Annotated in this window: 52 protein-coding genes and 1 riboswitch (1 of these 53 only partly in view); of the genes, 17 read left to right on the top strand and 35 right to left on the bottom strand. The window is 73.1% G+C overall.

Annotation, left to right across the window (positions count from 1 at the left end):
- Positions 1-6: 6 nt before the first annotated feature.
- The 9 genes from murD to HUN58_RS15490 all read right to left on the bottom strand — a co-directional run bounded on the left by murD (position 7) and on the right by HUN58_RS15490 (position 10668).
- Positions 7-1533 (bottom strand): UDP-N-acetylmuramoyl-L-alanine--D-glutamate ligase, encoded by a 1527-nt coding sequence (murD, locus tag HUN58_RS15530; RefSeq protein ID WP_180225146.1) that lies wholly within the window; start codon positions 1531-1533, stop codon positions 7-9.
- Positions 1523-2626 (bottom strand): phospho-N-acetylmuramoyl-pentapeptide-transferase, encoded by a 1104-nt coding sequence (gene mraY / locus HUN58_RS15525; RefSeq protein WP_058742388.1) that lies wholly within the window; start codon positions 2624-2626, stop codon positions 1523-1525. Before mraY ends, murD begins: the two co-directional genes overlap by 11 nt.
- Entirely contained in the window at positions 2623-4101 is a 1479-nt protein-coding gene (murF, locus tag HUN58_RS15520; RefSeq protein WP_141861140.1) for a UDP-N-acetylmuramoyl-tripeptide--D-alanyl-D-alanine ligase, read from the bottom strand. Before murF ends, mraY begins: the two co-directional genes overlap by 4 nt.
- Entirely contained in the window at positions 4098-5726 is a 1629-nt protein-coding gene (locus HUN58_RS15515) for a Mur ligase family protein (RefSeq protein WP_180225145.1), read from the bottom strand. The genes murF and HUN58_RS15515 overlap by 4 nt, the downstream gene beginning before the upstream one ends.
- 14 nt (positions 5727-5740) lie before the next feature.
- Complete coding sequence (locus tag HUN58_RS15510) at positions 5741-7510, bottom strand: penicillin-binding protein 2 (RefSeq protein WP_180225144.1); 1770 nt, start codon at positions 7508-7510, stop codon at positions 5741-5743.
- 49 nt (positions 7511-7559) lie between these two features.
- Positions 7560-8255 carry a hypothetical protein gene (locus HUN58_RS15505; protein WP_141861134.1) on the bottom strand — a complete coding sequence of 232 codons (696 nt, stop codon included), beginning with the start codon at positions 8253-8255 and terminating at the stop codon, positions 7560-7562.
- A gap of 1 nt (position 8256) precedes the next feature.
- A complete protein-coding gene (rsmH, locus tag HUN58_RS15500; RefSeq protein ID WP_141863295.1) occupies positions 8257-9213 on the bottom strand; it encodes a 16S rRNA (cytosine(1402)-N(4))-methyltransferase RsmH in 957 nt (318 codons plus the stop codon).
- A gap of 106 nt (positions 9214-9319) precedes the next feature.
- Positions 9320-9751 (bottom strand): division/cell wall cluster transcriptional repressor MraZ, encoded by a 432-nt coding sequence (gene mraZ / locus HUN58_RS15495; protein ID WP_058729729.1) that lies wholly within the window; start codon positions 9749-9751, stop codon positions 9320-9322.
- Positions 9752-10272: 521 nt separating this feature from the next.
- Positions 10273-10668, bottom strand: coding sequence for a DUF3040 domain-containing protein (locus HUN58_RS15490; RefSeq protein ID WP_180225143.1), 396 nt, complete (start codon positions 10666-10668; stop codon positions 10273-10275).
- A gap of 129 nt (positions 10669-10797) precedes the next feature.
- On the opposite strand from HUN58_RS15490, the gene HUN58_RS15485 reads away from it, so the two are divergent.
- Positions 10798-11895, top strand: a complete 1098-nt coding sequence (locus tag HUN58_RS15485; RefSeq protein WP_310796266.1) for a polyprenyl synthetase family protein — start codon at positions 10798-10800, stop codon at positions 11893-11895.
- 72 nt (positions 11896-11967) lie between these two features.
- Here HUN58_RS15485 and HUN58_RS15480 read toward each other — a convergent pair whose 3' ends face one another.
- A complete protein-coding gene (locus tag HUN58_RS15480; RefSeq protein ID WP_180225142.1) occupies positions 11968-12333 on the bottom strand; it encodes an Rv2175c family DNA-binding protein in 366 nt (121 codons plus the stop codon).
- A 231-nt stretch (positions 12334-12564) separates the two neighbouring features.
- Here HUN58_RS15480 and HUN58_RS15475 point away from each other — a divergent pair, with 231 nt between their 5' ends.
- The gene (locus HUN58_RS15475) at positions 12565-13797 is read left to right on the top strand and encodes a LysM peptidoglycan-binding domain-containing protein (protein ID WP_180225141.1); all 1233 of its coding nucleotides are present in this window, start codon (positions 12565-12567) and stop codon (positions 13795-13797) included.
- 109 nt (positions 13798-13906) lie between these two features.
- The gene (gene pknB, locus HUN58_RS15470; protein ID WP_254631516.1) at positions 13907-15922 is read left to right on the top strand and encodes a Stk1 family PASTA domain-containing Ser/Thr kinase; all 2016 of its coding nucleotides are present in this window, start codon (positions 13907-13909) and stop codon (positions 15920-15922) included.
- Between the two features lie 260 nt (positions 15923-16182).
- Here pknB and HUN58_RS15465 read toward each other — a convergent pair whose 3' ends face one another.
- From HUN58_RS15465 to HUN58_RS15455, 3 genes are all read right to left on the bottom strand, one after another.
- On the bottom strand, positions 16183-17526 hold the full coding sequence (locus HUN58_RS15465) for a class II 3-deoxy-7-phosphoheptulonate synthase (RefSeq protein WP_180226169.1): 1344 nt from the start codon (positions 17524-17526) through the stop codon (positions 16183-16185).
- 116 nt (positions 17527-17642) lie between these two features.
- Entirely contained in the window at positions 17643-18368 is a 726-nt protein-coding gene (locus tag HUN58_RS15460; protein WP_058742399.1) for a 1-acyl-sn-glycerol-3-phosphate acyltransferase, read from the bottom strand.
- 30 nt (positions 18369-18398) lie between these two features.
- Positions 18399-19352 carry an ROK family protein gene (locus HUN58_RS15455; protein ID WP_141861128.1) on the bottom strand — a complete coding sequence of 318 codons (954 nt, stop codon included), beginning with the start codon at positions 19350-19352 and terminating at the stop codon, positions 18399-18401.
- Between the two features lie 150 nt (positions 19353-19502).
- Here HUN58_RS15455 and HUN58_RS15450 point away from each other — a divergent pair, with 150 nt between their 5' ends.
- Positions 19503-21344, top strand: a complete 1842-nt coding sequence (locus HUN58_RS15450) for a long-chain fatty acid--CoA ligase (protein WP_180225140.1) — start codon at positions 19503-19505, stop codon at positions 21342-21344.
- Between the two features lie 108 nt (positions 21345-21452).
- On the opposite strand, the gene HUN58_RS20970 is transcribed toward HUN58_RS15450, so the two are convergent.
- From HUN58_RS20970 to HUN58_RS15440, 3 genes are all read right to left on the bottom strand, one after another.
- A complete protein-coding gene (locus tag HUN58_RS20970) occupies positions 21453-21584 on the bottom strand; it encodes a hypothetical protein (protein WP_257222091.1) in 132 nt (43 codons plus the stop codon).
- A 139-nt stretch (positions 21585-21723) separates the two neighbouring features.
- On the bottom strand, positions 21724-22218 hold the full coding sequence (locus HUN58_RS15445; protein ID WP_114850860.1) for a peptide deformylase: 495 nt from the start codon (positions 22216-22218) through the stop codon (positions 21724-21726).
- Position 22219: 1 nt separating this feature from the next.
- Positions 22220-25630, bottom strand: coding sequence for a pyruvate carboxylase (locus HUN58_RS15440; protein WP_208745580.1), 3411 nt, complete (start codon positions 25628-25630; stop codon positions 22220-22222).
- Between the two features lie 60 nt (positions 25631-25690).
- Between HUN58_RS15440 and HUN58_RS15435 the strand changes: the two genes are divergently transcribed.
- Positions 25691-26503, top strand: coding sequence for a ParA family protein (locus HUN58_RS15435; protein WP_114850858.1), 813 nt, complete (start codon positions 25691-25693; stop codon positions 26501-26503).
- 417 nt (positions 26504-26920) lie between these two features.
- Here HUN58_RS15435 and HUN58_RS15430 read toward each other — a convergent pair whose 3' ends face one another.
- From HUN58_RS15430 to HUN58_RS15400, 7 genes are all read right to left on the bottom strand, one after another.
- Positions 26921-27481, bottom strand: coding sequence for a MerR family transcriptional regulator (locus HUN58_RS15430; protein WP_302694630.1), 561 nt, complete (start codon positions 27479-27481; stop codon positions 26921-26923).
- A gap of 202 nt (positions 27482-27683) precedes the next feature.
- On the bottom strand, positions 27684-28388 hold the full coding sequence (locus HUN58_RS15425) for a MerR family transcriptional regulator (RefSeq protein WP_141861119.1): 705 nt from the start codon (positions 28386-28388) through the stop codon (positions 27684-27686).
- Positions 28388-28867, bottom strand: a complete 480-nt coding sequence (locus HUN58_RS15420) for an FHA domain-containing protein (RefSeq protein WP_058742405.1) — start codon at positions 28865-28867, stop codon at positions 28388-28390. Before HUN58_RS15420 ends, HUN58_RS15425 begins: the two co-directional genes overlap by 1 nt.
- A 198-nt stretch (positions 28868-29065) precedes the next feature.
- Entirely contained in the window at positions 29066-30715 is a 1650-nt protein-coding gene (locus tag HUN58_RS15415; RefSeq protein ID WP_180225138.1) for a chitinase, read from the bottom strand.
- On the bottom strand, positions 30715-33180 hold the full coding sequence (locus HUN58_RS15410) for a glycosyltransferase family 2 protein (protein WP_180225137.1): 2466 nt from the start codon (positions 33178-33180) through the stop codon (positions 30715-30717). Before HUN58_RS15410 ends, HUN58_RS15415 begins: the two co-directional genes overlap by 1 nt.
- A gap of 223 nt (positions 33181-33403) precedes the next feature.
- Positions 33404-34384, bottom strand: coding sequence for an iron chelate uptake ABC transporter family permease subunit (locus HUN58_RS15405; RefSeq protein WP_144801528.1), 981 nt, complete (start codon positions 34382-34384; stop codon positions 33404-33406).
- Entirely contained in the window at positions 34381-35352 is a 972-nt protein-coding gene (locus HUN58_RS15400) for an iron ABC transporter permease (protein WP_254631515.1), read from the bottom strand. Before HUN58_RS15400 ends, HUN58_RS15405 begins: the two co-directional genes overlap by 4 nt.
- Positions 35353-35611: 259 nt before the next feature.
- Here HUN58_RS15400 and HUN58_RS15395 point away from each other — a divergent pair, with 259 nt between their 5' ends.
- Positions 35612-37156, top strand: a complete 1545-nt coding sequence (locus HUN58_RS15395) for a S1C family serine protease (RefSeq protein WP_217488542.1) — start codon at positions 35612-35614, stop codon at positions 37154-37156.
- Here HUN58_RS15395 and HUN58_RS15390 read toward each other — a convergent pair.
- Positions 37153-38331: a hypothetical protein gene (locus HUN58_RS15390; RefSeq protein WP_180225135.1), complete on the bottom strand. Its 1179-nt coding sequence runs from the start codon at positions 38329-38331 to the stop codon at positions 37153-37155. The two genes, HUN58_RS15395 and HUN58_RS15390, sit on opposite strands and share 4 nt — an antisense overlap.
- Before the next feature lie 93 nt (positions 38332-38424).
- Complete coding sequence (locus tag HUN58_RS15385; protein WP_208745579.1) at positions 38425-38691, bottom strand: hypothetical protein; 267 nt, start codon at positions 38689-38691, stop codon at positions 38425-38427.
- 69 nt (positions 38692-38760) lie between these two features.
- Between HUN58_RS15385 and HUN58_RS15380 the strand changes: the two genes are divergently transcribed.
- A complete protein-coding gene (locus HUN58_RS15380) occupies positions 38761-39123 on the top strand; it encodes an RNA-binding S4 domain-containing protein (protein ID WP_114850849.1) in 363 nt (120 codons plus the stop codon).
- A gap of 25 nt (positions 39124-39148) precedes the next feature.
- Here the strand turns inward: HUN58_RS15380 and HUN58_RS15375 are convergent, their stop codons facing one another.
- From HUN58_RS15375 to HUN58_RS15365, 3 genes are all read right to left on the bottom strand, one after another.
- Positions 39149-40099 (bottom strand): DnaJ domain-containing protein, encoded by a 951-nt coding sequence (locus tag HUN58_RS15375; RefSeq protein ID WP_180225134.1) that lies wholly within the window; start codon positions 40097-40099, stop codon positions 39149-39151.
- Between the two features lie 77 nt (positions 40100-40176).
- Positions 40177-40926, bottom strand: coding sequence for an aminoglycoside phosphotransferase family protein (locus tag HUN58_RS15370; RefSeq protein ID WP_058741637.1), 750 nt, complete (start codon positions 40924-40926; stop codon positions 40177-40179).
- Between the two features lie 148 nt (positions 40927-41074).
- Entirely contained in the window at positions 41075-41965 is an 891-nt protein-coding gene (locus HUN58_RS15365) for an NUDIX domain-containing protein (RefSeq protein WP_180225133.1), read from the bottom strand.
- A gap of 58 nt (positions 41966-42023) precedes the next feature.
- A riboswitch (TPP riboswitch) is annotated at positions 42024-42120 on the top strand.
- Here HUN58_RS15365 and thiM point away from each other — a divergent pair.
- From thiM to thiD, 3 genes are all read left to right on the top strand, one after another.
- On the top strand, positions 42109-42972 hold the full coding sequence (gene thiM, locus HUN58_RS15360) for a hydroxyethylthiazole kinase (protein ID WP_180225132.1): 864 nt from the start codon (positions 42109-42111) through the stop codon (positions 42970-42972). Its footprint overlaps the riboswitch before it by 12 nt.
- Entirely contained in the window at positions 42969-43709 is a 741-nt protein-coding gene (gene thiE, locus HUN58_RS15355; protein WP_254631514.1) for a thiamine phosphate synthase, read from the top strand. The genes thiM and thiE overlap by 4 nt, the downstream gene beginning before the upstream one ends.
- The gene (gene thiD, locus HUN58_RS15350; RefSeq protein WP_254631513.1) at positions 43706-45163 is read left to right on the top strand and encodes a bifunctional hydroxymethylpyrimidine kinase/phosphomethylpyrimidine kinase; all 1458 of its coding nucleotides are present in this window, start codon (positions 43706-43708) and stop codon (positions 45161-45163) included. Before thiE ends, thiD begins: the two co-directional genes overlap by 4 nt.
- An 80-nt stretch (positions 45164-45243) precedes the next feature.
- Here the strand turns inward: thiD and HUN58_RS15345 are convergent, their stop codons facing one another.
- The 4 genes from HUN58_RS15345 to HUN58_RS15330 form a co-directional block, all read right to left on the bottom strand.
- Positions 45244-45747 (bottom strand): metallophosphoesterase, encoded by a 504-nt coding sequence (locus HUN58_RS15345; RefSeq protein WP_180225340.1) that lies wholly within the window; start codon positions 45745-45747, stop codon positions 45244-45246.
- Complete coding sequence (locus tag HUN58_RS15340) at positions 45744-46259, bottom strand: MarR family winged helix-turn-helix transcriptional regulator (RefSeq protein WP_141861094.1); 516 nt, start codon at positions 46257-46259, stop codon at positions 45744-45746. Before HUN58_RS15340 ends, HUN58_RS15345 begins: the two co-directional genes overlap by 4 nt.
- Positions 46260-46346: 87 nt before the next feature.
- Positions 46347-46808: a VOC family protein gene (locus tag HUN58_RS15335; RefSeq protein ID WP_141861092.1), complete on the bottom strand. Its 462-nt coding sequence runs from the start codon at positions 46806-46808 to the stop codon at positions 46347-46349.
- Positions 46809-46829: 21 nt separating this feature from the next.
- On the bottom strand, positions 46830-47126 hold the full coding sequence (locus tag HUN58_RS15330; RefSeq protein ID WP_058743238.1) for a GNAT family N-acetyltransferase: 297 nt from the start codon (positions 47124-47126) through the stop codon (positions 46830-46832).
- Between the two features lie 146 nt (positions 47127-47272).
- Between HUN58_RS15330 and HUN58_RS15325 the strand changes: the two genes are divergently transcribed.
- Positions 47273-47920: an NADPH-dependent F420 reductase gene (locus HUN58_RS15325; RefSeq protein WP_180225130.1), complete on the top strand. Its 648-nt coding sequence runs from the start codon at positions 47273-47275 to the stop codon at positions 47918-47920.
- A gap of 102 nt (positions 47921-48022) precedes the next feature.
- Entirely contained in the window at positions 48023-49177 is a 1155-nt protein-coding gene (locus HUN58_RS15320) for a hypothetical protein (RefSeq protein WP_180225131.1), read from the top strand.
- Positions 49178-49187: 10 nt separating this feature from the next.
- Here HUN58_RS15320 and HUN58_RS15315 read toward each other — a convergent pair whose 3' ends face one another.
- Positions 49188-50045 (bottom strand): LysR substrate-binding domain-containing protein, encoded by an 858-nt coding sequence (locus HUN58_RS15315; protein ID WP_141861086.1) that lies wholly within the window; start codon positions 50043-50045, stop codon positions 49188-49190.
- Between the two features lie 133 nt (positions 50046-50178).
- Between HUN58_RS15315 and HUN58_RS15310 the strand changes: the two genes are divergently transcribed.
- Positions 50179-51504 (top strand): MFS transporter, encoded by a 1326-nt coding sequence (locus HUN58_RS15310; RefSeq protein ID WP_141861084.1) that lies wholly within the window; start codon positions 50179-50181, stop codon positions 51502-51504.
- 351 nt (positions 51505-51855) lie between these two features.
- Here the strand turns inward: HUN58_RS15310 and HUN58_RS15305 are convergent, their stop codons facing one another.
- On the bottom strand, positions 51856-52503 hold the full coding sequence (locus HUN58_RS15305; protein WP_180225129.1) for an NAD(P)-dependent oxidoreductase: 648 nt from the start codon (positions 52501-52503) through the stop codon (positions 51856-51858).
- 99 nt (positions 52504-52602) lie between these two features.
- Here HUN58_RS15305 and HUN58_RS15300 point away from each other — a divergent pair, with 99 nt between their 5' ends.
- The 4 genes from HUN58_RS15300 to HUN58_RS15285 all read left to right on the top strand — a co-directional run bounded on the left by HUN58_RS15300 (position 52603) and on the right by HUN58_RS15285 (position 57249).
- Positions 52603-52965, top strand: coding sequence for a helix-turn-helix domain-containing protein (locus HUN58_RS15300; protein WP_058741795.1), 363 nt, complete (start codon positions 52603-52605; stop codon positions 52963-52965).
- Positions 52966-53067: 102 nt separating this feature from the next.
- Positions 53068-54096: an NADPH:quinone reductase gene (locus HUN58_RS15295; protein ID WP_180225128.1), complete on the top strand. Its 1029-nt coding sequence runs from the start codon at positions 53068-53070 to the stop codon at positions 54094-54096.
- Positions 54097-54177: 81 nt separating this feature from the next.
- Positions 54178-55050 carry a patatin-like phospholipase family protein gene (locus HUN58_RS15290; protein WP_180225127.1) on the top strand — a complete coding sequence of 291 codons (873 nt, stop codon included), beginning with the start codon at positions 54178-54180 and terminating at the stop codon, positions 55048-55050.
- A gap of 81 nt (positions 55051-55131) precedes the next feature.
- Positions 55132-57249 carry an alpha/beta fold hydrolase gene (locus HUN58_RS15285; RefSeq protein WP_180225126.1) on the top strand — a complete coding sequence of 706 codons (2118 nt, stop codon included), beginning with the start codon at positions 55132-55134 and terminating at the stop codon, positions 57247-57249.
- Between the two features lie 79 nt (positions 57250-57328).
- On the opposite strand, the gene HUN58_RS15280 is transcribed toward HUN58_RS15285, so the two are convergent.
- On the bottom strand, positions 57329-57671 hold the end of the coding sequence (locus HUN58_RS15280; protein ID WP_180225125.1) for an acyl-CoA dehydrogenase family protein. Its footprint extends 851 nt past the window's final position; the window shows 343 of its 1194 coding nt (coding positions 852-1194); the start codon falls outside the window, past its right edge — the gene reads right to left on this strand; the stop codon is at positions 57329-57331.

Genomic DNA, 57671 nt, shown 5'->3' with positions numbered 1-57671 from the left:
CGCCCGCTACGGCTGCTCGGGAGATCCGTGGTCGCCATCGGCTGTGCCTCCCAGGTGCTCGTGGACCGCCGCCGCGAATCGTTGCCCCCGGTCCGCGTACGACCCGAACTGGTCGAACGACGCGGCGGCCGGGGCGAGGAGGACCGTGTCGCCCGGTCGTGCGACCGAGGCGGCATGCCGGACCGCCTCGGGCATGACCTGCTCAGTGTCCGTCGCCTCGACCTGGAGGACCGGGACCCCGGGCGCGTGTCGCGCGAATGCCTCGAGCACGGGCGTCCGGTCGGTGCCGATCACGACGACCGCGCGCACACCGGGACCGAAGCGCTCGACGAGACCGTCGACGTCGACGCCCTTGAACAGACCGCCGACGATCCACACCACGGTGTCGAAGGACGCCAGCGAGGCCGTCGCCGCGTGCGGGTTCGTGGCCTTGGAGTCGTCCACCCACGTGACGCCGTCGGCGGTCGCCACGTGCTCGGTGCGGTGGTGGTCGGCGCGGAAGCCCTGCACGGCGGCCCGGATGTGCGCGGGCTCGACCGAGGCGGCGCGGGCGAGGGCCGCCGCGGCCAGGACGTTCATCGTCATGTGCGGGCTCGCCAGTCCGGCCTGCTCCAGGTCGGCCAGGGTCGCGAGCTCGAGCGCGCTGTTCCGCCGGTCCTCGGTGAAGGCGCGGTCGCAGAGCACGTCGTCGACGATCCCGACGTCGCCGGGCGTCGGGACTCCCGGGGTGAAGCCGACGGCGCGGCAGCCCTCGACGACGTCGGCGCCCTCGACCATGCGCCGCGTGGCGTCGTCGGAGGTGTTGTAGACGCACGCCATCACCGAGCGCTCGTACACCTTGGCCTTGGCGGCGCGGTAGGCCTCGGCCGAGCCGTGCCACTCGAGGTGGTCGTCGGCGATGTTCAGGCACGCGCTGGCGAGCGGGACGACGGCGCCGTCGCCGGTGGTCGGCATGTAGTGCAGCTGGTGGCTCGACAGCTCGACCACGAGCACGTCGAAGCCCTCGGGGTCGCGGACCACGTCGAGCACCGGCACGCCGATGTTCCCGCAGGCGACCGCCCGGAGCCCGGCGGCGGCGAACATCGCCGTCGTCAGCTGCGTGGTGGTGGTCTTGCCGTTCGTGCCGGTGATGGTCACCCACGGCGCCGCGATCGGTCCGCGGACGACCTTGTCGCGCACGCGCCAGGCGAGCTCGACGTCGCCCCAGACGGTGCTGTGCTCGACGGCCCAGCGGACGGAGGCGTTGTGCGGCGGCAGACCGGGCGAGACGACGACCAGGTCCGGTGCCTGCTGCTCGAGCGCTGCGGGCACGGTGTCGAGCGCGGTGCGTTCGAACCCGGCGCCGATCACGTCGAGCAGCTCGACCGTGTCGGCGGGGCCGTCCGGCGCGTACACCGTGACGGCGCTGCCGAGCTCGACGAGGGTGTCGGCGACCGAGAACCCGGTGGCGCCGAGGCCGAGGACGGCGACCCGCAGCCCCTTCCAGCCCTCGGCGTACCAGCTGTCGAGTCCGTCCAGGCGTTCAGCCGACACGCGCGATCCACTCCAGGTAGAAGAGCCCGACCCCGGCCGCGACGCAAAGCCCCGCGATGATCCAGAACCGGACGACGACAGTCACCTCGGCCCACCCCTTCAACTCGAAGTGGTGGTGCAGCGGACTCATCCGGAAGATCCGCTTGCCGTGGGTGATCTTGAAGTACGCGCGCTGCAGGATGACCGACCCGGTGACGATGAAGAACAGGCCACCGATCAGGATCAGCAGGAGCTCGGTACGGCTGAGGATCGCGAGACCGGCCAGGGCACCGCCGAGGCCGAGCGAGCCGGTGTCGCCGAGGAAGATCTGCGCGGGCGACGTGTTGTACCAGAGGAAGCCGATCAGCCCACCGCACACGGCGGCCGCGACGACCGCGAGGTCGAGCGGGTCCGAGGTGCTGTAGCAGGCGTGCTCCGTCGAGGCGTCGAGCCGGACACCGCCGCAGATCTGGTTCGACTGCCAGAAGCCGATGATGACGTACGACCCGATCGCGAGGATGCTCGAACCGGTTGCCAGGCCGTCGAGCCCGTCGGCGACGTTCACGCCGTTCGAGGTGGACACCGTCAGCAGGACGATCCACGCCAGGAACAGCACGGTGCCGATCACGGTGCCGAGTGCCATGAAGTCGAGCCACGGCACGTCCCGGATCGCCGAGATCATCGTCGACGCCGGGGGCTTGCCGTTGCCGGTCGGCACCACGAGCGCGATCGTCGCGAACACGACGCCGACGATCACCTGCCCGAGGACCTTCGCCCAGCCGCCGAGCCCGAGGCTCCGCTGCCGCCGGACCTTGAGGAAGTCGTCGATGAAGCCGACGAAGCCGAGTCCGACCATGAGGAACAGCACGAGGAGGCCGGACAGCGTCACCGAGTCACGGCCGACGAGGTGTCCGACGAAGTACCCGAGCACCGCGCCGATGATGAGGACGATGCCGCCCATGGTCGCCGTGCCGCGCTTGGTGTGGTGCGACTGCGGACCGTCGTCGCGGATGAACTGTCCCCAGCCGAGGCGGTGGAACAGCTTGATGAAGAGCGGCGTGGTCAGCAATGTGAACACCAGCGCGACGGCGCCGGCGATCAGGAGTGCGATCATTCGGGGACACCTCCGAGGCGGTCGCCGAGGAATCGCAGTTCGGCGGACTTCGAGGACTTGACGAGGACGACGTCGCCGGGGCGGACCATCTCCTGCAGGGAGTGGACGGCGTCGTCGACGTCCTCGATGAACACGGACTCGCCGTCCCACGATCCCTCGAGGGTGGCGGCCTGGTGGATGGCCATCGCGCCACGGCCGACGACCACGAGCTGTCCGATGCCGAGACGGACGACGAGCCGGCCGATGCGGTCGTGCTCCTCCGTCGAGAACTCCCCGAGCTCGGCCATCTCGCCGAGCACGGCGACGGACCGCTCCCCTGGTCGCACGACCTGCGCGAGGGTGCGCAGCGCCGCGGCGGTCGAGTCCGGCGACGCGTTGTACGCGTCGTTGATCACGGTGACGCCCTCGGGGCCGCCCTGCAGGAGCTCCATGCGCCAGCGCTCGGCGCGCGTCATCGACGCGAGCGCCGCGGCGCCGTCCGCGAGCGGCACGCCCCACAGGTGGGCGACCGTGAGCGCGGCCGACGCGTTCATCGCGTGGTGCTCACCCAGGATGGCGAGCCGGACGTCGACCTGCTCCGTCCCGGCGGGACGGCTGTCGCCACCGCTCACGGGAGGCGCGGTGAGGGTGAAGCGTGTGCCGCTGCGGTCCGTCTCGATGCCGGTGATGCGGTAGTCGGCCGTCTCCGACGTGCCGAACCCGACGACGTGGGCGGCCGTGAGGCCGCGCATCGACGCGACGCGGTCGTCGTCGACGTTGAGGAGGGCCGTTGCGGTCGCGGGGAGGTCGGTGACCATCTCCGACTTCGCGCGCTGGGTGGCCTCGATCCCGCCGAACTCGCCGGCGTGCGCGAGTCCGACCTTGAGGACGACGCCGACGTCCGGCTCGGCGATCGAGACGAGCTTGGCGATGTGGCCCTTGCCGCTCGCGCCCATCTCGACGACCAGGAACCGGGTGTCGTGCGTGATCCCGAGCATCGAGATCGGGGCGCCGACGTGGTTGTTGAACGAGCCCTGCGGCGCGACCGTCTCGCCCTGGGTGGCGAGGATCGTGCGGAGCATGTTCTTCGTGCTCGTCTTGCCGTTCGACCCGGTGATGCCGACGACGCGCAGCGGTGCCGGGCGTCCGTCGGCGTCGACGCGGTCCGCGGTCGATGCCCGGACGCGGGCGACGACCTCGTGCGCGAGCGCGGCGAGGGCGGCGTACCCGTCGCCCACGACGACCTGCGCGGTTGCGGAGCCCTCGGGCAGGTCGACCACGCGCTCGGTGACGACGAGCGCCGCACCGGCCTCGGCGGCGGCCGGGACGAAGCGGTGGCCGTCGGTCTCCTCGCCGAGCAGGGCGAAGAACACGCTGCCGGGGCCGACGAGCCGCGAGTCCGTCTGCACGGACCCGTCGACGACCTGCTCCGGGGCACCGCTGACGAGCTCGCCGCCGATCGCGGCAGCGATCTCGGCGAGGGTCACGGCGATCATCGGATCTCCTCCGCCGGGCCGCTGTTCGGCTCCCATCCGGCCTCGCGGAGCGCCTGACGCGCTTCGTCGCGGGCCGAGTAGGGCGTGCGGACGCCCTGGATGTCGCGGTAGTCCTGGTGACCGGGACCGGCCCACAGGATCGAGTCGCCCTCGCCGACCAGGCCGACGGCCGTGCGGATCGCCGCCTCGGGCGGGCTGACCTCGTGGAGCTCGTGGTCGGGGAACGCCTCGCGCGCCGCGTCGACCAGCGTCTTCCGGATGCTCGCGGCGTCCTCGAAGCGCGGGTGGTGGTCGGTGATCACGAGGATGTCGCTCCCCGCGGCGGCGACGCGCGCCATGTCGCCGCGCTTCGTCGTGTCGCGGTCACCGTCGGCGCCGAACAGCATCAGGACGCGGCCAGGCGTGAACTGCCGGACGGCGGCGAGGGTGTTCTCGAAGGCGTCGGCGGAGTGACCGAAGTCGACGTAGACGCTCGGGCCGTGCGGCCCGGACACCCGCTCGGTGCGACCGGGCAGGTAGCACTCGATCGCGCTGACGCGGGGGCCGTCCTCGGTCTCGTCCGGGTAGCGGCGGTGCCCGGACTCGAGCGCCTGGGCGATCGCGCCGAGCTCGAAGCCGCCCTCGACGAGCATGACGATCGCGAGCGCCGCGTTCGCCGCCATGTGCCACCCGATGAGCGGCACACGCGTGGTGAGCTCGCGGCCCTCGGGACCGGTCAGGCGGAACTCGGTGTAGGCCGCGTGTGCGGCGGTGACGTCGACGTGCCACTCGGCCTCGACGTCGGGGTGCACCGTGATGGTCGTCACCGGGATGCGGGAGTCCTGCACCACACGGTGGCCCCAGTCCGTGTCCAGCGAGACGACGCCGCGACGGGCGTGCTCGGGCTGGAACAGCGGGAGCTTCGCCTGGTAGTACTCCTCCATGTCGGCGTAGTCGTCGAGGTGGTCGTGCGACAGGTTCGTGAAGCCGGCCACGTCGAAGACGATGCCGTCGACGCGGTGCCGGCTGAGGGCCTGGGCGCTGACCTCGACGGCCACGGCGCGCACCTCGGACTCGCGCATACGGGCGAGCAGGGCGTGCATCTCGCTGGCCTCCGGCGTGGTCAGCCGGCTCGTGACGCTGAGCGAGCCGATGTGGCGCTCCGCGGTCGAGCTCAGACCGGAGACCAGGCCGAGCTGCTTGAGGATGCCCTCGAGGATGTAGGACGTGCTCGTCTTGCCGTTCGTGCCGGTCGTCGCGAAGAGCTGCGGCAGGTCGGTGGCCTCGTCCGGGTGGGTGCGGTAGACCCACGCCGAGACGTCGCCGAGGGCCGCGCGCGGGTCCTCGACCACGAGCACCGGCAGCCCGGAGGGCTCTGCCAGGGCGGCGCCGTCGGTGTCGGTCAGGACGGCCACCGCGCCGCGCTCGGCGGCCTCGGCGGCGAACTGCGCACCGTGCCGGTTCGCTCCGTGCACGCCGACGAACAGGTCACCCGGCTGCACCTCGGCGGCGCTCAGGGTGACGCCCGTCGTCTCGACGGCGTCGACCGTCCCCACGACGCGCATGCCGAACGCGTTCGCGAGCTCGGCCACGCTCCTCGGGGTCGGGTGTTCGGGTCGGAGGACCGGGGGGATCCGTGCGGACAAGTGCTCCTTCTTCCTCACCACGTGGACGGGTACAGCTGCGCCTCGGACGTGGAGGGGGCTACTCGGTACTTCTCGAGCACCTGGGACATGAGTGTGCGGAACGCCGGAGCCGCTCCGCTGGACCACTTGTTGGTCTGCGGCTTCGTGAACGTCACCGTGACAACATACTGGGGGTCCTCGGCGGGTGCCATTCCGGCCACCGAGGTGATGCGCTGACCGCCGTAGCCCTTGGACCCCTCGGCTACCTCGGCGGTACCGGTCTTCGCGGCCACGTTGTAGCCGGAGATCGGCTTCATGCCGACGAGCGTGCCGCCCGTGACGACGCTCTGCAGCATCTTCACCGTCTGCTGCGCGGCCGCCGGCGAGACGACCTGCGTCCCCTGCACGTCGGGCGCGTCGATCATCTTGCCGTCGGCCGTCTGGCAGCCCTTGACCATGTGCAGCGGGATCCGGACGCCGTTGTTCGCCAGGGTCTGGAAGACGCTCGCGACCTGGATCGCGGTCGTGGAGATGCCCTGGCCGAACATCGAGTTGATGTTCGTCTGGCTGCTCCAGTCCGGCGTGGCGCCGTACTGCATGGACGGCTGGCCCGGGTACTGGATCGCCGACTCCGGTTCGAACAGGCCGAACTTCTTCATGTACTCGTAGCGCTGCTGCTGCGTCAGGCGTTCACCGAGCTCGGTGATGCCGACGTTCGACGAGTTCTGCAGGATGCCGGTCAGCGTCAGGTTCTCGGTGGGGTGGAACTCCGAGTCCTGGATCCGTCCGCCCCACGGGAACGAGCGGGAGTACGGCACCACGGCGCGGTCGGTCGGGCTCGACTCGCCCTCGTTGATGAGCGCGGCGGCGATCGCGGCCTTGATGGTCGAGCCGGGCTCGTACGTCGCGGTCAGGGCGCGGGAGCCGTAGGCACCGGTGTCCTTCGTCGCGTCGACGTCGTTCGGGTCCACCGTCGGGTAGTCCGCGACCGCGAGGAGCTCGCCGGTCTTCGCGTTCGTCACCGTGGCGGTCGCCGACTCGGCCTGCAGCTCCTTTGCCGCGGATGCGATGGTCTGCTGCGCCATGTACTGCAGGTCGCTGTCGATCGTGGTCTGCAGCGTGCCGCCGTCCTTGGCCTGCTGCTTCGTCACCGTGCTGCCAGGGAGCTGGACGCCGTCCTCGCCGCGCTCGTACGTCTCCGAGCCGTTCGTGCCCGCGAGGCACTTGTTGTAGGAGTACTCGAGCCCGGCTTGGGCACCGTCGGTTCCCATGAAGCCGGTCAGGGCACCGGCGGTCGCACCGGTCGGGTAGATCCGCGCGGACTGCTGCTCCGGGTAGAGCCACGGCACCTCGAGGTCGCGGACGGCCTCGTAGTGCTTCACGTCGAGACCCTTGACCAGGTACGCGAAGTCCGACTTCGGGTTCGCCGCGATGTTCTTCTGCATCGTGGCGACGTCCCCGCCGGACGCCTTCGCGATCGCCTGGAGAGCGTCGTCGACCGACACGTCCTTCACGCGCGTGCCGCCGAGCTTGCCCTTGAAGGGTGCGACCAGGCGCGGGGCCGTCGTGATGTTGTAGCGGTTCACACTGTCCGCGAGCTCGACGCCGTTGCGGTCGACGATGTCACCGCGGGTGCCGTAGATCGTGACCGGGATGCTGCGCTTGGCCTTCGACTGTTCGTTGAGCTCGGCGGCCTGCACGACCTGGATGTCCACGAGACGGATCACGAAGACCGCCACGAGGGCGATCACCGCCATCATCACGATGCCGTAGCGCAGTCGGCGGTTGCGGATCGTCTTCGTCACGCGGTGCGGTCCTTCCCGGATGGTGCGGCAGGGTGTCCCGACCCGCAGGTCACCGGGTGGCGGGGGCCTGGAGCTGGTTCGGGTCGGACTCTACGTCGGGGGTGGAGGATGCCCCGGCCGACGCGCTGGACCCTGTGGTCTTCCCAGCGTCGCCGGTCGACGGTGCGCTCGTCGAGGACGCGTCCGTCGAGGGTGCGCTCGTCGCCGATGCGTCGGCTGCGCCGCCCGTCTCCTTGCTGGCGGCCGTGTCGCCGGACTTCGCGGCGAGCGGCACCTGGTCGAGCAGGGCGTTCGGGACCTGGTTGTCGCTGCTCGCCGTCGCCTCGTCCGGGGCGGCGGGCGTCGGCGTGCCGAACACCTGCCCGGTCTTCGGGTCGAGGTACACCGGCGTCGAGTTCGCGATCATCCCGAGCGACTGCGCGTTCCTGGCGAGGTTCTGCGGGGAGTCGAGCACCCGGAGCTCCTCGGACAGCGACTGCTGCGTCCGGGAGAGCGCGGTCTGCTCGGCCCCGAGCGAGCTGAGCGTGTACGCGCCCTGGCTCAGGACCATGCTGATCCCGAGCTGCGCGAGCAGCAGCACGCCGAGCGCCGCGACCGCCACCACCGCGTAGGCGATGCGGGGCCGGGCCCGTCGCTGCGCCTTGGTCGGGGCGACCTCGACGAGCTCGGGACGCTCGTGACGGGAGCCGCGGGGCGCACGGGGCGGGGCGACGGCAGGGTCGACGAGTGCGAGGTTCGTGCTCATGTCACTTCCGGATCCGCTGGGCCGCGCGCAGGCGCACGGGGATGGCTCGGGGGTTGGCGGCGCGTTCGGTCTCGTCGGCCAGTTCCGCGCCCTTGACGACGAGGGAGAAGGTGGGGGCGTGCTCGGGCAGCTCGACCGGCAGGCCGGCGGGCGCGCTCGAGGTGGTGCGCTCGGCGAGGGCCCGCTTGACGAGCCGGTCCTCGAGGGACTGGTACGACTCGACGACGATCCGGCCGCCGACCGCGACGGCGTCGAGCGCCGCCGGGATCGCCCGCTCGAGGACCGCCAGTTCGGCGTTGACCTCGATCCGGAGCGCTTGGAACACCCGCTTGGCCGGGTGCCCCTGCCGCTGCACGGCGACCGGGGTCGCGTCGTGCAGGACCTGGACGAGGTCGCCGGACATCTCGAACGGGCGCTCGGCCCGCCGCGCGACGATCGCCCGGGCGTAGCGGCCGGCGAGCTTCTCCTCGCCGTAGCGCTGGAAGATCCGGCGCAGCTCGCCCTCGTCGTAGGTGGCCAGGACGTCGGCGGCGGTCTGCCCCTCGGTCCGGTCCATGCGCATGTCGAGCGGCGCGTCCTGGCTGTACGCGAAGCCGCGCTCGGCCCGGTCGAGCTGCAGCGAGGAGACGCCGAGGTCGAACAGCACGCCGTCCACCGCGTCGAAGCCCTCGCCCGCGATCGCGTCGGCGATCCCGTCGTAGACCGTGTGCACCAGGCGGACACGGTCACCGAAGCGGGCGAGCCGCTCCCCCGCGATGCCGAGTGCGTCGGTGTCCCGGTCCAGCCCGATGAGCGTCAGGTCCGGGAAGCGCTCGAGCAGGCCCTCGGAGTGGCCGCCCATGCCGAGCGTGGCGTCGACGACGACCTTGCCCGGGCCGTCGAGGGCGGGCACGAACAGCTCGACGATGCGGTCGAGCATCACCGGCGTGTGCGGGAACTTCGGCTGGTCGTCGGCCATGTGCAGCCCTCGGACTCCTGGGCCACGGACCCGGATCCCCATCCATGCGACCTGACACCGGGGAAGGTGTGTCAGGGCACCACGGCTGGGAGTCCCGATCCGCGGATCAGAAGATCCCCGGGATCACCTCCTCGTCGTTGTCGGCGAAGCCCTCTTCGACCTCGGCGTAGTAGGCCTCCCACGCGGGGGTCGACCAGATCTCGGCACGGTCACCGCTGCCGATGACCGTGAGGTCCCGCTCGAGCCCCGCGTACTCGCGGAGGTTCTGCGGGATCGTCACGCGGTTCTGCTTGTCCGGGGTCTCCGCGCTCGCTCCGGAGAGGAACAGGCGCATGTAGTCCCGGGTGCGCTTCGAGGTCATCGGCGCCGTGCGGATCCGCTCGTGCAGCTGCTCGAACGTGTCCGCGCTGAAGACCACGACGCAGCGCTCCTGCCCACGGGTCATCACGAGCCCGCCGGACAGTTCGTCCCGGAACTTGGCGGGGAGGATCACGCGACCCTTCTCGTCGAGCTTCGGGGCATGGGTACCGAGCAGCACGTCGGGGCCTCCCCTCCGCTCCACCGGACCGTTGTGTTCCCCACTTTACTCCACTTCGCTCCCCGCGAACCGGTTGCGGCCCCACGAATTCCCCGGATGCCCCGGAATGGGGGCGTCCAGACCCAGATCGGCGAACTGCGCGGTGGACCACATCCCCGGAATTACGGCGATCCGGGCGCGGCTCGGCGCCGTGGAGGAAAGTGGAGGACTTTCAGAGGGTCGTGGCGGTCCGAGGGCGCGCCGGACGGGAGGATCGTGGCGGTGCCGCCACGATCCTCCCGTCAGCCCTCCCCCCACCTGGCGCGCGATCCTCCCCATCGCAGGTGACCTGGGATGCCGATCAGCGCGTGGGATGCCGGAAGGAACGGCATCCGATGCGCGGTTCGGCTTCCCATGCGCGGATCGACCTCCGACGCGCAGATCGGCAACAGTCGCGCCCGACCCGATCGCTCCCCCACGCACGACGACGGGGCCGGTCCCGAAGGACCGGCCCCGTCGTGGTGGAGGCGTGTGGAGGGCTGCTACTGCTGCCCGTGGTCGTTGCGCTTGTCCCAGCGCTCGTTCATGCGGTCCATGAACGAGCCACCGGACGAGGACGGCCGCGTGGGCTTCGAGGAGCCGCCGGAACGAGGCACCTTCGCCCCAGACTTCGGCATCCGCATGCCCGGCCGCAGCGCCCACAGGACGCCGGCGAGCATGACGACGAACCCGGGCAGACCGAGCCACGGCTGCTTGAAGGCGAGTGCGAGGACGACGATCGCGACGCCGACCAGCGCAGCGAGGACGCCCAGCGTGATGGACGTGTAACTCGGACGACCCTGACGGCGCGTGACCCGCGCCACGAAGTCGGAGTCGTTCTGGTAGAGGCTGCGCTCCATTTCTTCGAGGAGTCGCTGCTCTTGCTCCGAGAGTGGCATCTCGTTTCCCTCTGTTCCTGGGGATGCTGTTGCCTGGCGGCATCGGGTGTCGTCGTCGCCAGAAGTGGACCGATTCTATGTCTCGACCGCTCCACTAGGGTAGGGACCGTGGCTGAGAGTACGCGATTAGTGGACCTCGTTTCGGCGCGGATCGACCGGGCGCTCGACGAGCAGCGGGAGCGGCTCCTCGCCATCAGTCCCGACCTCGAGCAGTTCGACCGGTACGCCCGCGACCTGCTGTCCGGCGGGAAGCGCTTCCGGGCGCTGTTCTGCTACTGGGGATGGCAGTCCGTGGCGGGGCGGTCCGGCTCGTTCGACCCCCTGGCCGAGGGCTCCCGGCAGACCACGGCCGAGGCCGTCGTCACGGTCGCCGCCGCGCTCGAGGTCTTCCACGCGGCCGCCCTCGTGCACGACGACATCATGGACCGCTCGGACACCCGTCGCGGGCGTCCCGCCGCGCACCGCCGCTTCGAGTCCCAGCACGCGGAGTCCGGGTGGGCCGGCGACCGCGCGCTGTACGGCACGAACTCCGCGCTGCTCCTCGGCGACCTGCTGCTGTCGCTCAGCGACTCGGTCTTCGACGAGGGCCTCGCACTGCTCGACCCGGCGCGCGCCCGCATCGTGCGCCAGGAGTTCCACACCATGCGACTCGACGTCACCGCGGGGCAGTACCTCGACGTGCACGAGGAGACCGCCTGGCCGACGATCGACGAGTCCGAGCACCTCGTGCGGGCGCAGCGCGTCATCGTCTTCAAGTCGGCGAAGTACTCGATCGAGGCGCCGCTCGTGATCGGCGCCCTCGTGGCCGGTGCCACCGAGGCGCAGCTCGAGGGCCTGCGGTCCTTCGGCCTGCCGCTCGGCGTGGCCTACCAGCTACGCGACGACCTGCTCGGGGTGTTCGGCGACCCCGAGGTCACCGGGAAGCCGGCCGGCGACGACCTCCGCGAGGGCAAGCGCACCGTCCTCATCGCCTCGGCGCGGAAGACACTGGGGGCCGGTCCGCGCCAACTGCTCGACGAGCTCCTCGGCGACCCGGACCTCGACGAGGCCCAGGTGCAGATGCTCCGCGCGACGCTCACCGAGTCCGGCGCGGTCGCGGCCGTGGAGCGCTCGATCGAACGGCACGTGCAGCGCGCGAAGGCCGCGCTCGACGCCGCGCCGCTCACACCGTCAGCGCGCGACCAGCTGGTCGCGCTGGCCGACACCGTGAGCCGCCGCGTCGCGTAGACGGGGACGACGAGACGGACGGGAGGATCGTGGCGGCGCCGCCACGATCCTCCCGTCCGAGCAGTGGTGGGTCTAGAGCAGTGACTGGGCCACGCGGCGCACCTCGGCCTTGCGGCCGGCGCGCAGCGCCGCGATCGGCGAGGTGCCGAGCGCGGGGTCCTCGCTGAGCATCCAGCGCACGGCCTCGTCGTCAGAGAACCCGTTGTCACCGAGGACGATGAGGGTGCCGCGGAGTTCGGGCAGGGGCTCGTCACCGTCGAGGAACTCGCTCGGGACGCGGAGCACGCCGCCGACCCGTGCCGGCAGCAGGGTCTTCTGCTCGAAGAGCCGGTGGATGCGCCCCGGGGTCACGCCGAAGCGTTCCACGAGGTCGGGCACCGTCAGCCAGCGCTCGGAGAGGGTCGTGTCGTCGGTGGGTGCAGCGCTCACGCGCCCCATGTTGCCAGAGTGTCCGGCCACCTCGGCGCGTCCCGTTCGTCACACGAGTCACACACACCACATCCGACTCTCTGGTTGACTTGGGAATCAGCCCATGCCAGCGTTGAGTCACCTGTGAGTGCTCGCACGCGCGCGCACGGCCCCGAGATCAGGCCCCGAGATCAGGAGAGTCCCGTGGACAACGCTGCAGACGAAGGCGCCCGGCGCGCACGATCCGCCCGGTTCGCCACCATGCCCATCGTCCTCGCGGGGACGATCGCCGTGACCGCCGGCCTGACGGGCCCGATCGCGCACGCCGAGCCCCGGCACGACGACGACGCCGCGAAGAAGCGGCACGTCGACCAGGACCGCAACGTCGGCGACCGCCCGGTGTTCGGCACGGCCGTCGCCCGCCCGGCGGAGACCACGGTGACCACGGTGGCCGCCGTGCAGCGCACCCCCACGTCCGCTGCGCCCACGAACTACACCGTGCAGCAAGGCGACACCGTCTCGGGCATCGCCGCCCGCTACGGCCTCTCCGCGCAGGAGGTCCTGGTGCGGAACGGCCTCGGCTGGAACACGATCATCCACCCGGGACAGACCCTGCACCTGACCTCCCAGCCGGCGTCTGCCCCGGTCGCCGCGTCGTCGTCGCACGCGTCGTCGTCGAGCACCGCGACCGGGAGCTACCACGTCAAGCAGGGCGACACCGTGTCGGGCATCGCGGCGCGGGTCGGCGTGTCGACCTCGGCACTCCTCGGCGCCAACAACCTGTCGCAGCGCTCGGTGATCTACCCCGGGCAGACGCTCACGGTCCCCCGCGCCGGGACCCCGGCGCCCGCTCCTGCCCCGGCCGCGAAGCCCGCCGCGACGACCTCGACCGCGTCGGCCCGCTCGAACAGCGTGAAGATCGTCGCCGGGGACACCATCGCGGCGATCGCCGTCAAGCACGGCGTGTCCGTCAAGGCGCTGCTGGCGGCGAACGGCCTCAGCTACACGAGCACCATCTACGCGGGGAAGACGCTCGTGATCCCCGGCTCCGGGGCCGTCGCGACGACGACCTCGTCCCGGCCGTCGAGTGTCAACGGTGTCTCGCTCTCCGCCGAGCAGCGCGCCAACGCGGCCACGATCGTCTCCGTCGGCCGCACCATGGGCGTGCCGGACCGCGGCATCGTCATCGCCCTCGCCGCCGCACTGCAGGAGTCGAGTCTCCGCAACCTGTCGCACGGCGACCGCGACTCGGTGGGGCTGTTCCAGCAGCGGCCGAGCCAGGGCTGGGGCGACAAGGCGACGCTGCAGGACCCGTCCGCCGCGACGAAGCTCTTCTTCCGCGGCAACCCCGGCAAGACGCGCGGGCTGCTGTCCGTCCCCGGGTGGTCGTCGATGCAGCTGACCGACGCTGCGCAGGCCGTGCAGGTGTCCGCGTACCCGGGCGAGTACGCCAAGTGGGAGCAGACCGCCTCAGCGCTGCTCGCCTCGTTCTGACGTCCGGCCTGTCCGGGCGACCGAGCCGACTCATCCTCGAGATCGAGATTGGGTCACGACCGGTGCGTCAGTGCGGGACCGGCCAGCGCCGCTTCGTAGAATGCCGCCGATGACCACGAACGCCGCCACGGACCCGATGATCGGTCGCATGATCGACCAGCGGTACCGCGTGCGCTCCCGCATCGCGCGCGGGGGCATGGCGACCGTGTACCTCGCGACCGACGTCCGGCTCGAGCGCCGGGTCGCGATCAAGATCATGCACGGGCACCTGGCCGACGACCAGGCCTTCCGGGAGCGCTTCATCCAGGAGGCCCGGAGCGCCGCCCGGCTGTCGCACCCGAACCTGGTCGGCGTGTACGACCAGGGCGCCGAGGACGACACGGCGTACATCGTGATGGAGTACATCCCGGGCATCACGCTGCGGGACCTGCTGCAGGAGCACCACGCGCTGACCCCGGAGCAGGCGACGGACATCCTCCGCGCCGTGCTCGCCGGCCTGGCCTCGGCCCACCGCGCCGGGATCGTGCACCGCGACCTCAAGCCCGAGAACGTCCTGCTCGCCGACGACGGCCGGATCAAGCTCGGCGACTTCGGGCTCGCCCGTGCCACGACCGCGAACACCGCGACCGGTGCCGCCCTGCTCGGGACGATCGCGTACCTGTCCCCCGAGCTCGTCACGCGCGGCGCGGCGGACTCCCGGAGCGACATCTACGCGCTCGGCATCATGCTCTACGAGATGCTCACCGGCGAGCAGCCGTACAAGGGCGACCAGCCGATGCAGATCGCGTACCAGCACGCGAACGACACCGTGCCCGCGCCGAGCGCCGCCGTTCCCGGGGTCCCGCCGGAGCTCGACGACCTCGTCGCCTGGGCCACGGCCCGCGACCCCGAGGACCGCCCCCGCGACGCGCGCGAGCTGCTCGACCACATGTCGGGCAACCAGCAGCGCGCCACGGGGCAGTACCGCACGGCTGTCCTGCGCCCCGAGAACGCGACCGCGATCCTCCCTGCCGGTGGCGCCTCGCCGGACTCGGCACCGGACACCGACGACCCGACGACCGTGCTCGACCGGACGCCGGCGGACACGCGCTCCCCGGTCCGCCGGGGCGCACCGGGCCCGCGACGCACCGGATCCCAGCCGGGCGTCCTCTCCCCCGCCGGGCAGCGCCTGGCGGATCTGTCGGCACGGCGCCGGAAGCGCGGCTGGATCGCCCTGGCGATCGTGCTCGTGCTCGTCCTGGCCGCCGGGGTCGTCGGCTGGGCGTTCGGACCCGGACCGTGGGGCAACGTCCGGATCCCCGAGGTCACGGGCAAGTCCGTCTCCCAGGCCCGGCAGCTGCTCGAGGCCCAGGGGCTCCAGACCGCCCGCGCGACGGCGACCCGCTTCGACGCGGTCGTCGCGAAGGGACAGGTCTCCACGACGAAGCCCGCCGCCGACCGCGAGGTCCGGAAGGGCACGGCCGTCCAGATCGTCGTGTCGGACGGACCGCGGCTGATCACCCTGCCCGCGATCGTCGGCCAGCCGGTGTCGACCGTGACGGCCGCGCTCGACGACGACTTCCAGCTGCAGGACGACCAGTACGAGTTCTCGGCCGACGCGCCGAAGGACACCGTCATCGCGGCGACCGGCGTCGGGACCGACGGTGCGACCGTCGACCTCGCGCAGGTGCAGCAGTACGGCGAACGCGGTCCGGTGACCCTCACGGTGTCGCTCGGCCCGGTGCCGGACGTCGCCGGCAAGTCCGTCGCCGACGCCACCGCCGCCCTCGACGCCGTCGGGCTGACCGTGGGCACGCAGTCCGCACAGTTCTCGGACGACGTCCCGAGCGGCCAGGTCATCTCGCAGTCGGTGCAGGACGACCCCGCGAAGCAGGGCTCGGCGGTCGACCTCGTCGTGTCGAAGGGTCCGGCGCCGATCGCGCTGCCGGACGTCGCGGGCAAGACGGTGCGCGACGCCACGAGCACGCTCGAGGCCCTCGGGCTCCAGGTGAAGGTGCCGGACTGCACGAACATCCTGTGCCGCATCTCGGACTGGAGGTCGGTCCTGCCCGTGACCTCCACGGACCCGCCGGCCAAGTCGACGGTGCACCGCGGCGACACGATCACCCTCGCCTACGACGACTGAGCCCGTCCCGCCCGCCGCAGGCCGTTTCGCGCGTCGGAGGCCGATCCGCGCGTCGAAGGGCGTTCCGCGCGTCGGAGACCGATCCGCGCGTAGAACGTCGTTCCTTCCGCCCTCCGACGCGCGGATCGTCCTCCCATCACACCCGCGATGGGTAGGAACGTCGCGCGCCGTCCCGAGGCGACCAGGCGACGGACGGGAGGCGCGATGCCAGCTGGCACCGCGCCTCCCGTCCGTCAGCCCGTCCCGCGGGCCGCTCGTGGCTACGCCCGCTGGTACGGGTGCGCGCTGAGCTCCTCGGCGACGAGGAACGCGAGCTCGAGCGACTGCATGTGGTTCAGGCGCGGGTCGCACAGCGACTCGTAGCGGGTGGCCAGGGTCGCCTCGTCGATCTGCTCCGACCCGCCGAGGCACTCCGTGACGTCGTCACCGGTGAGCTCGACGTGCATGCCGCCGGGGTACGTGCCGACCTGCCGGTGCGCCTCGAAGAAGCCGAGGACCTCGTCCACGACGTCGTCGAAGCGGCGGGTCTTGTAGCCCGTGGGCGTGGTCAGGCCGTTGCCGTGCATCGGGTCGGTGACCCAGAGCGGCTTCGCGTCCACGCCCTTGATCGCCTCGAGGAGCTTCGGGAGCTCGTCGCGGATCTTGCCGGCGCCCATGCGGGTGATGAACGTGAGCCGGCCGGGCTCGCGCTCCGGGTCCAGCTTGTCGACCAGGGCACGCATGTCGTCGACCGAGGTCGTCGGGCCGAGCTTCACGCCGATCGGGTTCCGCACCCGCGACAGGAAGTCGACGTGCGCGCCGTCGATGTCGCGCGTGCGCTCCCCGATCCAGATGAAGTGGCCGGAGGTGTCGTACGCCTGCCCGGAGCGGGAGTCGATCCGGGTCATCGGGCGCTCGTAGTCCATGAGCAGGCCCTCGTGCGAGGCGTAGAACTCGGTGTGCTTGAGCGCCTCGAAGTCGGCACCGCAGGCGTCCATGAAGCGGACCGCGCGGTCGATCTCCTGCGCCATGTGCTCGTACCGGGCGTTCGCCGGGTTCGACGCGAAGCCCTTGTTCCACGAGTGCACCTGGCGGAGGTCCGCGAACCCGCCCTGCGTGAAGGCGCGCACGAGGTTCAGCGTGGAGGCGGCCGTGTGGTACCCCTGCACGAGGCGCCGCGGGTCGGCCTGGCGGCTCTCCGGCGTGAAGTCGTACCCGTTGACGATGTCGCCGCGGTAGGCCGGCAGCGTGACGTCGCCGCGCGTCTCGAAGTCGCTCGAGCGCGGCTTGGCGAACTGCCCCGCCATGCGACCCATCTTGATGATCGGCATCGAGGCGCCGTAGGTCAGGACGACAGCCATCTGCAGGATCGTCTTGACGCGGTCGCGGATGGAGTCGGCGGTCGCGCCGGCGAAGGTCTCGGCGCAGTCACCGCCCTGGAGCAGGAACGCGCGGCCCGAGGCGGCTGCAGCGAGCCGGTCGCGGAGCTTGTCGACCTCGCCTGCGAACACGAGCGGGGGCAGCGTGGCGATCTCGGCCGAGGCGGCCTCGGCTGCGGCGGTGTCCGGCCAGGTCGGCTGCTGCTTGATCGGGAGCGTCCGCCAGTGGTCGAGGCCCTCGATCACGTCCGGATCCTGCAGGGCGACGAAGTCGGTCGACTCGAGCACGGTGGTACCTCGGGGGTTCTGGGGCGTACCGCCTGCGGCGCAGGCGCACCGGCGGGCGCCGGAGTCCTCAGATCCTACCGTCCGGGTGCCGCTGCCCGGTCCTTCATGACCTGCTCGCGGGCGCTGCTCGCGCGCTCCTTGACGCTCGTCGCGTAGACGTCGACGTACTCCTGCCGGCTCAGCCCGGCGAGCTCGTGCATGACCTCGTCCGTGACGCTCCGGAGGATGAAGCGGTCGGTCTCGAAGCCCTCGAAACGCGAGAAGTCGAGCGGCTTGCCGAAGACGACGCCGACCCGCTTGAACTTCGGGAACTTCTGGCCGATCTGCTGCACCTCGCGCGTGCCGATCATCGCGACCGGCACGACGGTGACGCGGCCCTCGAGGATCATCCGGGCGATGCCGGTGCGGCCGCGGTAGAGCTTGCCGTCGGGGCTGCGCGTGCCCTCGGGGTAGATGCCGAGTTGCTCCCCGCGGGCGAGGACCTGGAGCCCGGTGCGGAGCGACGCCTCGGACGCCTTGCCGCCGGAACGGTCGATCGGGAGCTGGCCGATGGCGTTGAAGAACGTCTTCGTCGCCCAGCCCTTGAGCCCCCGGCCGGTGAAGTAGTCGCTCTTCGCGAGGAACGACATCCGGCGGTCGAGGACGGCGGGCAGGATCACCGAGTCGATGAACGAGATGTGGTTCGAGGCGAAGATCACCGGCCCCTTCGCGGGGACGTGCTCGCGCCCGATGACCCACGGTCGGAACAGGGTGAGGATGAGCGGGCCGAGCAGGAAGTTCTTCAGCAGCCAGTAGGTCATCGTCGACTCCAGTCGTTCGCCGAGGCGACCCTACGCCGTGCGGGCGTGGATCCGGGCGAGGTCCGCGGCACCGACGACGCCGGCGTCGTTCACGAGCTCGGCGATGACGAAGTCGGGCTCCGGGTGGTAGCCGCGCGCCGGCAGGTTGCTCAGGTAGGCCTGCTTGATCGGCTCGAGCAGTCGGTCCCCCGCGCTCGCGACACCGCCGCCGAACACGAAGAGCTGCGGGTCGAGCACGGCGGAGAGCGACGCGCAGGCCTCGCCGAGGTGGCGGCCGAGCCGGCGCAGGGCCGCGAGGGCGCCCGGGTCGTCCGCCAGGATCAGGTCGCCGACGATCCCGCCGTCGAGCTGACCACCGTTCTGCTCGCGGGCGTCGGCCAGGGCGGAACCGATGCCGCCGGCGTCCGCGACGTCGTTCGCCATGCGCTGCAGGGCACGACCGGAGCCGTACTGCTCGATGCAGCCGCGGGCACCGCAGCCGCACGGCAGCCCGTTCGGGACGATGCGCAGGTGCCCGATCTCGCCGCCGGTGCCGAAGCCGCCGCGGAACAGGCGGTCCTCGGTCACGATCGCGCCGCCGACCCCGGTGCCGATGGTCAGCATGGTCATGTCCGACACGAGCCGGCCGGCACCGAAGCGGAACTCCGCCCAGCCGGCGGCGTTCGCGTCGTTGTCGACCGTGATGTGCAGGTCGCCGAGCCGCTCCTGGAGCTTCTGCCGCAGGGGTTCGTTCCGCCACCGGATGTTCGGCGTGTAGTAGACGATCGACTGCGAGGCGTCGATGAAGCCAGGGGCCGCGACGCCCACCGCGCCGACCTCGTGGGCCGCCCGGAGTCGCGACACCATGGTCACGACGTCGTCGAGCATGGCGTCCGGGTCCGCCGCGTTGGTGGCCACGCGGTCCTCGGCGACGATCTCGCCGAGTTCCGTCACGACCGCTCCCGCGATCTTGGTGCCCCCGATGTCGATTCCGATGGCATGCACGAGCATCGACCCTACCGTCTCCCGGTGGCCACGGAGAACGTCCGCGACGCCCGGATGCACACGGAACCCCCGGCTGCTGCCCATATGCTGACGGTGTCGCCTCGTCGCTGAGGCGTCCTCGTATCGAATCGGCCGACAAGGGAGTCAACCGTGAACGATCAGCGGCAGCCCGCACCCACCTCCGCGCCCGACCACGGCTCCGCGGCCCGACTGCTCTCGGAGCGTGCCCGACGCACCCCGGACCGGCCGATCCTCGCCGAACGCCACGGCGACACGTGGACGACCATCACCGCGGCGGACGTGCTCGCCCGCGTCCGCGGCATCGCGAAGGGCTTCGTCGCCGCCGGCCTGGAGCCCGGAGCGCACGTCGCGATCCTGTCCCGCACCCGGTTGGAGTGGACGCTGGTCGACTTCGCCGTGTGGACCGCCGGGCTCGTGTCCGTGCCCGTCTACGAGACGAGCTCCCCCGACCAGGTCCGCTGGATCCTGTCCGACTCGGAGACCGTCGCGATCGTCGTCGAACAAGAGGAGCACGCGCGCCGCGTGGCCTCGATCGCCCCCGACCTGCCGCTCCTCGGGCAGCACTGGACGATCGACGGCGGCGGGCTCGACGACCTGACCCGGCTCGGCGAGACCGTCACCGACGCCGAGCTCGACGCCCGCACCGCCGACGTGCACGGGCACGACGACGCGACGATCATCTACACGTCGGGCACGACCGGTCGACCCAAGGGCTGCGTCCTGCGTCACGACAACTTCACCGCGACCGTCGAGGGCGCGACCGAGGCGATGCCCGAGGTGGTCGCCGAGGGGTCCTCGACGCTCCTCTTCATCCCGATGGCCCACGTCTTCGCCCGTTTCATCGCGGCGATGTCCGTGTCGACCGGCGTGCTCGTCGGGCACGAGCCGGACACCCGCGACCTCATGCAGGCCGTGTCGACCTTCAAGCCGACGTTCCTGCTCGCGGTGCCGCGCGTCTTCGAGAAGATCTACAACTCCGCCGAGCAGAAGGCCGACCTCGGCGGGAAGGGCAAGGTCTTCCGCGCCGCCGCCGGGGTCGCCGTCGCGCACTCCGAGGCCCTCGCAGCCGGCCGGGTCCCGCTCGGCCTGAAGCTCCGCTTCGCCCTGTTCGACAAGCTCGTCTACGCCAAGCTCCGCGCCGCGATCGGCGGCCGGGTGCAGTACGCCATCAGCGGTTCGGCGCCGCTGTCCCCGCGGCTGTCGCACTTCTTCCGCTCGATCGGGGTGCTCATCCTCGAGGGCTACGGCCTCACCGAGACCACCGCCCCCGCGACCGTGAACCGGGCCGCCGAGCTCCGGATCGGCACGGTCGGGCGGGCCCTGCCCGGCGTGGAGGTCCGGACCGACGACGGCGAGATCCTCATCCGCGGGGTCGACGTGTTCGACCGGTACTGGAAGAACGAGGAGGCCACCGCGAAGGCGTTCGAGGACGGCTGGTTCCGCACCGGCGACCTCGGCCGGCTCGACGGTGACGGCGTCCTCACCGTCACCGGCCGCGCGAAGGAGCTCATCGTCACGGCGAGCGGCAAGAACGTCGCCCCGGCACCGCTCGAGGACGGCATCCGCGAGCACCCGCTCGTCGGGCAGGTCGTGGTCGTCGGCGAGGGCAAGCCCTTCGTCGCCGCCCTCGTGACCCTGGACCGCGACATGCTCCCCGGGTGGTGCGAGGCGCGCGGCATCGTCCCAGGTCTCTCACCGCGCGAGGCCGCCTACGACGAGCGCGTGCACCAGGCGGTGCAGGAGGCGATCGACACCGCGAACCAGCGGGTCTCGCGGGCCGAGTCGGTCCGGTCGTTCACGATCCTCGACACCGAGCTCACCGAGGCGTCCGGGCACCTCACCCCGAAGCTCACCATCAAGCGGGCGATCGTGATGCGCGACTTCGCAGCGGACGTCGAGCACATCTACTCCGGCTCGAAGGTGCAGACCACCGCCACGCCCGTCGTGGCGTCGCGTCGTCGACGCGGCTGACGGCGGTCGGGCTGACGGCAGACTGGAGGCCCGGTGCCGGTCCGTGGGACCGGCACCGGGCCTCCAGTGCGTTGCCAGTCGGGACGGCGCCGCGGCGCCGCGCCCGGCTCAGCCAGCCTGCGCGACCTCCATGTCGACGTCGGCGATGACGCCCGTCGCGGCGGTCGCCACGGGGACCGGCTCGGGGCGGCGGTTGGTGCGGGTGCGGTGAGAGCTGAGCTCGTCGTTCTGTGAGGCCATGGTGCTCGTCCTGGGTGATGGGGTGACACGTCGGTGGGTGCCGACCGGGACACGGTACCTCCTCGTCAGGACGAACCGACAATCCCGCGAAGGGGTGTCACGGGAGACCGCAACGGAACGTGCGGTCCCGCGCCCCCGATCAGTGGAACCAGTCCTGCGCTCGGATGTCCCGCAGGGCCTGCCGGCGGGTCTCCGGGTCGAGCGTCATGACGTACACGGTGCCGTCGAGGTGGTCGCACTCGTGCTGCAGCGCCTCGGCCATCAGGCCGTCGCCCTCGAGCACCACCGGGTTGCCGTCGACGTCGACGCCGCGGACCTTCGCGTGCGGGAAGCGCCTGGTCGGGTAGCCCAGGCCGGGCACGGACAGGCAGCCCTCGTCCATCAGCTCGGGTTCACCGGAGACCTCGACGAGCTCCGGGTTGAGCACGTACCCGACCTGACCGTCGACGTTGTACGAGAACGCCCGGAGGCCCACGCCGATCTGCGGGGCGGCGACACCGGCGCGCCCGGGCTCCTTGACGGTGTCGATGAGGTCCTGCACGAGTTCACGGACGCCGTCGGCACCGATGCGGACCGGGTCGGCGGGCGAACGGAGGACGGGGTCGCCGAACAGGCGGATGGGACGGACGGTCACGTTACTGCAGCACCACCAGGAGGTCGCCGGCGTCCACCTGCTGGGTCGCCGGGATCGCGAAACGGCCGACGGTGCCCGACACGGGCGCCGTGATGGCCGCTTCCATCTTCATCGCCTCGATGCTCGCCACGGCCTGACCGGCCTCAACGACGTCACCGACGGCGACCTTGAGCGTCACGACACCCGAGAACGGGGCCGCGACGTGCTTCGGGTCCGCCTTGTCCGCGCGTTCGGCGGCCTTGGTCTCGACCTCGACCGAACGGTCGCGGACGGACACGGGGCGGAGCTGGCCGTTGAGGGTCGCCATCACCGTGCGCATCCCGCGCTCGTCCACCTCGCCGATCGCCTCGAGCCCGACGAACAGGTTCACGCCGCGGCCGAGCGGCACCACGTGCTCCTGTCCGGGGCGCAGGCCGTAGAGGTAGTCGACGGTCGGGACGACGGACAGGTCGCCGTACTGCTCGCGGACACTCGCGAACTGGCGCGTGGGCTGCGGGAAGAGCAGCCGGTTCAGGGCCTGCTGCCGCTCGGGACCGGGCGTCGCGAGGTGCGCGCGCTCGGCGTCCGGCACCGGGGTGACCTCGAGCCGGACGTCGCGCCCGGCGAGGACCTTCGACCGGAACGGCTCCGGCCAGCCACCGGGCAGGTCGCCGAGCTCCCCGGCCATGAAGCCGACGACCGAGTCCGGGACGTCGTACTTCTGGGGGTTCTCCTCGAAGTCGGCGGGGTCGGCGTCGACCGCGGCGAGCTGCAGGGCGAGGTCGCCGACGACCTTCGAGGACGGCGTGACCTTGGTCGGACGGCCGAGGATCCGGTTCGCCTCGGCGTACCAGTCCTCGACCTGGTCGAAGCGGTCGCCGAGGCCGAGCGCGATGGCCTGCTGGCGGAGGTTCGAGAGCTGCCCGCCCGGGATCTCGTGGTGGTACACGCGGCCGGTCGGCCCGGGCAGGCCGGACTCGAACGGCGCGTACGCGCGGCGAACGGCCTCCCAGTAGGGCTCGAGCGCGCCGACCGCGGCCAGGTCGAGCCCGGTGTCCCGCTCGGTGTGGGCCAGGGCGGCGACGAGCGCGGACATGCTCGGCTGGCTCGTCGTGCCGGCCATCGGGGCCGCCGCGACGTCCACCGCGTCCGCTCCCGCGCGGGCCGCGGCGAGGAGCGTGGCGAGCTGTCCGCCGGCCGTGTCGTGCGTGTGCACGTGGACGGGCTGGTCGAAGCGCTCCCGCAGGGCGCCGACGAGCCGCTCGGCCGCACCCGCGCGGAGCAGGCCGGCCATGTCCTTGATGCCGATGACGTGCGCGCCGGCCTCGACCATCTGTTCCGCGAGCCGGAGGTAGTAGTCGAGCGTGTAGAGGTCCTCGGCGGGGTCGAGCAGGTCGCCGGAGTAGCAGAGGGCTGCCTCGGCGACGGCCGTGTCGGTGGCGAGCACGGCCTCGAGCGCGGGACGCAGCTGCGACACGTCGTTCAGGGCGTCGAACACGCGGAAGACGTCGACGCCGGTGGCCGCGGCCTCGGCGACGAACGCGTCGGTGACCTCGGTCGGGTACGGCGTGTAGCCGACCGTGTTCCGGCCGCGCAGCAGCATCTGGATCGGCAGGTTCGGCATCGCGGCCCGCAGGGCGCTCAGTCGTTCCCAGGGGTCCTCGCCGAGGAACCGGAGCGCGACGTCGTACGTCGCACCGCCCCAGGCCTCGACGCTGAGCAGCTGGGGGGTCAACCGGGCGACGTGCGGGGCGACCGCGACGAGGTCCTTCGTGCGGACCCGGGTCGCCAGGAGTGACTGGTGGGCGTCGCGCATCGTCGTCTCGGTGACGGCGAGGGCGGTCTGCTCACGGAGCGACCGGGCCCACGCCGCCGGACCCATCGCGACCAGCCGGTCGCGCTGCCCGGCCGGCGGCGGGGTCGACAGGTCGACCGCCGGGAGCTTCTCGCTCGGCTCGACGGTCTGCGGGCGCCGCTCGCCGTTCGGCTTGTTCACCGTCACGTCGGCGAGCCAGCCGAGCACCTTCGTGCCGCGGTCCTTCGACACGTGGCCGCCGAAGAGCTGCGGGCGCTCCTCGATGAACTTCGTCGAGACGTCGCCGCGGGCGAAGTCGGGGTCGTCGAGCACGGCCTGCAGGAACGGGATGTTCGTGCTGACCCCGCGGATGCGGAACTCCGCGAGCGCACGCTTCGCGCGGGCGACGGCCGCCGGGAAGTCCCTGCCGCGGCAGGTCATCTTCGCGAGCATCGAGTCGAAGTGCGGGCTGATCTGCGCGCCGGTCGCGACCGTGCCGCCGTCGAGCCGCACGCCCGCGCCGCCCGGGCTGCGGTAGGTGGTGATGCGCCCGGTGTCCGGTCGGAAGCCCTGGGTGGGGTCCTCGGTCGTGATGCGGGTCTGGAGGGCGGCGCCGTGCACGCTGACGGTGTCCTGCGTCAGGCCGAGGTCGGCGAGGGTCTCCCCCGCGGCGATGCGCATCTGCGACTGCACGAGGTCGACGTCCGTCACCTCCTCGGTCACGGTGTGCTCGACCTGGATGCGCGGGTTCATCTCGATGAAGACGTGCTGCCCGGCGCGCTCGCCCTCGGTGTCCAGCAGGAACTCCACGGTGCCGGCGTTGACGTACCCGATCGACCGGGCGAAGGCGACGGCGTCGCGGTGCAGGGCGGCGGCGATCGACGGGTCGAGGTCCGGCGCAGGGGCGATCTCCACCACCTTCTGGTTCCGGCGCTGCACCGAGCAGTCGCGCTCGAACAGGTGGATCGTGCCGGCCCCGGTGCCCGTGGCGTCGGCGAGGACCTGCACCTCGATGTGCCGCGGCCGGATGACGGCCTGCTCGAGGAACATCGTCGGGTCACCGAAGGCGCTGTCGGCCTCGCGCATGGCCTCCTCGAGGGCGGCACGGAGCTCGGCCTTCGTCTCGACACGCCGCATGCCGCGACCACCACCACCGGCGACGGCCTTCGCGAAGACCGGGAAGCCGATCGCGTCCGCACCGGCGAGGAGCTCGTCGACGTCGCGGCTCGCCGGGGTGCTCGCGAGGACGGGGACACCAGCCGCGACCGCGTGCTCCTTCGCGGTGACCTTGTTGCCGGCCATCTCGAGGACGTGCTCGCCGGGGCCGATGAAGGTGATGCCGTTCGCCGCGGCGGCCGCCGCGAGCTCGGGGTTCTCGGACAGGAAGCCGTAGCCGGGGTAGATCGCGTCGGCGCCCGACTCGCGGGCGACCCGGATGATCTCGGCGACGTCGAGGTACGCGCGGACGGGGTGGCCCCGCTCGCCGATGACGTACGCCTCGTCGGCCTTCAGACGGTGCAGGGAGTTGCGGTCCTCGTACGGGTAGACGGCGACGGTCCGCGCCCCCAGCTCGTACGCGGCACGGAACGCGCGGATGGCGATCTCGCCACGGTTCGCCACGAGGATCTTGCTGAACACGACGTCCCTTTCAGCCCGGGTTGAGGTGTCACAACCCTACTGGCGGTAACGTGGCTCACCGTGCATGTACTCAGCGTGAGCTCCCTCAAGGGTGGTGTCGGCAAGACGACGGTGACGCTCGGCCTGACTTCGGCCGCGTTCGCCAAGGGACTGCGCACGCTGGTGGTGGACCTGGACCCGCAGTCGGACGTCTCCACCGGCCTCGACATCGACATCTCCGGACACCTCAACGTCGCCGACGTCCTCGAGAACCCGAAGGAGAAGGTCGTCCGTCAGGCGATCGCCCCGTCGGGCTGGACGAAGGGCTCGCAGGGCAAGGTCGACGTGCTCGTCGGCTCCCCCTCGGCGATCAACTTCGACGGTCCGCACCCCTCCATCCGGGACATCTGGAAGCTCGAGGAGGCGCTGGCGAACGTCGAGCAGGACTACGAGCTCGTGCTCATCGACTGCGCACCCTCGCTGAACGCCCTCACCCGCACCGCCTGGGCAGCGTCCGACCGCGTCACGGTGGTCACCGAGCCGGGGCTGTTCTCCGTCGCGGCTGCCGACCGTGCCCTCCGCGCGATCGAGGAGATCCGTCGCGGTCTCTCCCCCCGGCTGCAGCCCCTCGGCATCATCGTGAACCGGGCCCGCGTCCAGTCGCTCGAGCACCAGTTCCGCATCAAGGAGCTCCGCGACATGTTCGGTCCGCTCGTCCTGTCACCGCAGCTGCCCGAGCGCACCTCGCTCCAGCAGGCCCAGGGTGCCGCGAAGCCCCTGCACGTGTGGCCCGGCGAGTCCGCGCAGGAGATGGCGCGCAACTTCGACCAGCTGCTCGAGCGCATCATGCGCACGGGCAAGATCGGCCCGTACGCCGAGGGCGGCGCCGCCTAGGTCTGTCGCGCGGTCCGGCGCGGGTCGGCCGGGGGCGTCGGCGAGCGAGCCAGATCTGTCCCGCTCGACCCTCCCCGGCGACGACCATTGCACACAGCGCAGCCAGCGCACGGCGTGTCCTGCACGTTCGGCGCCGACGGTCGTCCCCTTCACGCGCGCGCACGGTCGACCGCCGTGCAGCCGAGGCCTGGGCCGCGGCGCCGTCCGGACGGACAGCGGTACCCGTCGAGGGAGCAGGACACGCCGCGTGCTGTTCGTCGAGCGTGCACTTCCGGTCGGGCACGCCCGTCGAACGGGACAGAAATGGCGCGCTCGGCGAAGACAGGCTCGGGTGCGCACGGGCATGTCCGCGCACGGCGAGCGGGTGTGCGCGAGCGCGTGCTCGCGGATCGAAGGCGGCGCCTGCGCGCGCCGGCGTCAGGACGCGCGCGAAGCGCGGCGCGCTGCGAGCTCGTCGTCGGGGTCGGCCGCCGGGGTGGCGTCGAGCTCGACGAGGGAGCTCTCGACCTCGCGCAGGACCTTGCCCACCGCGATGCCGAAGACGCCCTGGCCGCGGGACACGAGGTCGATGACCTCGTCGTCGGAGGTGCACAGGTAGACCGAGGCGCCGTCCGACATGAGCGTCGTCTGGGCGAGGTCGGACACGCCCGACTCTCGGAGCTGGTTCACCGCGGTGCGGATCTGCTGCAGCGAGATGCCCGTGTCGAGCAGACGCTTCACGAGCTTGAGCACGAGGATGTCGCGGAAGCCGTACAGCCGCTGCGACCCGGAGCCGGCGGCCCCGCGGATCGTCGGCTGGACGAGCTCGGTGCGGGCCCAGTAGTCGAGCTGGCGGTACGAGATGCCGGCTGCACGGGCGGCGACGGTGCCGCGGTAGCCGATCTGCTCGTCGTGTTCGGGGAGACCGTCGGTGAAGAGCAGGCCGAGGTCGTACCGGGTCATCTCGGACTCGGTACCGGGGGTGTCAGTCCCACTCATGTGCATGCCTTCCACGACGTTCGAGCTCACACCCGAAGGTTCAACGACGGGTTGAGAGTTGTTCCGAGGTCAACGGTAGCGACTCGGACGCGGTGCGCCCGGTACATCCGCCCCGGCGCGTCCGGCGTGTCGAGGATACGCCCCGACCACCGACGACCGACAGGTGCAGCTGTCCGCCGGAGCAGGTCGATCGACCGGGGTGTCATCCGTCGAGACGACCGATGGCCGAGCGGATCAGGCTCGACCGGATGACCTCGAGGTGCGCCGCGATCTCCCGTGCGAGCTCGGTGGCCTTCGCCCGCGAGGTGGCGTCACCGCGACGGGACACCGGCATGAGGGCGGACTCGATCAACCCGACCTCGCGCTCGGCCACGCCCCGCATGGTGCGGAGGTGCCGCGGCTCGATGCCGGTCCGCTGCAGTTCGACGAGCGCCTTGAGCACCGCGACCGAGTCGTCGGCGTAGGTGTCCGCGGCGGGGAGCAGCGAGGCCGAGACGGCGTCGGACAGGAGCATCGGCGTGGCCCCGGCCGCCCGGATGGTCTCGTCCCGTGTGAAGCGCCGCTCTCGCGCGAGGATCGACGGCTTCGGCGCGTCCCCACCACCGGGGAGGACGGGGTCGCGCCCCGCGTCGAGGTCGGCGAGGTAGTCCTTGATGACCTTGAGCGGCAGGTAGTGGTCGCGCTGCAGGCCGAGCACGATGCGGAGCCGCTCGACGTCGGCCGCCGAGAACTTCCGGTAGCCGCTCGCCGTGCGGATCGGCGTGACGAGCTCGCGTTCCTCGAGGAAGCGCAGCTTGGAGCTCGACAGGTCCGGGAAGTCGGGCTTGAGGCGTGCGATGACCTGCCCGATGGTGAGCAGGTCCGGGACCGCGGACCCCGCCCGGGCCGCGGCGGACCGCGCCGCCACTACGCGTTCGCCAGGCGCGCCAGGTCGACCCGGGAGGCGTAGAAGGTGAGGCGGAACTTGCCGACCTGGACCTCGGACCCGTCGGTGAGCAGCGCTTCGTCGATGCGGACGCCGTCGAAGTACGTGCCGTTGAGCGACCCGTTGTCCTTGACGCTGAAGGCCGTCCCGTGCCGCAGGAACTCGGCGTGCTTGCGCGAGACCGTCACGTCGTCGAGGAAGATGTCGGCGTCCGGGTGGCGCCCGGCCGTCGTGACGTCGGAGTCGAGGAGGAACCGCGCACCCACGTTCGGACCGCGGCGCACGACGAGGAGCGCCGATCCGGACGGGAGCGCGTTGATCGCGTCGCGTTCCTCGGTCGAGACCCCCGACTCCGCGGTGAGTGCTGCCCCCATGTCCATGCTGAAGGTCAGGGTGGTGTCGACCAGCCGCTGTTCCGGGGTCTTCTGACCGTCCGGCTGCGGAACCACTGGCTCTGGCATCGTGGACCTCCTCCTCTTGGCGCACCAGCGTATCGGAAACGGGTGACTCTCCGGCAGCCCCGAACGGGGCCGTGGACAAGTCGGGATCACGCGTACAGCGAACGTACCGGGAACACACCGATGACGGCCTGGAGGCACGGTGCCAGCTGGCACCGTGCCTCCAGGCCGCCGACCGGCCAGAAGTCGGTCACTGCCCGGTCACCGCCCGACGGACGGCGACGCGGTCGGTGACCCCGTCGGCGCAGCGGATGCCGGTACGGACGGCGCGCCGGTGGCGGCCGACGACGGGATCGACTTCCCGGCCCGCTGGTCCGCGAGGATCCGCTCGATCTCCGCGCCCTTGAGCCGCACCCAGGGCGACCCGTCGGGGTCGCTCGTCGACGCCTCGGGGCTGTCGCCCGTGTTCCACCACTTCGCCTGGTACGGCACGCCGTGGAACAGGACCCGGTCGCCGGTGTCGTGGACCGCCTCGCCCGACCAGGCTGGGAAGGTCCCCACCGGGAGCGTCAGCGGCTGCACCGGGCGCTCCCCCGGCAGCACCGGGCCCACGAGTCGCCACGGCGTCTCGTACGCGCTCAGCACCGGGTCGTCGGGCAGGTCGCCGGAGGTCCACCACTTCGCCTCGTAGACGTTGTGGTGCCAGACGATCTTCGTGCCCTCGAGGTAGGCGGCGTCCGCGCTCCACACCGGGTACGGGCTCGTCGAGGGGTCGTCCGTCGGCTGCTCGGTGGCGCTCGGCTCGGCCGTCGTCACGTCGCCGGCCGCCGCGGTGATGCGACCACCGAAGCCCTTGCCGAGCACGTCCGCGAAGAGCTGGCCGCCCTGGTCGACCCCGGAGCACGAGTTCGACACGGTCGACAGGTTGACGTAGTTCGTCCCGCACGTGGTGTCGCGGTTGAGCGACCACATGGACATCCGGCCGAGCCCCTGGTCGCGTGCCCAGGCGTTGAGCTTCCGCGCGTCGGCGAGCCCGAAGACCTCGTCACGGACGTCGTTCTGACCGATCATCGGCGTCGCGCCGACCTTCCGCCAGAGCGTCGCGTCACCGAGGGGCGTGCCGGCACGGTCGTACAGGACCCCGAGCTGCCGGTGGACCTCCTGCAGGGTCTGCACCGAGGCCGAGTACATGCTCTGGCTCGACCCCTTCCCCTCGCCGAAGTCCATCGTCATCGCGTTGACACCGGCCAGGTCGACGCCGGCCGCCAGGAACTGCGACACCGCCGTCGTGCCGTCGGTGGTCAGCCCGGACGGAGCGGCCGGCAGGGTCAGCCACACGGCGAGGGGGTGCCCCGCCGCCCGGCGTGCCTGCTGGAGCTCGGCGACCGCCGCCGCGCGGCGCTCCCCCGCGGCGCGGTTCGTCAGGTCGTCGCCCTCGACGTCGAAGTCGACGGTGCTGACGTCGTACCGCTGCACCACCGACGCGTACGCGGCGACGAGGTCCTTCGGGTCGGTGCAGGTCGTCGCGAGCTCGTCGTTCGCGAGACCGCCGAACGAGACGCCGACCTCGCCGTCCTGCTGCTCGAGCCGGGCGATCCGGCGGTCGAGGTCGAGCGTGTCCGCGGCGCCGTCCAGCGTGTACGCGGAACCCCAGGTCGGCGTGCAGGCGGCGTCGTGGTCGGCGACCACGAAGGACAGCATGACGTCGCGGCCTCGAGCGGACTTGACGTCCTCGAACGCGAAGGTCGGCGTGACCGTCACGTCGGTGTAGGCCGCGAACCACGGCTTCTCGGACTCGGCGGCGTGGGCGGACTGCCAGCGGTCGAAACCGACGTACCCACCGGCACCGACGGCGACGACGGCCAGGACCGCGACGGCGACGCGGAGCGGCGACAGGCGACGCGCGGCCATCAGGCGGCGCTCCGCTCGTCGGCGCGGGCGGTGCCCTGATCGGCGCGGGCCGGGCCCTGCTCGGCGGCGCGGGCCGCCCGGCGACTGTCCGGCGTCGCGGTGTGCGGCGACCGGACCGCCTGCGGGCCCGTCGAGACGACGTGCTGCTCGGTCAGGGTCCGGCCGCGGTCACCGAAGTACAGCACCGCGCGCCAGTCCTCGGTCACGACCACCGGCTCCGGCACGAGCCCGCGGCGCGCCCGGCGCCGCTCGCTCCGTGCGGCCTTCCGGGCCTCGCGACGGGAGCGCCGCGCCTCCGGGTCGTAGTACATCCACGCCGTCGCCCACATCCAGACGTCGACGACCGAGTTCCACACACCGATGTACGCGACGATCGCGTACGAGGCGAGGACCGCGTTGAACACCGCGAAGGCCGCGTTGCCCCAGTTGTGCGCCTGGGCGTCGCGGGCGAACGTGAACACCGAGAACAGCACCATCGCGTACGGGGCGAGGACGTAGAGCGCCGGGGCCGCCGTCCGGTCGCGGACCTTCGGCGTGCGGGCGAACGGGATCTTCTTCGCCGTGAGCATCTGCTGGACGCTCTTGAGCACCCCGGCGACGTTCACCGGCATGAGCACGAGGTTGAAGCCGTAGATCCGGAACACGTCCGAGCGCTTGTAGCCGCAGTACCGCAGGTCGCTGCCGAGCATCCAGAAGTACGGCAGCGCGGCGAGCAGGACCATCGGGCTGAGCAGGCGCGAGTCGTACGGGTAGGCGAGCAGGAAGATCAGCCCGAACGACGCCCAGGCGATCGACGCCATGTAGTTCACGCGGAGTGCCATCTCGACGACGCCGACCCGTTCGCCCCGGGCGCGGCGCTCGCGGACCTGCCGGATGTACTTCGGCAGGATGAGGAGTCCGCCGTTCGCCCAGCGGCGGCGTTGGACGACGAGCGACCCGAAGTCCGGCGGCGTCGCACTGTACGACAGCCGCTCGGGGTAGTTCACGAGCGTCCAGCCGTGCATGCCGAGGTCGACGCTCGACTCGGTGTCCTCGATCACCGTGCGGTCCTGGACGAACCGGCGGACCTCGAAGCCGCCGACGGTCTCGACCTCCTCGATGTCCCGCAGCGCCCGCGTCCGGATCACGGCGTTCGCGCCGACCCAGAAGGTCGCGGCGTACCGGGACATGCCCTGGTGCAGGATGTGCTGGATGTCGGTCGTCGCGCCCGCCAGCCGCTCGATGCGGGTCGCCGCGCCCCGGAAGGACGAGTACGGCGTCTGCGTCACCGCGACGCGCTCGTTCTCGGGCTGCTCGAGGAAGTACACGAGCCGGAGGCAGTAGTCGCGGAGCAGGACCGAGTCGGCGTCGAGGGTGAGCAGGTAGTCGGACGCGGGGACGACGAGGTCCGCGGCGGACTCGTCGGCGACCGGACGGAGCACGGTGCCGGACGCGGTCTCGTCGGCGACGTAGGCCCCGCCGAGCAGCCCGATGTAGGCGTTGAGGTTCATCGCCTTGTTCGCCTCGTGCGACAGGTTCGCGTAGCGCTTCCGCTCGAACGTCGTCACCTCGGCGGTGAAGGTCCACGCGAGGCGGCGGTGCAGCTCGAGCACGCGCTCGGACGTGACCTCGGTGACCGTGGTCCCGCCGGCGACGGCGCTGTCGACCGCGGCCCCGAGCGCCTCGGCGGTCAGCCGGAGGTCGTCGGCGAGCCCGGTGAGCACCTGGTCGTGGAAGAAGTGGTCGACGTGGTCGACGACCTCGTGCTCGCGGGCGTGCCGCCGGAGCCAGGCGTCCGCCCAGCGGTGGTGCTCGACGAGGGCGCGCAGGGTCTCGACGCTCGCGCACGGGGTCCGGGACGCCTCGACCTCGGCCGCGAACAGGGCCTCCTGGAACCGACGGGACGGTGCGGCGAGCTGCTGCTGGATCGACGTGGCGACGGCCCGGGTGCGGTCGAGCTTGGCGGCGGTCTCCGGGTCGGTCGGGAACGGGGCGTCGTCGACGAGCAGGACGATGCGGAGCGCGGGGTACTCCTGCAGCGCGGCCGACCAGAGCGTCGTCGCGACGACGTCGGGTTCCTCGGCGTAGCTCGGCACGAGGACGGTCATCGGTGCGGTGTGACCGGTCGCGAAGTGGCGGTCGAGCTCGGCGCGGGGCACGCGGACGTGGGTCGCGAAGCGCTCGAGGGCACCCTGGCGGGCGACCAGGTGCATGAGCGCCGAGAACGTCAGGAACGTGACGACCACCAGGTACGACAGCGCCTCGGTCGTGAAGCGGAAGCTCTCCGTGCCGTAGTCGAGGAACTGCCGGATCACGGTGTACACCACGTAGGCGACCCAGAAGGCGATGGTCAGGATGATGGCGACCCGGCCGGAGACGAGCTTCCGGTCGCTGGGTCGCGCGTGCAAGGTGTCGAGCGGCTGGGTCCGCCGCTCGGAACCCCACTGCCGGCGTCGCGCGGGGGCGGCGCCTCGGTGTTCGGTCATGTCGGTCGTCGTCCTTCGGTGCACGTGGACCAGCGGCCCGTCGGGTCGGGAGCTGTCGGGGAGCCCGTGCGGTCGCGACGACCGTACGGCCGACGGTCGGCTCGCGGGGACCCTCGGACGGGGGGTCGAAGGGGTGTCGTGCGGGAAGCCGCCAGGACGTTGCGCGACGCCGCTGCGGACCTCGCGGGATCGACGCAGCAACGCGCGCCCGCGCCCGGCTCCGTCAGCGCCCGCGTGCCAGCAGCCAGAGCAGGTACGGCGCGCCGACGACCCCGGTGACGACGCCGACCGGCAGCGCGTTCCCCGGGATCGCGAACTGCGCGACGAGGTCGCTCGCGAGCGTGATCGCCGCACCGACCGCCGCGGTGACCCCGAGCGCGACCCGCCCGTTGCCGACCAGTCGTCGGGCGATCGGCGCCGCCATGAGCGCCACGAACGCCACCGGCCCCGCGGTCGCCACGGCCCCCGCGGTCAGGCACACCGCGGTCAGGAGCAGGAGCACCTTCGCGCGGTCGGGTCGGAGTCCGAGCGCGGCCGCGACCTCGTCCCCGAGGGCGAGGACCGTCAGCCGGCGCGACTGCACGAGGGCGGCCGCGAGCAGCACGACGACCGCGACGCCGAGGATCCCGACGAGCCCGCGGTCGACGGCGTTCAGGCTGCCGGACAACCACAGGAGCGCCGTGCCCGCCTGCTGCACGCTCCCCGAGGTGAGCATCCACCCAGTGATGCTCAGGCAGATCGCGGCGACCCCGATGCCGACCAGCACGACCCGGTTGCCGGTGATCCCCCGCCGCCAGGACAGCGCCGCGATCACGATCGACACGAGCACGGCCCCGACGACCACGACGGCGAACAGCGTCCCGCCGCTCGCGCCGAACAGCACGATCGCGGTGAGCCCGGCCGCGCTCGCCCCGGACGTGATGCCGATCACGTCCGGGCTCGCGATCGGGTTCCGGACCACGCTCTGCACGATGCCCCCGGCGACCCCGAGGGCCGCCCCGACGAGCACGGCGCCGGCGACCCGCGGACCGCGGAGCTGCCCGATCACGAAGTCGGAGACCGTGTCGCCGTGCCCGACGAGCGCGGCGCCCACCTGCAGCGGCGACAGCGGGATCTCCCCGACGCCGAGCCCGACGGTCACCAGGGCGACGAGGACCAGGAGGACGGCGCCGAGGACGGTGACCTCGCGGCGGACGGCGCTCACAGGCCGGTCACCACGCGCGAGCGGACGAGCCAGATGAACACCGGCGCACCGATGAGCGCGGTCACGATGCCGACCTGCAGCTCCCCCGGGTACGCGACGACCCGGCCGACGACGTCGGCGACGAGCAGGAGCGCGGGCGCGACGAGGGCGGACAGGAGGATCGTCCAGCGTTGGTCGGGTCCGCTCAGTCGGCGGACGGCGTGCGGCACGGCCAGGCCCACGAAGGCGATCGGCCCGACGGCGGCGACGGCCGACCCGGCGAGCAGGACGGTCACGACACCGCCGACGACCCGCACGAGGACGACCCGCTGCCCGAGCGACGCCGCGAGTTCGTCGCCGAGCGCGAGGGTGTTCAGGGAACGGCCGAGTCCGGCGGCGACGACGAGCCCGACGAGCACCGGCACGGCGATCACCCCGGCCGTGCCGAGGTCCTTGCCGGCGAGCGCCCCGACCTGCCAGAACCGCAGCTGGTCGAGCAGGCTCTGGCTCGTCACCAGGACCGCCGTGGTGATCGACGACAGGGCGGCGGCCACGACGGCCCCGGCGAGCGCGAGCCCGACCGGTGAGAGGCCTCGGCGGGCGAGCGCGGCGACCCCGTAGACCAGGAGCGCGGCGAGTCCGGCGCCGACGAACGCGAAGGGCAGGTACGCGGCGGTGCCGCTGATGCCGAACACGGCGATGCCCACCACGACCGCGAGGGCCGCCCCGGCGTTGATGCCGAGGACGCTCGGGTCGGCCAGGGGGTTCCGCGTCACGCCCTGCATGACGGCACCGGCGACCCCGAGGGCGGAGCCGGCGAGCAGCCCGACGACGGTGCGGGGCACCCGGTTGCCGAGGACGATGAGCCCGATCTCGTCCTGCCGTCCCGGGTGCAGGACCGTGTCGAGGACGGTGCCGAGCGGGATCGGCCGCGACCCGAAGGCCACCGAGAGCACCACCGCGACGGCGAGCACGACCACTGCGGTCACCGCGGCGCCGACGAGTCGTCCGCGGGACACCGGCTCTGGCCGTGGCCGGAGGAGCGGAGCGCGGCGGAGGCGGGGACGGGGGCGGGGAGCGGACGCGTGCATGGGCAGTGGTGCAAGCCTATGCGCGTGCCCTGCTCGGCGGCCCCCGAGGAACCCCGGAGCAGCCACCGGGTTCGTTCATAGGCTCGTCATGGGTTCGGCGCCTGTACTGGGTCCCACGACGCTCGACCAGAGTGCCGAGGACGACCGGAGAGCACCGATGAACGAGACCCCGAACCCCGCAGCGGCCGACGACAAGCACGACGCGCAGCAGGCACCGCGGACCGAGTGGGAGGCGCCGCACGCCGACCGCACCACGCTCCGCCCGGCGTACGCGTTCGACGGCAGCGGCCCCTACCTGTACGGCGCCGACGGCTCGGGCCCCTACGCCTACACGCAGGACGGACGCGGCCCGTACCTCGTCGGCTCCGCGGCGCTCCTCGGCGGGGCGTCGCTCGGCAACCCCGCCGGTGCGCACGGCCAGCAGCACTGGGCCGGTGCCGCCGCCGCCGCGGACCACGCCGGCGGCTGGGCGCACGCCGGTGGCTGGGCGCACACCACCGGGAAGAACGGCAAGCCCCGTCGGCTCGGCCTGGTGATCGGCTCCGGCGTCGCGGCGCTCGCGATCCTCGGCGCCGCGGGCGGCACGGCACTCGGCCTGTCCACGCAGCACACCACGACGACGTCGAGCCAGACGCAGGGCACCCTGCCCGACACCGGCTCCGGCACGGGCACGGGCGGGTCCGGGACGAACGGCTTCACCGTCCCCGGGTACGGCGACGGCAGCGGGACCGGCGGCAGCGGCACGGGTGGGACGGGCACCGGTTCCGGCACGGCGACCGAGTCGGTCGCCACCGCCGCGACCGCCGCGCAGAAGAAGGGCGTCGTCACGATCGACACGGTCCTCAACTACGACGCGTCGTCGCAGGCCGCCGGCACCGGGATGATCCTGACCTCGGACGGGACGATCCTGACGAACAACCACGTCGTGCAGGGCGCGACGAGCATCACCGTGACGGACGAGACGACCGGCAAGCAGTACGACGCCGAGGTCGTCGGCACCGACGCCACGCACGATGTCGCCGTCCTCAGGCTCAAGGACGCCTCCGGGCTCTCCACGGTCACGCTGGACGACGACGGCGGCGCGAAGACCGGCGACGCAATCACCGACGTCGGCAACGCCGGCGGCACGGGCGACCTGGTGTCCGCCCAGGGCACCGTGACCGCGACCGACCAGGACATCCAGGTGCAGAGCGAATCCGGCACCGGGACCGAGTCGCTGCAGGGGCTCCTGCAGGTCGCCGCGGACATCGTGTCGGGTGACTCCGGCGGCCCGGTGCTCGACAGCGAGGGCGAGGTCGTCGGCATGGCGACCGCCGCGTCCTCGGGGTCGGCGGACGTCACGGGCTACGCCATCCCGATCGCGACGGCGAAGTCCATCGCGGACGAGATCCTCGCCGGGCACGCGTCGGACACGATCACGATCGGCCTGCCGGCGTTCCTCGGGGTCGAGGTGCGCGGAACCGCCACGAGCGGCGGCGTCGCGGTCGCCGGGACGGTCGCGAACTCGGGCGCCGCCCTGGCCGGGCTGACCGAGGGCGACACGATCACGAGCCTGGACGGCTCCGCGGTCACCTCGAGCGACGCCCTCACGGCGGCGATCCGCGCCCACTCGGTGGGTGACGAGGTGACGGTCGGCTACACCGACGCCACGGGCGCCGCGAAGACCGTCACAGTCACCCTGACCGCGGGTCCGGCCGCCTAGGCGGCCGGCGCGGCGAGCACCGCGCGCACCACGCTCCGGTACACGTTGGCCGGGGAGTCCGTCCGGAAGGACGTCTCCCCGGCCGTCGTGCGTCCGACGCGCGCGAAGCCGTGCCCGGCAGCGTGCACGATCGTGACGGGCTCCGGACGGCCGGGACGCAGCAGGTGCGAGACGGTCCACGGGGCGGACCAGAACCGGGCCAGCCGCGGGTCGCCCTCGGCGACCGACGCGGGCAGGTCCGGCGCGTCGGTACCGCCGCCGACGCGGCGACCCAGCAGGTCCGCCCGGAGCGACCCCGTGCGGAACGGGAAGGTCCACGTCGGACCGATGCCGAGCCTCCCGGCCAGCAGCGCGACGACCCGTTCCGGCGTGGCGGAGCCGACCACGACGTCGTCCGTCCCGTCGACGACGGTGTCGGACCAGGCCTGGAGGCGCGTTCGCCGCCCGTCGGGCAGGTGCTGTTCCAGCGTGACCGGCTGGGTGCCCTCCTGCCAGGGTGCGAGGAGCGCCTGCGTGGACTCGGGCAGGGTGCCGAGCCGGCCGACGAGGCCGGCCTCGACGAGCTCGCGGCCCGCCTCGGTGCGGAGGAGGGTGGGGTTCCAGCGGCGGCCGACCAGGCCCTGCAGGGTGGCGAGTGCGGCGACGCTCACCCGCGGTCCGTCGAGGACCGGTGCGGGCGCGGGGGCGGGCAGCGGCTCGAGGTCGCGCTGCGGGCGTGCCGGGGTCGGCTCGGTCGCACGGACCGACTCGAGCACGGCGAAGACGAGGTCGTCGGTGGCGACGAGCCGGCGGAGCGGACGTTCCACGGTGACGTCGACCCGGTGCCGACCGGTGACGAAGAGCAGGTGCGCACCGGCGACGTCGCCGCCCTCGGTCCACTCGTCCGCCGTGGGCCGCACGTACTCGACGAGGCGTGCGGGGGCGCCGGCCGCGGTCCACGCGTCCGAGCCGATCAGCCGCAGCCCCTCGACGGACCCGGGGAGCCGTTCGAGCAGGCTCGTGTGCTCCTCGGCGATCGTCCGGTCGCTCGGACGGGACCGGACGGTGAGCACGACGTCGTCACCGGTGACGCGGAGGTCCGCCTGCTGCGCGTCCTCGCGGTGCCAGTGGTCGGGGCGGTGGAGGGTCAGCCGGGCGGTCCGGTCCTCGGTGCCGAGCGGGACGGGGACGACCATGCCCCGAGGCTACGGGTGGGCTGCTGCGTGGTCGGGTCGCCTCGCCGCAGCAGGGCGAGGTGGGCGGTCCGGCGCGGGGGTCGGGAGCGGGGGTCAGGTGCGGCGAGGCCGTGGTGCCGGGGGTGGCGGGACGGGCTTCGCGGCGACGACGGCGTCCAGGGGCACGACGACCGTGCCGCGGCGGGTCGCGATCGACACCGTCGTCGGGGTGCGGGCGACGAGCTCGCCGAGGGCGTCCCGGGCGCCGTCGCCGTGGTGTGCCCGGACGACGAGCCGGTCACCGGGGGCGGCGGCGGCGAGGACCGCGAGGGCGCGGGCGAGCGCGGCGGGGTCGGACGGCGTCGCTGCGGGCTGGGGCACGGCTGTGAGCCTAGGACGCGGGCACGGCAGTGAGCCTGGGACGCGGGGACGGCCGCGTAGGGTGGTCTGGTGGAGAAGGCGCGCGTGGACAGCTGGATCTGGGCGGTGCGGATCACGAAGACCCGCTCGGCCGCGACCGCCGCGTGCAAGGCCGGGCACGTCCGGGTGAACGGCGAGCGGGCGAAGGCCGCGCAGCCGGTCGCCCCCGGGGACGAGGTGCGGGTCCGCCAGAACGGCTTCGACCGGATCGTCGTCGTCCGCGGCATCATCCTGAAGCGGACGAGCGCCCCGGAGGCCGCGAAGCACTTCGAGGACCGCACCCCGCCGCGGCTCCCCCGCGAGGAGGCCGGCTTCGTCCCGACCCGAGAGCGCGGCGCCGGACGCCCGAGCAAGCGGGAGCGCCGGGACCTGGAGAAGCTCCGCGGGTACTGAGGCGGTCCCCCCGCGCAGCGCGCGGTCAGACGAAGCGGACGGTCTGCTGCAGCTGGTCGCGCACCGCGAAGACGTCCACGTTGCCCTCCGGGGACCACACGCCGTTCAGGACCTGCCGGAGCGCACTGCGGCGGACCACGAAGGCCGTCGGCTTCCGCGCGGGCCCGACGACCTGCACGTCCTCGTCCACCGCGGTGTCGGGCACGACCAGCAGCCTGCCGGTGAACCGGACGCGCGTCTGCTTCTGCACGGCACGGGCTGCCCGGACGAGCTCCTTGACGGGACGCTCCCCCGGCGCCAGGGTCTCGCCAGCGACCTCGCCGTGCTCGATGCGGACGGCGCCGCCCCAGTCGATCGACTCGACGGCCCAGAGTCCGGTGGTGGTGAGGACGGCGTGGTCGAGCTTGCCCTCGGCGCCGGCGTCCAGGTCGTGCCAGACGGTCACGCCGATGCCCATGTCCGCGACGATCGACGCGGTCGCCTCCTCCGCCAGGGCCTCGCCGAGCAGGCGCCGGACGTGCCGGGGTGCCGAACGGACGAGCACGGGGTCGTAGGGGTCGTCGATCGGGTCGCCGAGTCCCACCCACTCGCGCTCCGCCTGCAGGAAGACCTCGCGGGACCGGCCGCCGGGGTGGCCGTGCGACCGGGCGCGCGGACGGGAGTCACGGCGCGCGGCCGGCGGCGCGTACGCGTCGCGGCCGGGGTCGCTCCGCCAGCTCGACGACCCGGACGGCCCGCTCGTGCCGGCGGACCCCGACGTCGCCCGGGACCCGGCGTCGTACGCACGACGGGCAGCGGGGGTGCCGATGCGCTCCCACGCGACCTGGACCTGCCGGAAGCGCCGGGCGTCCCCGCCCAGGTCGGGGTGGGACTCGCGGGCGGCCCGGCGGTAGGCGCGACGGAGCTCGTCGTCGTCGGCGGTGGGGAGGACGCCGAGCACCTCGTACGGGGTGGCGTCGGCCGGGCTGTCGGTCATGGCCTCCCGACGCTACCGGACGATCCGTCGGAGACCGCCGCGTGCGGGCTGCACGCTGCCTGGGCGCGGTCCGTCCGTCAGAGCGCGGTGACCGCCTGGTGGATCGCGTCCGCGTTCGCCTCGATGTACGCCACGTCGGCCCGGTAGAGCTCGGCGTGGCCGTGTTCCAGGTCGCTGATGAACTTCGGGTTGCCGGCGGCGGCCTCGGTCTCCATGGTCGTCACGAGGGCGACGAGCGAGGCGGTCATCGTCTCGACGAGCACCCCGCGGGACCGGTCGTCGAGCTCGTAGGCGCGGCAGAACTCCGCGGCCCGCTCGAGTCGCTCGTCCAGGGTCGGCGCCGTGCTGCCCTCGACCTGCCCGGTGGTGAACGGGGCGAACCGGTACACCGCGCTCGCGACGTCCCACACCCGCGGACCGGGGTGCGCGGTGTCGAAGTCGATGAGCCCGACCGCCGCGATGCCGTCGTAGACGCAGTTGTACGGCGCGAAGTCGCCGTGCACGATCGTCTCGACCGGCAGGCGTTCGGCCTGCGACCACACGTCCGTCGCGCTGCGCGGGTACGTGGCCGCGGCGTCGTGGTACTGCCGGAGCAGGCGCGCGGAGGTGACGAGGGCCGCCTCGCCCGCGATCTCGGCGCTCCACGGGTAGTTGCCCGCGACGCCGGGCACGAAGGTGACCGTCTCGAGCGCGTCGCCGAGGGCGATGGGCTCGGGCGCCGCGACGAAGCCCTGCTCGTGCAGGTGCGTGAGCAGCTGGTGCACCGTCGGCGTCCAGGGCCCGGCTGGGCGGTGGACGCGGTCGTCGGCTCTCGTGACACGCTCCATCGTGACCTCCTGTCGGCACGTCCCCGTCGACGTGGGCGCCAGCGTATCGGCACGGAGCCCCCTCCGTCACGGTTCGGTCACGATGCGCGTCGCAGGGCGACCCCGGAACCGGAGCCCGGCGACACCGGAACCGGAGCCCGGCGGTCGCTCAGCCCTGCTCGCGGAACCAGCCGGGACCGCGGGCCTCGGCCCCGAGCGCCCCGACGCGTTCACGCAGCTCACGGTCCGCCGTGACGACCACGACGGGCGCGTCGCCGGCATCGACCGCGGCCGCCGTCGCCGCGACCACGGCGTCGTCCCCGGACCCCTCCGCGCGCACCACGTTCACGTCCGTACCGACGTCGTCCGCACCGCGCGCGGCACCCTCGAGCACCACGGTCCAGCGCGGCCACCACCGGTCGAAGCCGAGCCCGAGGGCGTCGGCGGGCAGCCCGGCCGCGGCGAGCGCCGACACGGACGCCAGCAGTCGCGACGCGGCACCGGCGCGGTCCTTCCACCAGCCGTCGGGCACGCTGCCGACGACGTTCGCGGCGTCGACGACGACGTGCGGGGTGGTCGTGATGGCGTCGCGGAGCGCCGGCCACGAGGCGCCGAAGCCCGGGTGCAGCGGCAGGTCGAGGACCTGGTCGAGCGGGATCCAGGACAGCGCGAGGCTCTCGCGGTCCGCGATCACCGGGTCGAACGGCCGGGAGGCGCGGCCCACCACGGTCGTGTAGGTCCAGAACCCGAGGTCGAGGACGGCCGTGTGGCGCAGGTCGACACCGTCCTCGGGTACCCCGGCCTCTTCCGCGGACTCGCGGAGCGCGCCGGTGACGGCGTCCTCGCCCTGGTGCCGGGCGCCGCCGGGGATGCCCCAGGTGCCGCCGTGGTGGCTCCACTCGACGCGGTGCTGCAGGAGCACGCGGCCGTGGCCGTCGTCGACGAGCAGACCGGCGGCGCCGAAGCGGCCCCACGCCTGAGTCCCGTCGGGTCCGACCGCCCACGCGTCGCCGGGGTCACGCGGACCGGGCGGGGGTCCGGGAGGCGTCGGATCTGGCACCCGTCAACCCTGGCACACGGGCCCCCTCGATGACTGCGGACGGCTCGTGTACCGTGTGCCCCGAGACACGGGGTGCCGCCACCGGGCGGCTGAGATCACACCCGTCGAACCTGCTCGAGCTCGTACTCGCGAAGGGATCGTCCATGGAGAACGCTGCGCCCTCCCCTGCCTGGGCCCACCGCACCGCCGACCTGCTGGAGGCCGTCCGGGCCCGCTCGCCGCTCGTGCAGTGCATCACGAACACCGTCGTGCAGAACGTCACGGCCAACGTCCTGCTGGCCCTCGGTGCCTCGGCCGCGATGGTCGACGTCACGACCGAGGCCGGTCCGTTCGCCCGGGTCGCCGACGCCCTGCTGGTGAACACCGGCACCCCGCACGCCGAGCCGCGTGCCGCGTCCGTCGAAGCCACGACGGCCGCCGTCGAGGCGGGCACCCCGTGGGTCCTCGACCCGGTCGCCGTCGGCTCGCTCCCGGTGCGCACCGCGCTGGCGCGCGAGCTCCTGGCCATGCGCCCCGCGGTCCTGCGCGGCAACGCCTCCGAGGTCCTCGCCGTGCTCGGCGCGAGCGCCGGTGGGCGCGGGGTGGACAGCACGGTCGGCCCCGACGACGCGCGTGCGGCGGCCGTCGGAGCATCGGACGGGAGGATCGTGGGCGCGCTCGCCGTGTCCGGTGCGGTCGACCTCGTGGTCGCGCCCGGCACCGGCGTGGTGCGGGTGGCGAACGGGACGGAGCTCCTGACGCGGATCACGGGCGGTGGGTGCGCGCTCGGTGCGGTCGTCGCGGCCTTCACGGCGGTGGCCCCGGACGACCCCGGGGCCGCGGCCGTCGCGGCGACGGCGGTGCACACGATCGCCGCCGAACTCGCGGCGGCGGACGCCTGCGGTCCGGGGACGTTCCAGCCGCTGTTCCTGGACCGGCTGGCGTCCCTCACCCCGGAGGACGTCGTCCGCACCGCCCGGATCACCGCCGAACCGAGCACGACCGCCCCGCAGGGGGTCGGCGCGTGACCGCGGACGTGGGTGTCTACCTGGTGACCGACCCTGTGCTGTGCGACCGGCACGGCCTCGGCGTGCTCGCGGTCGTCCGTGCGGCCGTGCAGGGCCGCGTGCGGATCGTGCAGGTCCGCGACAAGACGGCGTCGGCCCGGGACCTGCTCGCCCTGACCGCGGCGGTCGCGGACGCGGTGGGCGACCGTGCGACGGTCGTGGTGGACGACCGGCTCGACGTTGCCCTGGCGGCGCGGAACGCCGGGCACGCCGTCGCCGGGGTGCACCTCGGCCAGTCGGACGTCCCGGTGACCGCGGCGCGTGCCCTGCTCGGCGTGGATGCCCACGTCGGGCTGACCGCGAACACGCCGGAGCACCTGGCGGCCGTCGAGCGGCTCCCCCGCGGGACGGTGGACCTGCTCGGGGTCGGGGTCGTGCACCCGACGACGACGAAGCCGGACCATCCGCCGGCGCTCGGGCACGACGGGTTCGCGCGGATCGCCGCCGCCACGGACCTGCCGTGCGTGGCGATCGGCGGGGTCGGGCTGGACGACGTCGCACCGCTCCGCGCCGCCGGCGCCGCCGGTGTCGCGGTGGTGTCGGGCATCTGCGCCGCGGCCGACCCTGGTGCGTCCGCTGCCGCGCTCGTCGCGACGTGGGACGCCGCCGGACCCGGCCACGGGGCGGACCGGACGGACGACGGCGGGGGTGGGGCGTGCCTCCAGGCCGGCGCACCGGACCACGGGGCGGACGCGTGACCGGGGGTGTGCCCCGCGTGCTGAGCATCGCGGGGACGGACCCGACGGGCGGGGCCGGCGTGCAGGCGGACCTCAAGGCGATCGCGGCGCACGACGGGTACGGCATGGCGGTCGTGACCGCGCTCGTCGCGCAGAACACGCACGGCGTGCGGTCGGTGCACGTGCCGGACCCGGCGTTCCTGCGGGAGCAGCTCGACGCGGTGTCCGACGACGTGACGGTGGACGCGGTGAAGACGGGCATGCTCGGCACCGCCGCGGTCGTCCGCGAGGTCACGGCGTGGCTCCGGGCGCACCGGCCACCGGTCGTCGTGGTCGACCCGGTGATGGTGGCGACGAGCGGCGACCGACTGCTCGACGCGGACGCGGTCGAGGCGGTCCGGGAGCTCCTCGGGCTCGCCGACCTGGTGACGCCGAACCGGGCGGAGCTCGCGGTGCTGGCGGAGCTGGCAGCGGGCGCGTCGGACGGCGGGAGTGCCGTGGGCGGCGACGATCCGGCCCTGCTCGTCGCACGGACCTGGGGCGTGCGGGTCCTGGCGAAGGGCGGCCACGACGACGGGGCCACGGCGGACGACGAGCTCGTGGAGCCCTCGGGCGCGCGGCGGACGTTCTCGGCGCCGCGGGTCGCGACGACGAACACGCACGGCACGGGGTGCTCGCTGTCGAGCGCGATCGCGACGCTCGTGGTGCGGACGGGCGACTGGGAGCTCGCGGTCGGCGAGGCCAAGGCGTGGCTCGGTGCCGCACTGGCCGGCGCGGACGACCTGCACGTGGGGAGCGGGAACGGACCGGTCGACCACGGTGCCGCCGTGCGGGCCCTCCTGCCCCCGGTGCGGTGGACGGACCGGTGGTGGACGGACGTCGCCAGGGTGCTCGAGGAGACCCTCGCGACGCCGTTCCTGGTGGGGCTGCGGGACGGGACGCTGTCGACGGAGGTCTTCGCGGGGTACCTGGCGCAGGACGTGCACTACCTGCGGGCGTACCAGGGGCACCTGTCGGCCCTGGCTTCGGCAGCGACACCGTCGTCGGACGAAGCCGCGCTCTGGGCGGGTGCCGCGCAGGGGTGTGCGGACGAGGCGCGGGACCTGCACCACCGCCGGCTCGCGGGCTCCCGGGCGGACGACCCCGTGCACCCGGTGTGCGCCGGGTACCTCGCGCACCTGCAGCGGGCGGCGGACACCGGCTCGGCGGCGGTCCTGGCGGCGGCGGTGCTGCCGTGCTTCCGGGTCTACGCCTGGGTCGGGACGCGGCTCGGCCGGGCACCAGAGGGACACCCGTTCGGCGATTGGCTCGGAGCCTACGGCGACCCGGGGTTCGCGGCGGCCTCGGCGGCGGCGACGGACTGGGTCGAGCGGCACGCGGCCGCGGCGAGCGCCGAGGAACGCGGGCGGATGACGGCGGCGTTCCGGACGTCGACGGCCTGGGAGCTGGCGTTCTTCCGGATGCCGACGGACTGACGGGGCGGCGCGTGCCCCGGGGCGGGCCCGGGCCCGGGCCCGGGCCCGGGGTCAGCGCGCCCGGGTCCGCATGCCGGGGGTCAGCGCGGGGGCAGACGGACCAGCTCGACGGTCAGGGCGCTCCCCGACACCTCGCCGCGCATCCACGTGTGGTCGGGCTGGCGGCGGCGGTCCGTCGGCGATCCCGGGTTGAGCAGCCGCATGCCCGACGGGGCGACGGTGTCCCACGGGATGTGCGAGTGCCCGAACACGAGCACGTCGGTGTCCGGGTGGTCCCGGTCCGCCCGGCGTTCCCGCCCCGTCGCGGCCCCGGTCTCGTGCACGACCGCCCAGCGCAGGTCCTCGACCAGCAGGTGCGCGACGAGGGGCAGCCGGTCGTCGAACTCGGGACCGTCGTTGTTGCCGCGGACGCCCGCGAAGCGCCGGGAGCGTGCCTGCACGGCGTCGACGGTGGCCAGGTCGACCCAGTCCCCCGCGTGCACCACGAGGTCCGCGGCGTCGATGTCCGCCCAGAGCCCGGCGGGCAGGTCCTTCGCGCGCTTCGGCAGGTGCGTGTCGGACAGCAGGACGAACGACGTCGTCACGAGGCCGTGCGACCGGGCATCGGCAGGCCGGCCTCGTCCGCGGCGCCGAGCCGCTCGAGCAGCCCGGCGAGCAGGGCGACGTCGTCGTCGGACCACTCGGCGAGGCGTTCCTCGAGGGCGCTGCGGTGCATCCGGACCGACCGGTCGAGTGCGGCACGTCCGGCGTCGGTGGCCTCGAGCGGCTTGGCGTTTCCCGAACCACCGTCGGTCGTGCGGACGAGCCCGGCGGCGAGCAGCCCGGACAGCTGCCGCGAGATCGTCGAGCGGTTGAGCCGCAGGTACCGGGCGATGTCGATGGCCATGCAGCCGGGGTGCTGCACGACGAAGTCGACGAGGGACTGGTCGACGACGCTCAGTGCCTCGTCGTCACCGCGGGCGCGGATGCTCGCGCGTCGGGTGATCCGGGAGAGTTCCGTGTAGGCGCGGCCGATGTCGCTGTTCCGGACGTCGCTGTTCCGGACGGCTCCGTCGCGGAGGTCTCCGTCCCGGACGTCGGAGCTCGGGCTGCTCATCTCGGTCTCCAGCCTCTCGCGGGGGTGCGCCGTCCGTCGGCGCCGATCGGTCCCGCCACCATACCGGCGGGTACGTGCGCGGAACCCTCAGTGACCCGCCGCCGCGGCCCGGAGTGCGGGGATGTCGAGCTTGACCATCTGCTGCATGGCCGCGAAGACCCGGGCGTTCGCCTCGGGGTCGCCGCTGCCGGTCATGAGCTCGCCCATCATGGACGGGGTCACCTGCCACGACAGGCCCCAGCGGTCCCGGAGCCAGCCGCACGCGACCGGCTCGCCGCCGTCGGCGAGCAGCGCGTCCCAGACGCGGTCGAGTTCGTCCTGCGTGTCGACGTCGACCTGGAACGACACCGCGTCGGTGTGCGGGTGGCCGGGTCCGCCGTTCATCGCGCGGTACGGCTGTCCGAGGAGCGTGAACTCGACGACCAGTGCGGACCCGTCGGGCATCCGCGCGACGCTGTCGACGCGGCTGTCCCCGAACAGGCTCGTGTAGTGCCGCGCCGCGGGCTCTGCCTGGTCGTCGTACCAGAGGAAGGGGGTGATCGTCGGCATCGTCGCCTCCGCGTGGTGGGGTCAGTCCGCGGCGCCGCGGCTGAGCAGGTCGGCCTTCTCGGGGTGCTCGTCGAACCACTTCGCGACGAACCAGCACATCGGGACGATGCGCTTCGTGGTGGTGGCCTCGACGTCCGCGACGGCGTGCTCGACGAGCTGCGCCGCGTACCCGTGGCCGCGGTGCTTCGGCACCGTGTAGGTGTGCGGGAACGACACGGCGTCGTCGGTCGCGCGGCGGTCGAGCACGCTGACGAGCTCGCCGTCGACGTACATCGCGTAGCGGTCGCGGTCGGCTTCGTCGCGGAACTCGTGGGCCATGCGGCCATCATGCACCCGGCCGAGACTCGCCGTCCCACCCGGCCGGGACTCGGCGTCCCACCCGACCGGGACTCGCCGCCCCACCCGGCCGGGACGGGCCGTGCACCGTGCGGGAATGCGCCGCCGCACGCGGTGTTGCAGGTCGCATGACCACCATCGGCATCATCGGAGCAGGCAACATCGGATCCCAGCTCGCACGTCTCGCGGTGCAGCACGGCCACCAGGTCGTGATCGCGAACTCGCGCGGACCGGAGACGCTGCAGGACCTCGTCGCGGAACTCGGCGACGGCGCCCGTGCGGCGACCCGTGACGAGGCGGCGGCCGCCGGCGACGTCGTCGTCGTGACCACCCCGCTCGCCGCGATCGAGACCATCCCCGTCGAACCCCTCGTCGGCAAGGTCGTCATCGACACGAACAACTACTACCCGCAGCGCGACGGCCACATCGCGGCCCTCGACGACGAGACCACCACGACCGCCGAGCTCCTGCAGGACCACCTGCCCGGCGCCCGCGTCGTGAAGGCCTTCAACCACATCGCCGCGTCGGCCCTCACCGACGAGGCCCAGCCCGCCGGCACGCCGGACCGCCGCGCCCTGGTCGTCGCCGGTGACGACGAGGACGCCAAGGCCGTCGTGTCGGAGCTCATCGACTCGTTCGGCTTCGACGTCGTCGACGCCGGACCGCTCGCCGAGGGCTGGCGCATCCAGCGGGACACCCCCGGGTACGTCACGCGGTACACGGCCGACGAGCTGCACGGCAAGCTCGCCGAGGCGAAGCGCTACCGCGACATGTGACCCCCGCCCGGCGCAGCCCCGCGTCCCCGGAACTGGGGCTGCGCCGAGGTCCATGCGGACGGATAGAACTGACGATGGATCAGTACGGACGAGGGAGCACCAGTGGCGTCGCACCGCATGCCGGACCGGGACCGGCCCCGCCGACCGGTACCCGCCTGGGTCACCGCGCCGCCGCACGCTGCGGTCACGAGCGTGGTCGCGGACCCCGGCCTGGAGGCACACCCCGCCCCCGTCGTCGCGTCGCACCTGTCCGAGCGGGTCGCCAGCACGGCAGCCGCCGCGGAGCTCCCGCCCGCCGCGGTCGCGAGCGCAGAGCCCGACTCCGGCGCGCAGCTCCCGTCACCGGAGGACGTCGTCGTCCCCGACTTCCCGCCGCAGCAGGACCTCCTGCCACCGGCACCGACCTCGCCCGCCGTGCAGGTCCCGACCACCGACGCGGTCCCGGTGTCCCCGACGGCCGTCGCCCCCTCGTCGACCCCGGCGCCGACCGTCGCCGCCGCGCTCCCAGCTCCGCCGGCGCCGGTGCAGCCCGCCGTCCCCGAGGTCGGGCAGCCGCGCTTCTCGGTCCCCGGGCTCGAGCACGTCGTCGTCGAGGGGACGGAGCCGGAGCCCTCCGGGCCGATCGGGTACCGGACCCCCGCGCGCTTCGCCCGACAGCAGGCACCGCTGCCCGCTGCCGCCCCGCCGCAGCCCGACGCGGCGACCCGGGCGTTCGACGCGATCATCACGCCCGCCGCACCGGCATCGACGCCGGCCGACGCTGCCGCGCCCGCCGCCTCCGCCCCGGCCCCGTCGAACGTGTCCACCACCGACGCGGGCCACCGGACCCAGGAACTGCCGCGACCCGACCAGGCGACGACCGCGAGGGGACGTGGCGGACGGGCACCGCGCCTCCAGGCCGGAGCGGCGACCACACGGACCGACCGCCGGCCCGCCGTCGGCGCAACCCCGGGAGCGGCGCTCGGTGCCCTGACCGGAATCGCGACGCTCGCGTTGGCGGCCTGGTGGTTCACCGCACCGACGACCGTGCACGCGACCGGACTCGCGCTCGGGGTCGTGGCGCTGCTGCTCTCGGCGACCGTCCTGCGGGACCGGACGGCGACGTGGCAGCGGCCGCTCGCACTCCTCGGAGCCGTGCTCGGCGGCGTCGGGACCCTCGTGCTCCTGTGGTCGGTCGCGACCGCACTCCTGCCGCTCGCCGGCGTGACGCTGCCGGACCTGACCGGCACGGGCGCGACGACGACGCTCGCCCCGTAGGGGCGCCGGGTCAGACCGCCCGGACGACCCCACGCGAGGTGATCGCGTTCGTCAGGGCGTCGATCGGCTCGCGCTGCACCGTCGGGTTGGCGATCAGGACGTAGTCGACGGCCGGCAGGTCCGGCAGCGACAGGCGCTGCGACACCTTCACGAGGTCCGCGGGGATGAGCGAGTGCGGGAAGACCGCGACGCCGATCCCGGCCCGCACCGCCGCGAGGACCCCGTTGACGTCCCGCGTGTTGCAGGTGATCCGCCAGGTGCGGCCAGCGGCCTCGAGCGCGTCGATCGCCATCTGCCGGCTGATGCTCGGCGCCTGGTACGCGATGAGCGGCACCGGCTCGCCGGGTTCGAGGGCGATGCCGTCCTGCGCCATCCACACCATCTGGTCCGTCGCGACGCGGGTGCCCTCGGCGGACTCCCCCGCGGTCTGCTTGATGAAGACCAGGTCGAGCTGTCCGGCGTGCACGCGGCGCAGGAGCGGTGCGGACTGGTTCACCGTGAGCTCGAGGTTCACCTGAGGGTGCAGGCGTCGGAAGTCCCGCAGGATCCTCGGCAGCTGCGTGATCGCGAGGTCGTCCGCTGCGCCGAAGCGGAGCCGTCCGCGGGTGGCGGCGCCGGAGAAGTACGCGTCGGCGGTGGCGTGCGCGGCGAGGATCGTCCGCGCGAACCCCGCCATCGCGTCCCCGTTGTCGGTGAGCGCGACGCCGCGGGTGTCCCGGGCGACGAGGGTGCGGGCGACCGCGGTCTCGAGGCGGCGGACGTGCTGGGAGACCGTCGGCTGGCTGATCCCGAGACGCTGCCCGGCGAGCGTGAAGCTGCCGGACTCGGCGACGGCCAGGAAGGTGCGCAGCAGGACGGGGTCGAGCATCGGCGCTCCCTCCTTCATTCGACATCGCAATGGAGTGATAGCCACCATACGGGAGCCGAATGGCTCTCGTGGAACTAGTTTCGAGTGGGTACTGACCACCCGTCCGCCCGCGACGATCCGGAGCCCCACCACCGTGAGTGCGTCATCGACGACCCTCCCCCCACCCACCGAACCCCTCCCGATCCAGGCCGAACGCCCGCCGTGGCGCCACACCCTCATCGCGCTCTCCGTCCCGAACTTCCGCCTGTTCACGGCGACGAACCTCGTGGCGATGACCGCGGGGTGGATGCAGCGCATCGCGCAGGACTGGCTCGTCCTGCAGCTGACCGGGTCCGTGGCGCAGGTCGGCATCACGGTGGCGTGCCAGTTCGCCCCGATGCTGCTGTTCGGGCTCTGGGGCGGGGTGCTCGTCGACCGGTTCTCGAAGCGGGCCCTGATGATGCTGACGCAGGGCGCGTTCGCGGTGCTCTCCACCCTGCTCGCCGTGCTCACCCTGACCGGCGTCGTGCAGGCGTGGCACATCTGGGTGATCGCGTTCCTGGTCGGCATGGTGACCGTGATCGACAACCCGGCGCGCCAGGTGTTCGTCACCGAGATCGTCGGCCACCAGCACCTGCGGAACGCGATCAGCGTGAACTCGAGTGTGTTCCAGCTCGGCGGGATGATCGGGCCGGCGCTCTCCGGCGCCCTGCTCGTCGCGGTCGGTGCCGGGTGGTCCTTCGGCGTCAACGCGGTCGCGTGCGTGGCCGTCGTCGTGACCCTCGGGTTCCTGCGGGTGTCCGAGCTGCACCGCACCCCACCGGCACCGCGGACGAAGGGGCAGCTCGTCGAGGGCCTGCGCTACGCCGTCCGGAAGCCCACGATCCTGGTGCCGGTCGTCCTGATGGTCTTCTTCTCGGTCTTCGCGCTGACCATGCCCGTGCTGCTGTCGGCCTTCGCGTCGCAGGTGTACGGCGTCGGCGCGGGCGGCTACGGCCTGTTCAACTCCGCGGTCGCCGTCGGTGCCCTCGCCGGGGCGCTGCTGTCCACGCGTCGGGCGACCGTCCGGCTCCGCACGATCGTCGGCGGGGTGTTCTGGACCGGGGTGCTGCTCGTGGTGTCCGGCTCGATCCCGGTCATCGCGCCGTTCACCGTCGCCCTGGTCGCGGTCGGGATGTCGCAGCTGCTGTTCATGACGGCGTCGAACTCGCTCGTGCAGCTGTCGTCGAACGTGGCGATCCGCGGCCGGGTGATGTCCCTCTACGTCCTGGTGCTGCTGGGCGGCCAGGCGATCGGCGGTCCGCTCATGGGCCAGGTCGTCGACCACTTCGGGGCCCACGTCGGCATGGTCGTCGCCGGGGGCGTCCCGGCGGTGGCCGCCGCGGTGGTCGGGCTCGTGCTCGCCCGGCGGGGCGGGCTGCACCTGGCGGTGCGCATGCGCCACCACCTACCGCTGCCGGCGATCGTCGGGCAGCGGTAGGGCGCGGCGCGCGCGCCGGGTGTTCCGCACAACGGGAAGCACGCCGCGCCACGCGATCACGTGGCACGGTGTGCTTCCGGTTGTGCGCGAGCAGGACGCACCACCCGCCGGACGGGAGGCACGGAGCACGGCCGCCACGCGCCTCCAGGCCCGTGGGCGGTCGCGCACGCGCGCCGCGGGGTGCTCCCGCGGATCGCACCCCGCTCCGGACACTGCACCCCGCCACAGCGGGGTGCAGTGTCCACTGCCGGGTGCGACACCGACGCGGTCGCCTTGCACAACGGAAGGCACGCCGCGCCACGGAAGTCCGTGGCGCGGCGTGCCGTCGGTTCGCGCGCGGGGCGCCGCGCGTCAGTACGCGACGCCGAAGCGGGCGCGGTGGTGCGCGGGGTGCTCGACCTCGTCGACGAAGGCGATCGCGAAGTCCTCGCCGGAGATGTCCGAGTTGCCCTCGGCGTCGGTGAGCAGCAGGTCGTCCGTGGTGCGGTAGGTGCCCTTCCGCTCGCCGGGGTTGTAGCCCCCGAAGGCCGCCGCCGGGCTCACGTAGAACCAGTCGACCTCGGTGCCGGAGGCCTTGAGCGCCTCGAGGACCTCGGCGTGGCTCTTCGCCTCGCCCTTGAACGCGTCGGGGAAGTCCGGGGTGTCGAACAGGGCGGGGCCGCCCTCGGCGACGAGCAGCGAGCCCGCGCCGCCGACGATGCCCAGGCGCGCACCGGCTGCGGCTGCGGCGTCGACGAAGTGCTGGAACTCGTCCTTGAGCTCGCCGCCGTCCGCCTGGACCGCGTGCAGGGCGACCACGACGACGTCGGCGCCCTTCGTGACGTCCGCGACGAAGTCGGCGTCGAAGGCGTCGCCCTGCGCGAGCGTCAGCCCCTCGGCGGCGTCGAGCTTCGAGGTGTCGCGCGCGACGGCGGTGACGGCGATGCCGCGGGACAGTGCCTCGCGGGTGATGGCGGAGCCGGCGTACCCGGTGCCGCCGAAGACGACGATGCTCGTCATGGTGGTCCTTTCCTCGGACGTGGATCTGGTGCGACCGACCGTACTCGCGTTACTCTCTTTCAGGAAGTAGGCACCTGTCAGTGCGTAACGGAGGTCGTGATGTCAGCACTCGAGTACAGCCCCTACGCGGCGGACTGCCCCTCGCGGCAGCTGCTCGACCGGATCGGGGACCGGTGGAGCGTCCTGACGATCGGGTCGCTCGCGGGTGGTCCGCTCCGGTACTCGGCGCTCGCGTCCCGAGTGCAGGGCGTGTCGCAGAAGATGCTGACGCAGACCCTGCGCGCCCTCGAGCGTGACGGCCTGGTCACGCGCACGGTGTACCCGGAGATCCCGCCGCACGTCGAGTACGAGCTGACCGAGCGCGGCCGGTCGCTCCGGGCCGTGCTCGAACCGCTCGAGGACTGGGCGACGACGCACATGGCCGAGGTGCAGGACTCCCGCGACGCCTACGACGCCCGCTGAGCGGACGCGCACCGGAGCCGACCGGAGCGCACGCCCGGCGGCGCGCACGCCCGCTGAACGTCGCCGGGAAGCCCCCGGCCCCCGCGGTGGTTGCCTGGTCCCATGCGATCGATCGTCTACACGAAGCCCGGAGCCAGCAGCGTCCTCGACCTGGTCGACCGGGAGGTCCCGCAGCCCGGCCCCGGCGAGGTCCGCGTCCGCGTCGTCGTCTCCGGCGTGAACCCCACCGACTGGAAGGCCCGCGCCGGCGGCACCTACGGTGACGCCCTGCCCTTCCCGGAGATCACCCCGAACCAGGACGGAGCCGGGGTCGTCGACGCCGTCGGCGAGGGCGTCACCGACCTGGCCGAGGGCGACCGCGTCTGGCTCTACATGGCCGCTGCGAGCCGCCCGACCGGCACCGCGCAGGAGTACACCGTCGTCCCCGCCGCGCGTGCCGTCCGGCTCCCCGAGGGCACGAGCTTCGACGTGGGTGCCTCGCTCGGCGTCCCCGCGATGACCGCCCACCGCGCCCTGACCACGCACGAGCACGGCCCGGCGCGCCTGTCCCCCGGTGCGCTCGAGGGCCGCACCGTCCTGGTCGCCGGTGGCGCCGGAGCCGTCGGGCACGCGGCGATCCAGCTCGCCCGCTGGGCCGGCGCCACCGTCGTCACGACCATCAGTTCGGACGCCAAGGCGGCCCTCGCGACCGCCGCCGGCGCGCACCACACCGCGAACTACCGCGACGAGGACGCCGCTGCCCGCATCCGCGAGATCGCCCCGGACGGCGTGGACATCGTCGTCGAGGTCTCGATCCCGCAGAACGCCGGGCTCGTCGCGGACGTCCTCGCGAACCACGGGGTCGTCTCGATCTACGCGAACAACGGCGGGGACGACGCGACCCTGCCGATCCGCCCGAACATGAGCGTGAACGCCCGCTACCAGTTCCTGCTGCTCTACACGATCGGCGACGACGCGCTGGCGGCCGCCGCCGAGGACGTCACCGCCGCGCTCCGGGACGGCGTCCTGCCCGTCGGCGAGGACGCCGGCCTGCCGCTCGTGCGTTTCGGGCTCGAGGACACCGCCGCGGCCCACGACGCCGTCGAGGGCGACGCGGTCGGCAAGGTGCTCATCGACGTCGCGTCGGTCTGACGCGGTGACGGACGGGAGGATCGTGGCGGGGCCCGCCACGATCCTCCCGTCCGCTGTTCCCGGACCTGGTAAGCAGGTCGCATGAGCGAACTCGCCACCCCGGCCCCCGGTACCCGAGCCCTCGTCCTGGGCGGTGGCGGCGTCGCCGGCATCGCGTGGGAGGTCGGCGTGCTCTCCGCCCTGCAGGACGCCGGGGTCGACCTCGACGCGGCCGACCTGGTGGTGGGCTCGAGCGCCGGCAGCGTCGTCGGGGCGTTCGTCCGCGCCGGGCAGGTGCAGGCCGCGTACGACCAGCAGCACGCGCCGCTGCCGACGAGCTACGAGGAGCCCGCCCGGATCGCGTCCGAGGACTACCAGGAGCGGCTCGTGCAGATCCTGACCGGTGCCGCCTCGGAGCAGGAGGCCCGCGCACGACTCGGGGCCGTGGCGCAGCAGGTCGTCACCGGGCAGACCGACGAGGAGCGCATCGCGACGTTCTCGCACACGCTGCCGACGACCGAGTGGCCGACGAAGCCGTTCGGCGTCACTGCGATCGACGCCGTCGACGGGACCTTCCGGGTGCTCACGGCCGGGTCCGGCGTCCCGCTCTCCCGCGCGGTCGCCGCGAGCTGCTCGGTGCCGTTCGTCTGGTCGCCCGTCCGTGTCGACGGGGTGCCGCACATCGACGGCGGGATGCGTTCCGCGACGAACGCCGACGTCGCTGCCGGATACGAGCGGGTGCTCGTGATCGCCTGCGGTCCCGAGGGGCCGTCGCCGCTCGGGCCGTGGCTCGACGTCGCGGTCGAGGGCCTGCGCGCCGGCGGGAGCTCGGTCGAGGTCGTCGTCGCGGACAGTGCCTCGCAGCACGCGTTCGGGGACAACTCGCTGTCGCTGTCGACCCAGGCGCCCGCGTCCACCGAGGGGCGGCGACAGGGGCAGACGGTCGCCGAGGCGATCGCGGCGTTCTGGGCCTGAGCGGCTCCGCCTGGCGGGCCTGAGCGGCTTCGTCGCCGGTGCCCCCTGTTGCACGGTGCACGACAGCCGTAGCGTGAGGGCATGACGACGCCGTTCTCCGACCTGGACCAGTACACCGCCCTGCCCCGCGTGGACGGGATCGCCCTGAGTCCGGACGGCACGCGCGTCGCCCTGACCGTGAGCGCCCTGGACGAGCGCGGCACCGGGTACCGACGGTCGGTGTGGCAGGTGCCGGCAGCCCCGTCCGACACCGACGGCTCCGCCACCCCGGTGCGGCTGACGCGCTCGGCGAAGGGCGAGGGCGGGGTCGCCTTCACGCGCTCCGGCGACCTGCTGTTCGTCTCGGCACGACCCGACGAGTCCGGGGACGACCCCGAGGGCGCCCAGCTCTGGCTCCTGCCCGCGGCCGGGGGCGAGGCACGACCCGTGACGGCCCTGGCAGGCGGCGTCGGCGGGGTGTTCGGCGTCGCGAGCGCGGCCGATACCGTCGTCCTGACGGCCGACCTGCTGCCCGGTGCCGGGACCGACCGCGACACCGTGATCGCCGAGGACGCCCGACTGCGGGACCGACGGAAGGACCGTCGGGTCGGGGCCGTCCTGCACGAGACCTACCCGGTCCGGTTCTGGGACCACGACCTGGGTCCGGCGCAGCCGCACCTGCTCGCGCTGGAGGCCGGCGAGCTGCGGGAGCCCGAGGCCCGGGTCCCGTCGACGGCGGCCACCGACGCCGCGCCCGAGCCGGGCGCGGACGAGGACCGCGCCGCGGGGTACCCGGCGCACCTTCCGGCCCCCCGCGACCTCACGCCGGCACCCGGTCGCACGCTCGACCACGTGGGCGGCACGGTGTCGCCCGACGGGTCGACCGTGCTCGCCGCGGTCGGCGTGCAGGAGGCCCGCGGCACCCGGTCGGCCGTCGTCACGATCGACGTCGCGACCGGCACCCGGACGGTGCTGTTCGACGAGGAGGGCGTCGACCACGAGTTGCCGACCCTGAGCCACGACGGCACCACGATCGCCTGGGTGCGCACGGTCCGCTCCACCCCGGCCGGCGCGAACGAGCAGGAGGTGTGGGTCGCCGCGCTCGACGGCTCGGGGGCTCGTCGCGTCGCCGCGGACTGGGACCGGTGGCCGTCCGAGCTCGTGTTCACGCCGGACGACGGCGCGCTCCTGGCGGTGGCGGACCAGGACGGACGTGCGCCGCTCTTCCGGATCCCGCTCGACGGCGGGGCCGTCGAGCAGGTGACCCACGACGACTGGGCGTACTCCAGCCTGCGCGTGGCGGCCGGGACGGACGTCGTGGTGGCGCTCCGTGCCTCCTGGGCGGCGCCGCTGCACCCCGTCCGGATCGCGACCGACGAGACGGTGACCCCGCTCGCGACCCCCGCGCCCCTGCCGGAGGTGCCCGCGCGGACCGAGGAGGTCGCGGTGACCGCGGCCGACGGTGCCCGCGTGCGCGGCTGGCTGCTGCTGCCGGAGGGCGACGGACCGCACCCGCTGCTGCTCTGGATCCACGGCGGACCGCTGAACTCGTGGAACCAGTGGTCCTGGCGGTGGAACCCGCAGCTCATGGTCGCGCGGGGGTACGCCGTGCTGCTGCCGGACCCGGCGCTGTCGACCGGCTACGGGCTCGACTTCGTGAACCGCGGGTGGAACGCGTGGGGGCAGGCGCCGTACACCGACCTGATGGCGATCACGGACGCCGTGGTCGCGCGGGACGACATCGACGAGACCCGGACCGCGGCGATGGGCGGGTCCTTCGGCGGGTACATGGCGAACTGGGTCGCCGGGCACACCGACCGGTTCCGGGCGATCGTCACGCACGCGAGCCTGTGGGCGCTCGACCAGTTCGCCGGGACGACCGACTCGGCGCGGTACTGGCAGTCGATCTTCGACGAGCGGGGGCTGCACGAGAACGACCCGCACCGCTTCGTGGCGGACATCACGACGCCGCTCCTGGTCGTGCACGGGGACCGCGACTACCGGGTGCCGATCGGCGAGGGGCTGCGCCTGTGGGCGGAGCTCGCCGAGCACCACGCGGGGCCGGACGGGTCGATGCCGCACCGGTTCCTGTACTTCCCGGACGAGAACCACTGGGTGCTCGCGCCGCAGCACGCGGTGGTCTGGTACCAGACGGTGTTCGCGTTCCTGGCGGAGCACGTGCTGGGCGAGGCGTGGGAGCGGCCGGAGTTGCTGGGGTAGGCGGGCGCGGGCACGGGCGCGGGCCGGGCGCGGCGCGGGGCGCGGCGCGGGCGCGGCTGCCCCGCCGCGGCGGCCCTGACTACACGAACGCGGCCTGGCCCGTGATCGCCCGCCCCACGATGAGCGTGTTCACCTCGCGCGTGCCCTCGTACGAGTAGATCGCCTCGGCGTCGGCGAAGAACCGCGCCACACCCTTGTCGAGCACGATGCCGTTGCCGCCCTGCACCTCGCGGCACCACCCGACGGTCTCCCGCATCCGGGCGGTCGCGAACGCCTTCGCCATCGCCGAGTGCTCGTCCGCGCCGATGCCCTCGTCCTGCATCTGGGACGCCCGGGTGCACAGCGCGATCGACGCCGTGATGTTCGCGAGCGACTTCACGAGCAGGTCCTGCACCATCTGGTGCGATGCGATCGGCTTGCCG

It is taken from the genome of Curtobacterium sp. Csp1, from assembly GCF_013347185.1.
The sequence above is the reverse complement of the archived record's forward strand: the minus strand, read 5'-3'. Positions and strand labels throughout refer to the sequence as shown.

Coding starts and splice junctions, on each gene's coding strand:
- mraY (WP_058742388.1), bottom strand. CDS start 2,626: ATGATCGCACTCCTGATCGCCGGCGCCGTCGCGCTGGTGTTCACATTG.
- murF (WP_141861140.1), bottom strand. CDS start 4,101: ATGATCGCCGTGACCCTCGCCGAGATCGCTGCCGCGATCGGCGGCGAG.
- HUN58_RS15505 (WP_141861134.1), bottom strand. CDS start 8,255: ATGAGCACGAACCTCGCACTCGTCGACCCTGCCGTCGCCCCGCCCCGT.
- rsmH (WP_141863295.1), bottom strand. CDS start 9,213: ATGGCCGACGACCAGCCGAAGTTCCCGCACACGCCGGTGATGCTCGAC.
- HUN58_RS15490 (WP_180225143.1), bottom strand. CDS start 10,668: ATGCCACTCTCGGAGCAAGAGCAGCGACTCCTCGAAGAAATGGAGCGC.
- HUN58_RS15480 (WP_180225142.1), bottom strand. CDS start 12,333: ATGGGGCGCGTGAGCGCTGCACCCACCGACGACACGACCCTCTCCGAG.
- HUN58_RS15475 (WP_180225141.1), top strand. CDS start 12,565: ATGCCCATCGTCCTCGCGGGGACGATCGCCGTGACCGCCGGCCTGACG.
- pknB (WP_254631516.1), top strand. CDS start 13,907: ATGACCACGAACGCCGCCACGGACCCGATGATCGGTCGCATGATCGAC.
- HUN58_RS15460 (WP_058742399.1), bottom strand. CDS start 18,368: ATGACCTACTGGCTGCTGAAGAACTTCCTGCTCGGCCCGCTCATCCTC.
- HUN58_RS20970 (WP_257222091.1), bottom strand. CDS start 21,584: ATGGCCTCACAGAACGACGAGCTCAGCTCTCACCGCACCCGCACCAAC.
- HUN58_RS15430 (WP_302694630.1), bottom strand. CDS start 27,481: ATGAGTGGGACTGACACCCCCGGTACCGAGTCCGAGATGACCCGGTAC.
- HUN58_RS15420 (WP_058742405.1), bottom strand. CDS start 28,867: ATGCCAGAGCCAGTGGTTCCGCAGCCGGACGGTCAGAAGACCCCGGAA.
- HUN58_RS15415 (WP_180225138.1), bottom strand. CDS start 30,715: ATGGCCGCGCGTCGCCTGTCGCCGCTCCGCGTCGCCGTCGCGGTCCTG.
- HUN58_RS15410 (WP_180225137.1), bottom strand. CDS start 33,180: ATGACCGAACACCGAGGCGCCGCCCCCGCGCGACGCCGGCAGTGGGGT.
- HUN58_RS15395 (WP_217488542.1), top strand. CDS start 35,612: ATGAACGAGACCCCGAACCCCGCAGCGGCCGACGACAAGCACGACGCG.
- HUN58_RS15390 (WP_180225135.1), bottom strand. CDS start 38,331: ATGGTCGTCCCCGTCCCGCTCGGCACCGAGGACCGGACCGCCCGGCTG.
- HUN58_RS15375 (WP_180225134.1), bottom strand. CDS start 40,099: ATGACCGACAGCCCGGCCGACGCCACCCCGTACGAGGTGCTCGGCGTC.
- HUN58_RS15370 (WP_058741637.1), bottom strand. CDS start 40,926: ATGGAGCGTGTCACGAGAGCCGACGACCGCGTCCACCGCCCAGCCGGG.
- thiM (WP_180225132.1), top strand. CDS start 42,109: ATGGAGAACGCTGCGCCCTCCCCTGCCTGGGCCCACCGCACCGCCGAC.
- HUN58_RS15340 (WP_141861094.1), bottom strand. CDS start 46,259: ATGAGCAGCCCGAGCTCCGACGTCCGGGACGGAGACCTCCGCGACGGA.
- HUN58_RS15335 (WP_141861092.1), bottom strand. CDS start 46,808: ATGCCGACGATCACCCCCTTCCTCTGGTACGACGACCAGGCAGAGCCC.
- HUN58_RS15330 (WP_058743238.1), bottom strand. CDS start 47,126: ATGGCCCACGAGTTCCGCGACGAAGCCGACCGCGACCGCTACGCGATG.
- HUN58_RS15325 (WP_180225130.1), top strand. CDS start 47,273: ATGACCACCATCGGCATCATCGGAGCAGGCAACATCGGATCCCAGCTC.
- HUN58_RS15315 (WP_141861086.1), bottom strand. CDS start 50,045: ATGCTCGACCCCGTCCTGCTGCGCACCTTCCTGGCCGTCGCCGAGTCC.
- HUN58_RS15305 (WP_180225129.1), bottom strand. CDS start 52,503: ATGACGAGCATCGTCGTCTTCGGCGGCACCGGGTACGCCGGCTCCGCC.
- HUN58_RS15300 (WP_058741795.1), top strand. CDS start 52,603: ATGTCAGCACTCGAGTACAGCCCCTACGCGGCGGACTGCCCCTCGCGG.
- HUN58_RS15295 (WP_180225128.1), top strand. CDS start 53,068: ATGCGATCGATCGTCTACACGAAGCCCGGAGCCAGCAGCGTCCTCGAC.
- HUN58_RS15290 (WP_180225127.1), top strand. CDS start 54,178: ATGAGCGAACTCGCCACCCCGGCCCCCGGTACCCGAGCCCTCGTCCTG.
- HUN58_RS15285 (WP_180225126.1), top strand. CDS start 55,132: ATGACGACGCCGTTCTCCGACCTGGACCAGTACACCGCCCTGCCCCGC.